58 protein-coding genes, 3 tRNA genes and 1 riboswitch (1 of these 62 cut by a window edge) are annotated in these 56300 nt (G+C 40.7%); of the genes, 26 read left to right on the forward strand and 35 right to left on the reverse strand.

The window, feature by feature from the left end:
- A protein-coding gene (locus H5182_RS05135) for a phosphoribosylaminoimidazolesuccinocarboxamide synthase (protein WP_182759635.1) crosses the window boundary here: on the reverse strand, positions 1-976 show its 5' portion. Its footprint begins 131 nt before the window's first position; 976 of the gene's 1107 nt are visible here — the first part of the coding sequence; its start codon is at positions 974-976; its stop codon lies off the left edge, out of view.
- Between the two features lie 184 nt (positions 977-1160).
- Between H5182_RS05135 and H5182_RS05140 the strand changes: the two genes are divergently transcribed.
- The 3 genes from H5182_RS05140 to H5182_RS05150 are packed head-to-tail and all read left to right on the forward strand — an operon-like array spanning position 1161 to position 3608.
- Positions 1161-1850 carry an ABC transporter ATP-binding protein gene (locus H5182_RS05140; RefSeq protein WP_182759656.1) on the forward strand — a complete coding sequence of 230 codons (690 nt, stop codon included), beginning with the start codon at positions 1161-1163 and terminating at the stop codon, positions 1848-1850.
- On the forward strand, positions 1847-3097 hold the full coding sequence (locus H5182_RS05145) for an FtsX-like permease family protein (RefSeq protein WP_182759636.1): 1251 nt from the start codon (positions 1847-1849) through the stop codon (positions 3095-3097). Before H5182_RS05140 ends, H5182_RS05145 begins: the two co-directional genes overlap by 4 nt.
- 10 nt (positions 3098-3107) lie before the next feature.
- The gene (locus H5182_RS05150; protein WP_149983159.1) at positions 3108-3608 is read left to right on the forward strand and encodes a DUF3299 domain-containing protein; all 501 of its coding nucleotides are present in this window, start codon (positions 3108-3110) and stop codon (positions 3606-3608) included.
- 72 nt (positions 3609-3680) lie between these two features.
- On the opposite strand, the gene mutM is transcribed toward H5182_RS05150, so the two are convergent.
- Positions 3681-4490, reverse strand: a complete 810-nt coding sequence (gene mutM, locus H5182_RS05155) for a bifunctional DNA-formamidopyrimidine glycosylase/DNA-(apurinic or apyrimidinic site) lyase (protein ID WP_145234708.1) — start codon at positions 4488-4490, stop codon at positions 3681-3683.
- Between the two features lies 1 nt (position 4491).
- A complete protein-coding gene (locus H5182_RS05160; protein ID WP_145234706.1) occupies positions 4492-5010 on the reverse strand; it encodes a hypothetical protein in 519 nt (172 codons plus the stop codon).
- 172 nt (positions 5011-5182) lie between these two features.
- Between H5182_RS05160 and H5182_RS05165 the strand changes: the two genes are divergently transcribed.
- Both H5182_RS05165 and H5182_RS05170 read left to right on the forward strand, forming a co-directional pair.
- Positions 5183-6109, forward strand: coding sequence for a manganese-dependent inorganic pyrophosphatase (locus H5182_RS05165; RefSeq protein WP_182759637.1), 927 nt, complete (start codon positions 5183-5185; stop codon positions 6107-6109).
- 188 nt (positions 6110-6297) lie between these two features.
- On the forward strand, positions 6298-7416 hold the full coding sequence (locus tag H5182_RS05170; protein WP_182759638.1) for a diguanylate cyclase: 1119 nt from the start codon (positions 6298-6300) through the stop codon (positions 7414-7416).
- A 251-nt stretch (positions 7417-7667) separates the two neighbouring features.
- Here the strand turns inward: H5182_RS05170 and rpmG are convergent, their stop codons facing one another.
- The 3 genes from rpmG to radC form a co-directional block, all read right to left on the reverse strand.
- Entirely contained in the window at positions 7668-7823 is a 156-nt protein-coding gene (rpmG, locus tag H5182_RS05175; protein WP_004335545.1) for a 50S ribosomal protein L33, read from the reverse strand.
- An 11-nt stretch (positions 7824-7834) separates the two neighbouring features.
- Complete coding sequence (rpmB, locus tag H5182_RS05180) at positions 7835-8071, reverse strand: 50S ribosomal protein L28 (protein ID WP_004335549.1); 237 nt, start codon at positions 8069-8071, stop codon at positions 7835-7837.
- A 277-nt stretch (positions 8072-8348) separates the two neighbouring features.
- Positions 8349-9023 (reverse strand): DNA repair protein RadC, encoded by a 675-nt coding sequence (gene radC, locus H5182_RS05185; RefSeq protein WP_145234702.1) that lies wholly within the window; start codon positions 9021-9023, stop codon positions 8349-8351.
- A gap of 153 nt (positions 9024-9176) precedes the next feature.
- Here radC and coaBC point away from each other — a divergent pair, with 153 nt between their 5' ends.
- From coaBC to H5182_RS05200, 3 genes are all read left to right on the forward strand, one after another.
- Positions 9177-10394: a bifunctional phosphopantothenoylcysteine decarboxylase/phosphopantothenate--cysteine ligase CoaBC gene (gene coaBC / locus H5182_RS05190; RefSeq protein ID WP_182759657.1), complete on the forward strand. Its 1218-nt coding sequence runs from the start codon at positions 9177-9179 to the stop codon at positions 10392-10394.
- A gap of 115 nt (positions 10395-10509) precedes the next feature.
- Positions 10510-11097, forward strand: coding sequence for a nucleoid occlusion factor SlmA (gene slmA / locus H5182_RS05195; protein WP_145234700.1), 588 nt, complete (start codon positions 10510-10512; stop codon positions 11095-11097).
- 171 nt (positions 11098-11268) lie between these two features.
- Positions 11269-14043, forward strand: a complete 2775-nt coding sequence (locus H5182_RS05200) for a prolyl oligopeptidase family serine peptidase (protein WP_182759639.1) — start codon at positions 11269-11271, stop codon at positions 14041-14043.
- Positions 14044-14098: 55 nt separating this feature from the next.
- Here H5182_RS05200 and H5182_RS05205 read toward each other — a convergent pair whose 3' ends face one another.
- Positions 14099-16273: a YgiQ family radical SAM protein gene (locus H5182_RS05205; protein ID WP_145234682.1), complete on the reverse strand. Its 2175-nt coding sequence runs from the start codon at positions 16271-16273 to the stop codon at positions 14099-14101.
- Between the two features lie 94 nt (positions 16274-16367).
- A complete protein-coding gene (locus H5182_RS05210) occupies positions 16368-18563 on the reverse strand; it encodes an EAL domain-containing protein (protein WP_182759640.1) in 2196 nt (731 codons plus the stop codon).
- Between the two features lie 240 nt (positions 18564-18803).
- Here H5182_RS05210 and H5182_RS05215 point away from each other — a divergent pair, with 240 nt between their 5' ends.
- Together H5182_RS05215 and H5182_RS05220 are read left to right on the forward strand one after the other, a co-directional pair.
- Positions 18804-19334, forward strand: coding sequence for an SRPBCC family protein (locus H5182_RS05215; protein ID WP_145234678.1), 531 nt, complete (start codon positions 18804-18806; stop codon positions 19332-19334).
- Entirely contained in the window at positions 19303-20190 is an 888-nt protein-coding gene (locus H5182_RS05220) for a TIGR03899 family protein (RefSeq protein WP_145234676.1), read from the forward strand. The genes H5182_RS05215 and H5182_RS05220 overlap by 32 nt, the downstream gene beginning before the upstream one ends.
- Before the next feature lie 24 nt (positions 20191-20214).
- On the opposite strand, the gene H5182_RS05225 is transcribed toward H5182_RS05220, so the two are convergent.
- The 9 genes from H5182_RS05225 to H5182_RS05265 all read right to left on the reverse strand — a co-directional run bounded on the left by H5182_RS05225 (position 20215) and on the right by H5182_RS05265 (position 26383).
- The gene (locus tag H5182_RS05225; protein WP_145234674.1) at positions 20215-20976 is read right to left on the reverse strand and encodes a TIGR04219 family outer membrane beta-barrel protein; all 762 of its coding nucleotides are present in this window, start codon (positions 20974-20976) and stop codon (positions 20215-20217) included.
- Between the two features lie 3 nt (positions 20977-20979).
- The gene (locus H5182_RS05230) at positions 20980-21966 is read right to left on the reverse strand and encodes a DUF2333 family protein (protein WP_145234671.1); all 987 of its coding nucleotides are present in this window, start codon (positions 21964-21966) and stop codon (positions 20980-20982) included.
- Between the two features lie 8 nt (positions 21967-21974).
- Complete coding sequence (locus tag H5182_RS05235) at positions 21975-22493, reverse strand: copper chaperone PCu(A)C (RefSeq protein ID WP_182759641.1); 519 nt, start codon at positions 22491-22493, stop codon at positions 21975-21977.
- Positions 22494-22594: 101 nt separating this feature from the next.
- The gene (locus H5182_RS05240) at positions 22595-22918 is read right to left on the reverse strand and encodes a hypothetical protein (protein WP_145234667.1); all 324 of its coding nucleotides are present in this window, start codon (positions 22916-22918) and stop codon (positions 22595-22597) included.
- Between the two features lie 9 nt (positions 22919-22927).
- Complete coding sequence (locus H5182_RS05245; RefSeq protein ID WP_145234665.1) at positions 22928-23134, reverse strand: PspC domain-containing protein; 207 nt, start codon at positions 23132-23134, stop codon at positions 22928-22930.
- An 11-nt stretch (positions 23135-23145) separates the two neighbouring features.
- Positions 23146-23817 (reverse strand): PspA/IM30 family protein, encoded by a 672-nt coding sequence (locus H5182_RS05250; RefSeq protein ID WP_182735668.1) that lies wholly within the window; start codon positions 23815-23817, stop codon positions 23146-23148.
- 235 nt (positions 23818-24052) lie between these two features.
- A complete protein-coding gene (gene dusA / locus H5182_RS05255; RefSeq protein ID WP_220493312.1) occupies positions 24053-25012 on the reverse strand; it encodes a tRNA dihydrouridine(20/20a) synthase DusA in 960 nt (319 codons plus the stop codon).
- A gap of 175 nt (positions 25013-25187) precedes the next feature.
- On the reverse strand, positions 25188-25658 hold the full coding sequence (locus H5182_RS05260) for an outer membrane lipoprotein-sorting protein (RefSeq protein WP_145234659.1): 471 nt from the start codon (positions 25656-25658) through the stop codon (positions 25188-25190).
- A 104-nt stretch (positions 25659-25762) separates the two neighbouring features.
- Positions 25763-26383 carry a MarC family protein gene (locus H5182_RS05265; RefSeq protein WP_145234657.1) on the reverse strand — a complete coding sequence of 207 codons (621 nt, stop codon included), beginning with the start codon at positions 26381-26383 and terminating at the stop codon, positions 25763-25765.
- 93 nt (positions 26384-26476) lie between these two features.
- Here H5182_RS05265 and H5182_RS05270 point away from each other — a divergent pair, with 93 nt between their 5' ends.
- The 3 genes from H5182_RS05270 to H5182_RS05280 all read left to right on the forward strand — a co-directional run bounded on the left by H5182_RS05270 (position 26477) and on the right by H5182_RS05280 (position 27881).
- On the forward strand, positions 26477-26911 hold the full coding sequence (locus tag H5182_RS05270) for a transcriptional repressor (protein WP_145234655.1): 435 nt from the start codon (positions 26477-26479) through the stop codon (positions 26909-26911).
- A gap of 80 nt (positions 26912-26991) precedes the next feature.
- Positions 26992-27459 (forward strand): chemotaxis protein CheX, encoded by a 468-nt coding sequence (locus H5182_RS05275; RefSeq protein WP_145234652.1) that lies wholly within the window; start codon positions 26992-26994, stop codon positions 27457-27459.
- Positions 27456-27881 (forward strand): secondary thiamine-phosphate synthase enzyme YjbQ, encoded by a 426-nt coding sequence (locus tag H5182_RS05280; RefSeq protein WP_145234649.1) that lies wholly within the window; start codon positions 27456-27458, stop codon positions 27879-27881. The genes H5182_RS05275 and H5182_RS05280 overlap by 4 nt, the downstream gene beginning before the upstream one ends.
- A gap of 179 nt (positions 27882-28060) precedes the next feature.
- Here the strand turns inward: H5182_RS05280 and H5182_RS05285 are convergent.
- The 4 genes from H5182_RS05285 to orn all read right to left on the reverse strand — a co-directional run bounded on the left by H5182_RS05285 (position 28061) and on the right by orn (position 29209).
- Positions 28061-28136, reverse strand: a tRNA-Gly gene (locus tag H5182_RS05285).
- A gap of 46 nt (positions 28137-28182) precedes the next feature.
- A tRNA-Gly gene (locus tag H5182_RS05290) sits at positions 28183-28258 on the reverse strand.
- Positions 28259-28418: 160 nt separating this feature from the next.
- Positions 28419-28494 (reverse strand) — tRNA-Gly (locus H5182_RS05295).
- Between the two features lie 169 nt (positions 28495-28663).
- Entirely contained in the window at positions 28664-29209 is a 546-nt protein-coding gene (gene orn / locus H5182_RS05300) for an oligoribonuclease (RefSeq protein WP_145234646.1), read from the reverse strand.
- Between the two features lie 121 nt (positions 29210-29330).
- Here orn and rsgA point away from each other — a divergent pair, with 121 nt between their 5' ends.
- Both rsgA and asd read left to right on the forward strand, forming a co-directional pair.
- Positions 29331-30389, forward strand: a complete 1059-nt coding sequence (gene rsgA / locus H5182_RS05305; RefSeq protein ID WP_145234644.1) for a small ribosomal subunit biogenesis GTPase RsgA — start codon at positions 29331-29333, stop codon at positions 30387-30389.
- A gap of 18 nt (positions 30390-30407) precedes the next feature.
- A complete protein-coding gene (gene asd / locus H5182_RS05310; protein ID WP_182759642.1) occupies positions 30408-31274 on the forward strand; it encodes an archaetidylserine decarboxylase in 867 nt (288 codons plus the stop codon).
- A 93-nt stretch (positions 31275-31367) separates the two neighbouring features.
- Here the strand turns inward: asd and H5182_RS05315 are convergent, their stop codons facing one another.
- The 8 genes from H5182_RS05315 to H5182_RS05350 all read right to left on the reverse strand — a co-directional run bounded on the left by H5182_RS05315 (position 31368) and on the right by H5182_RS05350 (position 39016).
- Positions 31368-32141, reverse strand: a complete 774-nt coding sequence (locus tag H5182_RS05315; RefSeq protein ID WP_182732512.1) for a HesA/MoeB/ThiF family protein — start codon at positions 32139-32141, stop codon at positions 31368-31370.
- Entirely contained in the window at positions 32134-33669 is a 1536-nt protein-coding gene (gene thiE / locus H5182_RS05320) for a thiamine phosphate synthase (protein ID WP_182759643.1), read from the reverse strand. Before thiE ends, H5182_RS05315 begins: the two co-directional genes overlap by 8 nt.
- A 33-nt stretch (positions 33670-33702) precedes the next feature.
- Entirely contained in the window at positions 33703-34500 is a 798-nt protein-coding gene (locus H5182_RS05325; protein WP_182735672.1) for a thiazole synthase, read from the reverse strand.
- Position 34501: 1 nt separating this feature from the next.
- Positions 34502-34699: a sulfur carrier protein ThiS gene (gene thiS / locus H5182_RS05330; RefSeq protein WP_145234634.1), complete on the reverse strand. Its 198-nt coding sequence runs from the start codon at positions 34697-34699 to the stop codon at positions 34502-34504.
- 20 nt (positions 34700-34719) lie between these two features.
- Complete coding sequence (locus H5182_RS05335; RefSeq protein WP_182759644.1) at positions 34720-35721, reverse strand: FAD-dependent oxidoreductase; 1002 nt, start codon at positions 35719-35721, stop codon at positions 34720-34722.
- 85 nt (positions 35722-35806) lie between these two features.
- Positions 35807-37759, reverse strand: coding sequence for a phosphomethylpyrimidine synthase ThiC (gene thiC, locus H5182_RS05340; protein ID WP_220493106.1), 1953 nt, complete (start codon positions 37757-37759; stop codon positions 35807-35809).
- A 168-nt stretch (positions 37760-37927) separates the two neighbouring features.
- A riboswitch (TPP riboswitch) is annotated at positions 37928-38039 on the reverse strand.
- A 55-nt stretch (positions 38040-38094) separates the two neighbouring features.
- The gene (locus H5182_RS05345) at positions 38095-38496 is read right to left on the reverse strand and encodes an META domain-containing protein (protein ID WP_310736655.1); all 402 of its coding nucleotides are present in this window, start codon (positions 38494-38496) and stop codon (positions 38095-38097) included.
- A 124-nt stretch (positions 38497-38620) separates the two neighbouring features.
- Entirely contained in the window at positions 38621-39016 is a 396-nt protein-coding gene (locus tag H5182_RS05350; protein ID WP_182759645.1) for a thioesterase family protein, read from the reverse strand.
- 120 nt (positions 39017-39136) lie between these two features.
- Here H5182_RS05350 and H5182_RS05355 point away from each other — a divergent pair, with 120 nt between their 5' ends.
- Complete coding sequence (locus tag H5182_RS05355; RefSeq protein WP_182759646.1) at positions 39137-41230, forward strand: TonB-dependent receptor; 2094 nt, start codon at positions 39137-39139, stop codon at positions 41228-41230.
- A gap of 78 nt (positions 41231-41308) precedes the next feature.
- Here H5182_RS05355 and epmA read toward each other — a convergent pair whose 3' ends face one another.
- Positions 41309-42283, reverse strand: a complete 975-nt coding sequence (gene epmA / locus H5182_RS05360) for an elongation factor P--(R)-beta-lysine ligase (RefSeq protein ID WP_182759647.1) — start codon at positions 42281-42283, stop codon at positions 41309-41311.
- A gap of 55 nt (positions 42284-42338) precedes the next feature.
- Positions 42339-42905, reverse strand: a complete 567-nt coding sequence (efp, locus tag H5182_RS05365) for an elongation factor P (RefSeq protein ID WP_145234620.1) — start codon at positions 42903-42905, stop codon at positions 42339-42341.
- A 40-nt stretch (positions 42906-42945) separates the two neighbouring features.
- On the opposite strand from efp, the gene epmB reads away from it, so the two are divergent.
- A complete protein-coding gene (gene epmB / locus H5182_RS05370; RefSeq protein WP_182735674.1) occupies positions 42946-43959 on the forward strand; it encodes an EF-P beta-lysylation protein EpmB in 1014 nt (337 codons plus the stop codon).
- A 9-nt stretch (positions 43960-43968) separates the two neighbouring features.
- Here the strand turns inward: epmB and H5182_RS05375 are convergent, their stop codons facing one another.
- On the reverse strand, positions 43969-44178 hold the full coding sequence (locus H5182_RS05375) for a hypothetical protein (RefSeq protein ID WP_145234615.1): 210 nt from the start codon (positions 44176-44178) through the stop codon (positions 43969-43971).
- A gap of 71 nt (positions 44179-44249) precedes the next feature.
- On the opposite strand from H5182_RS05375, the gene H5182_RS05380 reads away from it, so the two are divergent.
- The gene (locus tag H5182_RS05380) at positions 44250-44540 is read left to right on the forward strand and encodes a prephenate dehydrogenase (protein ID WP_145234613.1); all 291 of its coding nucleotides are present in this window, start codon (positions 44250-44252) and stop codon (positions 44538-44540) included.
- A 45-nt stretch (positions 44541-44585) separates the two neighbouring features.
- Here the strand turns inward: H5182_RS05380 and H5182_RS05385 are convergent, their stop codons facing one another.
- On the reverse strand, positions 44586-45083 hold the full coding sequence (locus tag H5182_RS05385) for a DUF3016 domain-containing protein (RefSeq protein WP_145234611.1): 498 nt from the start codon (positions 45081-45083) through the stop codon (positions 44586-44588).
- Between the two features lie 248 nt (positions 45084-45331).
- On the opposite strand from H5182_RS05385, the gene galE reads away from it, so the two are divergent.
- Positions 45332-46345 carry a UDP-glucose 4-epimerase GalE gene (galE, locus tag H5182_RS05390; protein ID WP_145234609.1) on the forward strand — a complete coding sequence of 338 codons (1014 nt, stop codon included), beginning with the start codon at positions 45332-45334 and terminating at the stop codon, positions 46343-46345.
- Positions 46346-46450: 105 nt separating this feature from the next.
- On the forward strand, positions 46451-47287 hold the full coding sequence (locus H5182_RS05395; protein ID WP_182759648.1) for a DUF417 family protein: 837 nt from the start codon (positions 46451-46453) through the stop codon (positions 47285-47287).
- Positions 47288-47421: 134 nt separating this feature from the next.
- Here H5182_RS05395 and H5182_RS05400 read toward each other — a convergent pair whose 3' ends face one another.
- Positions 47422-48102: a Fe2+-dependent dioxygenase gene (locus H5182_RS05400; RefSeq protein WP_145234605.1), complete on the reverse strand. Its 681-nt coding sequence runs from the start codon at positions 48100-48102 to the stop codon at positions 47422-47424.
- Positions 48103-48189: 87 nt separating this feature from the next.
- A complete protein-coding gene (locus tag H5182_RS05405) occupies positions 48190-50370 on the reverse strand; it encodes a TonB-dependent siderophore receptor (protein WP_182759650.1) in 2181 nt (726 codons plus the stop codon).
- Positions 50371-50706: 336 nt separating this feature from the next.
- On the opposite strand from H5182_RS05405, the gene H5182_RS05410 reads away from it, so the two are divergent.
- Genes H5182_RS05410 through H5182_RS05435 form a run of 6 tightly spaced genes read left to right on the forward strand, consistent with a single transcriptional unit; the run spans position 50707 to position 55628 of the window.
- Positions 50707-51471 (forward strand): DUF3450 family protein, encoded by a 765-nt coding sequence (locus H5182_RS05410; RefSeq protein WP_182759651.1) that lies wholly within the window; start codon positions 50707-50709, stop codon positions 51469-51471.
- Positions 51468-52778 (forward strand): MotA/TolQ/ExbB proton channel family protein, encoded by a 1311-nt coding sequence (locus tag H5182_RS05415; RefSeq protein WP_145234599.1) that lies wholly within the window; start codon positions 51468-51470, stop codon positions 52776-52778. Before H5182_RS05410 ends, H5182_RS05415 begins: the two co-directional genes overlap by 4 nt.
- The gene (locus H5182_RS05420; RefSeq protein WP_145234597.1) at positions 52771-53142 is read left to right on the forward strand and encodes a MotA/TolQ/ExbB proton channel family protein; all 372 of its coding nucleotides are present in this window, start codon (positions 52771-52773) and stop codon (positions 53140-53142) included. The genes H5182_RS05415 and H5182_RS05420 overlap by 8 nt, the downstream gene beginning before the upstream one ends.
- Before the next feature lie 4 nt (positions 53143-53146).
- Positions 53147-53551 carry a biopolymer transporter ExbD gene (locus H5182_RS05425; protein WP_145234595.1) on the forward strand — a complete coding sequence of 135 codons (405 nt, stop codon included), beginning with the start codon at positions 53147-53149 and terminating at the stop codon, positions 53549-53551.
- Position 53552: 1 nt separating this feature from the next.
- Positions 53553-54215, forward strand: coding sequence for a hypothetical protein (locus H5182_RS05430; protein ID WP_145234593.1), 663 nt, complete (start codon positions 53553-53555; stop codon positions 54213-54215).
- 27 nt (positions 54216-54242) lie between these two features.
- The gene (locus H5182_RS05435) at positions 54243-55628 is read left to right on the forward strand and encodes a lipopolysaccharide assembly protein LapB (protein ID WP_182759652.1); all 1386 of its coding nucleotides are present in this window, start codon (positions 54243-54245) and stop codon (positions 55626-55628) included.
- Positions 55629-56300: the final 672 nt, after the last annotated feature.

The raw sequence follows: 56300 nt of genomic DNA on the forward strand, positions 1-56300 counted from the left end.
ACATAACCGACTCAGGTAAAATGTAATCTTTTGCTAGTTGCTCACGTTCAAGCATGCGATCTTTATTCAATAACACATCACTATCAGGCACATTATTAATTAACAATTGGCGGAACCCTTCTTTAGAGTTCTCAACAATTTTACCATCACGATACGCAGCACCATCCCAAATTCTTGATGAATCAGGCGTCCCAACTTCATCGATATAGATTAGTTTATCTGTACCATCAATATCTTCTACATAGCCAAACTCAAATTTTGTATCGACAAAGATTTGATCTAGTTTTCCTAGCTCAGCACTAATTAAAGCAAAACCCTCAACAAGTAATTTCTCGTATTGAGCAACATCATCTTCGGACTTAAAATTAAACACACTCAAGTTATTAGTTATGTTTTCACGGGTAATATTGACATCATCCACCGCAGGAATATCTGCAACGCCAGTAATAATACCTTTTGTTGATGGCGTAATAAGTACTTCATCTAATTTTTGGTTCGCAGTTAAGCCATCTGGCAGCTCTAAACCACAAAAGTTGCGAATACCTTTATTATAATCACGCCACATGCTGCCTGTAATATATTGACGAGCAATTGCTTCTACTTTTACTGTACTGGCTTTACGGACAATCCACACATACGGATGTGGAATATCAACAATATGATTTCCCGCAAGGCCTGCCTGATCAAATAACTTAAACCAATGAGCAGCAACTGTGTTTAATGCGATCCCTTTACCTGGCACGCCATTTAAACCATTTTCGCCTTGCCATATACAATCAAACGCGGAGATACGATCAGAAATAACCATAATAGCCAGTTCTGTACCCTTTGGCACTTGGTAACCTTTGTCACTGATCAAACGCGCGCTGTCTTCGTCTGTTAACCAATAAACTGAACGTACTTTGCCACTGTGAACTGGGCCCTTTGTGCGTATTGGTAAGTCATCGTTTACGTCTAAAACTTTATAGCTAGTCATGCTATCTCCGAGTATATGGCACGCCCTGTAAGGGCGATCGTATGGGTATGGGGTTATAAGCCGCTAATAATAATCGAGACCGGAGGAAATCACAATTAAAGCACTATGTGATTTAACGCAGTTTAGTTGGTATTTTATTATACACGTTATAAGATAACATCAAAATCCAGTAGTAATTTACGTGATGATTAATATACAGCAGCTAAGTTTTAAATGGCAAAAACAACAAGTCAAACCCACTTTAGCAATTGCAACACTTAGCATTGCTAAAGGCGAACATGTGTTTTTACATGGCCCTAGCGGCTGTGGTAAATCCACTTTATTATCGTTACTTGCAGGTATTAACCGTCCTACATCAGGCCAATTGAGTATTTTAGGTTGTGAACTGGGTCGATTAAGTAAAAGTAAATGCGATAAGTTTCGCGCTGAGCATATTGGGTATATCTTTCAAAATTTTAATTTACTACCTTACTTATCACCGATTGATAATGTCACATTAGGTTGCCAATTTTCAAAATCACGGCAAAAAAAAGCATTAATTAATAGTCCAACCCTTAATCAAGAGGCCTCAAGGCTATTAAATGCACTGGGCTTAGACGAGCAATTACACCAACAAAATGTGGCTAGCTTGAGTATTGGTCAGCAACAGCGAGTCGCGGCGGCGCGCGCTTTTATTGGCAGCCCCGAATTGATAATTGCCGATGAGCCAACGTCTGCTCTTGATGCAAACAATCGCCAGTCCTTTATCAACTTACTTTTTACACAAGCAAATGAAGCGAATAGCACCTTACTTTTTGTCAGCCATGATATCAGCTTACAACCGCTTTTTAATCGCAACATTGATTTACTGTCGCTACAGGAGCAAGGTAAATGATCCTCTTAAAACTTGCTATTAGTAGCTTATATAATCGCCGCGCTAGTGCATTCTTAACTCTGTTTACTATTGCTGTTAGTGTCATGTTATTGCTGAGTATTGAGCGAGTACGGGTTGATGCCAAAAGTAGTTTTAGTAATACCATTTCTGGTACTGATCTAATTGTTGGCGCTCGTACCGGAGATATACAGCTGTTATTGTCTTCGGTTTTTCGCATCGGTCATGCTAATAATGGCGTTAGCTGGCAAAGCTACCAATATATAAAACAGCAACGCGGCGTCAACTGGACCATTCCGCTATCACTAGGAGATAGCCATAAAGGCCAAGCGGTACTGGGCACCTCCGCTGATTATTTTCAACATTATAAATTTGCTAAAAAGCAGCAGCTTAGGTTTAGCCAAGGCCGCGCCTTCGCCCATTTAAATGAGGTCGTACTGGGCGCGCAGGTAGCAGCCAAGCTAGGCTATTCGCTGGGTGATAGTATCGTTATTTCACACGGTATGGGTAATACCAGCTTTCATCATCATGATGATAATCCTTTCACTGTGGTTGGCATTTTAGATGCGACAGGCACGCCAGTTGATAAAACCCTACATATTCCATTAGCGGCTATTGAACTGATCCACAGCGGTAACCACACCAGCCATGAACATGAACATGAACATGAACAGCATGATGATCTAACAGGCGAACCTAAGCAAATCACCGCGTTTTTAGTGGGTTTTGATTCTCCGCTTTATACGTTACAAGTAAGGCGTAATATTAATCAGTACAAACCTGAAGCGTTGCTTGCCATCATGCCTGGTGTAACTTTGCGTGAGCTATGGGAAATGCTGACAATTGTTGAAAAAATCTTGTTGCTGTTTTCTATCGTAGTGGTACTCGTGAGTCTGCTAGGCATGCTAACGACCCTATTGGCCAGCCTTAACCAACGCCGCCGCGAATTGGCCATTTTACGCTCTGTCGGTGCGCGTCCTTGGCATTTATTCACATTGATCAGCATAGAATCACTACTGATAACCTTTTTAGGTTGCCTAGTAGGTTGTGGGTTATTTTATTTATTAATGTCTCTTGCCACAGGTTACTTGCAAAGTAATGCCGGCATCACAATCACCATTGCGATGCTATCGAGCTATGAACTGGTATTGATCGGCGCTATTATGGCGGCCGGCTTTATCGTTGGTTTGATACCAGCCACCCGCGCCTATTTTTACTCATTGTCTGATGGCATGAGCATTAAAATTTAAGAGGAATATCATGCAGTACTTTCAAAAGCTCACTTTGCTTTGCTTAGTTATTTTTAGCTTTGGTTATAATTTTAGTAGTTATGCCAATGAACCAAAAGAAATTTTTTGGGAAGATTTAATTCCTAAGGGACATGTACAAATAGATACTCAAGATCAAGCTAGCCATGAAGGTACAGAGCAAAATTGGGTGCAACCTGATCTAGATGCACCAATTGTTAAGGAACTCAATGGCCAATCAGTCAGCTTACCTGGGTTTGTAGTACCTCTTGAAGGTGACAGCGAAATGATTACTGAGTTTTTATTAGTGCCTTACTTTGGTGCTTGCATCCACGTGCCACCACCACCACCGAATCAAATTGTTCATGTGACAATTAAAGGCGGCGTGCCAATTGAAAGTTTGTACGATGCCATAGTCGTTACCGGCGTCATCAGCACTGAAACCTGGAGTGGCGACATTGCACAAGTGGGCTATAAAATGACAGCCGTCGGCGTTGCACCGTTTGAGCTGTAACTCAGATACATACCTCAGGCGTGTTGTTCCCAGTGCTGCAAATAGCAGCTCTCAAGTGCAACATGCCTTAACTTATTTTTGGCATTGACTACAGTACACTGTACTACGTTGCCCTAAACGAATTTCTGTTAATGCTTTCTTACATACCATACATGGCTCACCTTTGCGGCCATAAACTAATAACTGTTGTGCAAAGTAACCTGGTTTACCATCACTTTGGGCAAAGTCTTTTAATGTCGTGCCACCTTGAGTGATAGCCGCAGCCAAAGTATCTTTAATAATAGGGATTAATTGCTGATAGCGCGCTTGTGATACTTTTCCTGCTTCACGTTTTGGATGAATACCGGCCTTAAAAAGAGACTCGTTAGCGTAAATATTACCCACACCAACCACCACAGCGTTATCCATAATAAATTGTTTGATTGGCACTTTCTTATTTCGTGACTGCTCATATACGCGCTTAGCAGTAAATTCATCAGTGAGTGGCTCAGGGCCCAGTTTGCTCAGTAAGCTATGACATTCTCCGGGCGCTTGCCATAAACAACAACCAAATCGGCGTGGGTCATTTAGTCTCAATGCTTTACCGTTGGCAAATATAAACTCGATATGATCATGCTTTTTTAATGGCTCATTTTGTTCAACAACTCGTAAATTACCCGACATACCTAAATGCAAAATAATGCTGCCCAGTTCACACTCAAGTAGCAAATACTTTGCCCTACGCTCAACAGCTAAAACAGCTAAGTTAGCGATTTTGTACACATCATCCGGCACAGGCCAACGCATATTCGGATTATGAATATTCACCTTTGTAACTGTTTGCTGCAAAATATGTGGGGTGATCCCCATTCGGCTAACTTCAACCTCTGGTAATTCAGGCATACTATTTAGGCTCACTTTGTGAAAAATTGAAACTAGGGAATAAACGCTGCGCAGTTGCTTTATCAAGTGATAACACGCGCTGGTTGCTTTTATCTAATAAATAATAGCCTTGTGGTGCGCTATATAATTGATACAACCAAGGAAGTTGCTCGCCTGCCAACCATACGGTTGCTACAGTCAAAGCTGAGGTATTGTGGAATGCTTGCTGATTATCAGCGACCGACAATTGCATGCTCTGCCATTCATTTACTAATGCCACAAGGTTTGCTGTTGTTGCTTGCCAAAAACTAGCAGGTGCATTATTGATTAATGCAGTGGCGCGCCAAGAAGTGCCTATGCGCTCTATTTTTTGATCGGGAAACTCTAGAGCTAAAATAAAGTTTTGCGCTGGCAATACACTTTGCACACTAGATTGTTCTGAACCACTGTTGAGTTTTGTATGTAATCCATTAAAAAAGAAAATCATCAACAGCATGGAAAAAATAACCACATTATTCCAGCCCCTGCGACCTAACTGCATTTGAGTTCTTCCTAAAAGATTCAATTAGTTAAAGTGTAACCAAAAACATATAAAAATGGCAGTTGAATTTTTTAACTACTGTTAAGACTGAATATTACAAAAAATCACCAACGCGAATGTGTCAAAGTTAAATTACTTTGCTAAAATACGGCAAAATTTAAGGAGTTCCGTCATGTCAATGTATGTAGTGGGTCATAAAATCCCAGATTCAGATTCTATTTGTGGTGCAATCGCACTCGCATATTTGAAAAACCAAATCGAAGAACCAGCAATTCCAACTCGTCTTGGTGAAATATCACCTGAAACGCAGTTTATTCTTGATAAATTCGGCTTTGAAGCACCAGAGCTAAAATTAAGTTATGCCGGTGAAGATGTTTACATCGTTGACCATACCGAAAAAACGCAAGCACCTGATGATATCGATCAAGCTCGCGTTGTTGGCGTTGTTGATCACCATAAACTAGGCGATTTAACCAGCTCTACACCTCTTGAATGCTGGATCCGCCCTGTTGGCTGCTCAAACACGATCATTAAAATGATGTATGACTTCTACAATGTTGAAATTCCAAAAGACATTGCAGGCATCATGATGTGTGCAATTTTAAGTGATACGGTTATTTTCAAATCACCAACCTGCACCACAGCTGATATTAAATGTGTTGAAGCGCTTGCTGAAATTGCCGGCATCGAGGACTTTAAAGAATTAGGCATGGATATGTTCCGTGTTAAGTCAGCGGTTGAGAATACTCCAGCGCGTGATTTAGTAATGCGTGATTTTAAAGACTTCAACATGAACGGTAAACTAGTTGGTATTGGTCAATTAGAAGTTATCGATCTAGCGGTATTTGATGGTATTAAAGCAGACCTTGAAGCTGATATTGCTAAGCTTAAAGAAGAAGGTGGACGCCACTCGGTATTCTTATTACTTACCGACATCATGAAAGAAGGCTCACAAATGCTGATCGTATCTGACGATGCAACACTAGTTGAAAGTGCTTATGGTGTAACGCCCAAAGACGGAAAAGTATGGCTAGACGGCGTACTGAGCCGTAAAAAGCAAGTAGTACCACCACTGCAAGATGCATTTGCAAAGCTTTAAGGTGCTAAATGCTAAATGCTAAATGCTAAATGCTAAATGCTAAATGCTAAATGCTAAAAATATTAACCTTGTGGGTTTTTCCTGCAAGGTTTTTTTATACCTAAAACTTATCAGTTAATATTTGTGCTACACAGGACTCTGCAAATAAGTAATACTTAACATCATAAATAATTAGGTAATATTCATTTATGTTAGGGTTTTGGTACAGTAAGTCTCCGCAATTTGCAAAGGATCACAAAGATTTTTGGCGAGCACGTTTAATCGCCCATTTTTTACTATTTTCAACAGCTTACTTTTTCATTTTAACAGTACTCAATGTTTTCTATTTCGAGCAATTAGACCTTGCCTTAATTGACTGTTTAGGACTTGTTATCTCATTAACTATTTATTTCTGGTTTTACAAATCTGGCAACGTCAATCTAACCGCATGGGCTGTTACATTAATGGCTAGCAGCTTAGCTATATTATTTATAATTTCGGTAGGCGGAAATCCATTCTCAATATTATGGGCTACGCTTATCCCCCCTTTTGCATTTTTTTTAATAGGCAGAAAACGGGGAAGCATCATCAGCGCAATTGCATTCTCTATTTGTGCATACTTAATTTATACACAGCAACAACAAACAATAACCATAGGGTTAGGATCATTATTTAACACTATCGAAGTCAGTATCGCTCATATTCTAATTTTTAGATTTTACGAAAAAACACGTTCGTTAGCGTATCAAAACTTATCTAACCTTAATGACGAAATTAAAAAGTTAGCAGAAACAGACAAGTTGACTGAGTTATATAACAGACAAAAGTTTGATGCAGAGTTATCGGCATTAATAACTAAAAGCGAGCACTCTCAAGCATCTCATTGTTTACTTATGTGTGATATAGACTATTTCAAAAAAATTAATGATACCCACGGGCATTTAGTTGGCGATAAAGTATTAAAAGAGTTTGCCCATCTGTTGCAGCAAAAAATAGGTGAGCAAGCGTTAATCGCCCGTTGGGGTGGTGAAGAGTTTGTAATAATATTACTCAACACTGCTTTGTTGGATGCAGCAAAGCAAGCGAATGAATTAAGGAGTTTAATTAGCTCAAATACAGTTGCCAATATGCCTATCACTATCAGCCTTGGGGTAACCGCTATACAAAAGAGTAATGATAGCGTTTTAAAAGTATTAGAGCGAGCTGATAAGGCACTCTACTTTGCTAAACATCACGGCCGAAATTTAGTTTGCATCAACGATAACAACGCACATGTTACCTGTTATGACACATTTTTAAAATTAGTCGACGATGATATAAACGAATAATACCAATCGACTTAAATATTTAACTATTCTAGCGCGCTAAATAAAGCGCTAACTGCGTTAGTAATTTTTCATGTAGAACAACTACATGTCAAAATTTCTGCCTTGTTATCACTGTATTTTTCTGTCGCTATAAATGGTCAGTAACTTAAAACGATTGGTATAATCTGTGATTCGAGAACGGAAAAACTACGCATTTGAAAAACAAAAAACCCAGCCTAAGCTGGGTTTTTGATATTCATAGAAAACTAAAATTACTTGATTTTAGCTTCTTTGAAAAGAACATGTTTACGGATTTTTGGATCAAACTTTTTGATTTCCATTTTTTCCGGCATGTTACGCTTGTTCTTGTCGGTAGTGTAGAAAAAACCAGTACCAGCTGTAGAAACTAAACGGATCTTATCACGCATGACTCAGGTCCTTAAACTTTTACGCCGCGAGCACGGATTTCAGTAAGAACCGTGTCGATGCCTTTTTTATCGATAATACGCATACCTTTAGTAGTAGTGCGTAATGTTACAAAACGTTTTTCACTTTCAACCCAAAAACGGTGTGTTTGTAGGTTAGGTAGGAAACGACGTCTAGTCGCGTTTCTCGCGTGTGAACGGTGATTACCAACCGCAGGACGCTTACCTGTAACTTGACATACTTTAGACATGTCTATATATCTCCAATAACTTCGCTCGAGCTTAATTTGTCCCCTAGGCTATGTATTTTGTGCCCCAGGGATAAATCGAAGGGCGCTCTTTATACAGCTTATACAGGCAAAGATCAAGTGATTGATCTAATCCAACCAGCTCATGTGTAAATTTGATAGCGGCTAATTATAAAGATCGAATGCCCTTAGGGAAAGTAAAAACTGCATTTAAATTAAACTAATTTGCAAATAAGCACTAAACCGCTCATTTTTAACACGCTAAGTGATTTGAATACGCTTAAATCAAGCCTCGTTCTGCAAACGAAACACAATTATCTCCCCCAACAACGATGTGATCTAAAATATTTATATCGACTAATTGCAAAGCTTGCTGCAATTTAGCGGTAATTAATTTATCAGCTTGGCTTGGTTCAGCAATACCTGATGGATGATTATGAGCCAAAATAAGTGCCGCAGCGTTATTTTTTAAAGCCGCTTTGACGACTTCTCTTGGGTAAACAGATGCCGCATTAATAGTGCCATAAAAAAGTGTTTCTTCTTTAATTAAGCGATTCTGACTATCTAAATACAACACCATAAACACTTCTTGCTGCAAGCCTCGCAGCTCAATCGTTAAATAGTCATATACTGATTGCGGTGAATTAAATACTGCTTCGCGCTGGCATTGCTCCATCATATAACGACGACTCAATTCCAGTACTGCTTGAAGTTGCACAAATTTTGCTGTGCCCAGTCCTTTTTGTGCACAAAAATCATCGATTGATGCATTAAATAAGTTATGCAGTGTTTGATTTTGTGTCATTAAATGTTGTGCTAACTCAACTACATTCATGCCCGGTAAACCCGTTCGCAAAAATATCGCTAATAACTCGGCATCACTTAACGACTTAGCCCCTTTCGCCAATAACTTTTCGCGTGGTCGCTGGCTACTTGGTAAAGAGGTGAGCTGCATTATTTCGTCCCTGAAAAATGATTTATAATTTAACTGTAATGCAAAAATAAAATTTCGCCTGTAAAACTGCGAATAAATTCCATATTAAAACTTCGTCCCCAAGGCAAAGATTTGCTATCGTTAGCGCATATCGACAAACAGTTTTATCAGAGTATGACAAAGTTAATGACCAATTTAGCGACAGAATTAGTAAATAAAAAAATTGTACTTGGTATCAGCGGTGGTATTGCCGCCTACAAATGCGCCGAACTTGTTAGACGTTTAAAAGATCATGGTTGTGATGTCAAAGTGGTGATGACTGAGTCAGCTAAGCACTTTATTACTCCGCTTACCATGCAGGCCGTAAGTGGTGAAATGGTCTCAGACTCTTTGCTCGATCCATCTGCTGAAGCCGCTATGGGCCATATTGAATTTGCTAAATGGGCTGATTTAATATTAGTCGCTCCTGCCACATCTAATATCATCGCAAAAATGGCAGTCGGCATTGCAGATGATTTACTCACCACTTTATTGCTGGCAACACCCGCAAAAGTAGCAGTGGCGCCTGCAATGAATCAACAAATGTATGCCCACCCAGCAACTCAAGCTAACTTAGCAACTTTAAAACAGCGTGGCATTGCAATTTGGGGCCCAGGTAAGGGTGAACAAGCATGTGGTGATGTAGGTGCAGGGCGAATGCTTGAACCACATCAGTTAGTGGCACTATGCACGCAACCTTCGCAACCGCAACTACTAGCTGGTAAAACAATTACAATCACCGCAGGGCCAACTCGTGAGCCACTTGATCCGGTGCGTTTTATATCTAATCACAGCTCTGGGAAAATGGGCTTTGGGCTTGCACATGCGGCAGTTAGTTTAGGAGCAACGGTTAACCTGATTTCAGGTCCGGTAACAATTGCGCCACCACCAGGTGTTAACCTAATTAACATTGAGACCGCTGAGCAACTACTTGAACAATCGCTTATTTTTGCTCCAAAGTCGGATGCTTTTATTGGTTGCGCCGCGGTTGCCGATTATCGCGCCGCAGCGATTGCCGAGCAAAAAATGAAAAAACAAGGCGATGAACTGACACTCACTTTAGTTAAAAATCCTGATGTAATTGCCGCAGTTGCTAGCCTTACAGAGGGTCGCCCATATACAGTTGGCTTTGCCGCAGAAACTCAAGATGTCGCAAGCTATGCGAAAGGCAAACTCAGCAATAAAAACCTCGATATGATCTGCGCTAACGATGTATCACAAACGGGCTTTGGTTTTAATTCAGATCATAATGCTTTAACACTGTTCTGGCATAATGAACAAAAAGAACTGCCCGTCGATACCAAAAGCGCATTAGCACTGAGTGTAATGAGTGAGCTTGCTAAACGATTGTAAAAAGGCTGGAAAGAAACTGAATAAAACATTAACATAGCCCTTATCGCTTGCTCAAAAAGTGAGTGATAAGTAGCCGCCAAAAGCTAAGTAAATAATTATAAAGAAAGGAATGTTCATGCCTGCGACAAAAAGAAGTAATCGCAAAGAGCAAATACTACAAGCACTCGCACAAATGTTAGAAACCAGCCCAGGTCAACGTATCACCACAGCAAAATTAGCTGCTGAGGTAGGCGTTTCTGAAGCTGCGCTTTATCGTCATTTCCCGAGTAAAGCACGGATGTTTGAAGGCTTAATAGAGTTTATTGAAGACACTTTGTTGTCGCGCATAAATCTCATTCTTGAAAACGAAAAAGAAACTCAAAGCCGTATCTATAATATTTTATTGCTACTACTGGCATTTGCTGAGAAAAATCCGGGGATCACTCGTATTTTGACCGGCGACGCCTTGCAAGGTGAGCAAGAACGCTTGCGTGAGCGTGTACAAAGCTTGTTTGAAAAGCTTGAAACACAACTAAAACAAGTACTACGCGAGCGCAAACTTCGCGAAGGTAAAACCTTTCAAAGTGATGAGTTAACCATTGCAAACTTTTTACTTGCTTACATTGAAGGCAAGATGAACCAATTTGTCCGCAGTGACTTTAAAGCAAAACCTAGCGCGCAATTTGAAAAACAGTGGTTAGAATTACAAAAAATATGGCTTTAGCTCCTAGCTCCTAGCTCCTAGCTCCTAAAATTATTAACCTTGTCGGTTTTCCTACAAGGTTTTTTTATAAATGTTACTTTCAACCTTTATTTTCGACCGCTTATCGTTTCTACTCGAATTGTTGAACAAACTCGTTATGATGATGCAGATGAAACAAAACGAGAAGTAACAATGAAAGCACAACTTTCCCTACTCAGCGTAGCACTGGTTGCAAGCCTTGGTAGTGCCACGGCATCCGCAAAAGAGCCGCTACAATTTAAAGATGTATTCGATTTCAAAGCAGCTAAAACAACGCAATTATCTGAAAATGGTGAAGTACTGAGCTTTAGTGCAACCCCATATCGTGGCGATGCAACAGGCCAAGTCTATACCTTAAACAATAATAAATTACTTGCAGAAATTGAGCGCGGCACTAAACCTCAGATCAACAAAGCAGCTAACTGGGTAGCATTCACCCAAGTCCCTACTTTGCTTGAAAAAGAAACCACAAAAAAGAAAGACACCTTAAAAAACAATCTAGTACTCGTTAATACAATAACGGGTGAACAACAAGTCTTTGAGAACGTAAAAGACTACCAGCTCTCTGATGATGGTCACTGGTTAGCTTATCGCTTTGATGAAAAAGCAGATAAAGACGCTGATAATAAAGATATTGATGACACAAAAAACACCGCTAAAACCAGTGAAATCAAACCAGATAAGAAAGACAAAGCGTTTGAGCTCATTGTTGTAAATTTAAAAGACAAAACAACTCATACAGTAAATAGCGTATTTAGTTACGCAATCAATACATTTGGCAGCGAGCTTCTGGTCAGCCAAGGCTATCCTGACGGTAACGATAACCAAGTAGCATTAATTACATTAAACCAAACATTTGATACGAGTGTATTAATTGATGAACCAGGCGTGGTGGCAAATAAAATAGCTTGGCATCCAACTAAGAATATTGCCGCATTTACACTGGGTAATTATGTGAATGACGATATGCGCCGTCGCGATCATCAGCTAAAACTGTGGCAAAACGAACAGCTTACAAATATTGCTGCTCCTGAAAAAGATTGGACTATTGGTAAAACAGCAAAATTGAGCTGGTCTGAAGACGGTGAACGCTTGTACTTTGAGAATCATCCTAAGTTAGCGGCAAAAATTAAAGAAAAGAAATACACAGATCAAGCCTCGTTATTTGATTACGATACGATACGCGACCAAAAAGGCCTCCACGTTTGGCATAATAACGATGCCGAAATTAAACCCCGCGAAGAGCAACAATGGAAAGAAATCAATAAAAACCGCCATTATCAAGCCGTTTACCATCTTAATGGCAAACAAGTTGCGCAACTAAGTAACACTGACATGCCAGATTTGGCAATCAATACCAACAATCGCACTGCGTTACTTGGTTCTTCAAATTTACCTTATCTCAAACGTATTATGTATGGCGGTTTTTTTGCTGACTACTATGCAGTCAATGTGCAAAATGGTGAGCGTAAAGCAATTATCAGTGATTATCCGTTTAGACCCAGCCTATCACCCAGTGGACAATTTGCAGCTTACTTTGAAAATAGCCAAGTACAGCTTAAAGACTTAGGTAACAATAAAGTCAGTACCTTAACAACAGCGATTAAAGCAACGTTCGCCGATGATCAGCACGATTACCCTTCAACTCAACCGGGTTATGGTTTTGCCGGTTGGTTAGCTGATAGCAGCCAAGTGCTGGTATATAGCAAATACGATATCTGGGCATTTGACGTTAAAACCCTCAAAGCCACACGCCTTACACAAGGCAAAGAAAACAACACGCAATATCGAGTCATCAAACTTGATAAAGACCAAGTTGGCTTTAAACAAGATGAAACTTTACTACTTAGCGCTACAAACTTACAGCAAAAGCAAACTGAAATCACAAAACTCAATCTTGCTGATAACTCGATCAGCAAAGTATTAAGCGGTAAAAAACGTTTTGACGTGGTAAAAAAAGCTAAAAATGCCGATAAATACCTATTCACTGAGCAAACTTATCAGCAGTTCCCTGATTTTTATCAAACTGATTTTAGCTTTAAAAATCCACAACGCGTTACTAACTTAAACCCACAAGTTAACGACTTTGCGTGGGGGCAAAAACCGGAGCTAATTAACTATAAAGGCTTTGATGGCGAAGACTTGCAAGGCGTATTGATAAAGCCTGCGGGCTATAAAAAGGGCGATAAAGTGCCAGTGGTGGTGTATTTTTACCGTTATATGAGTCAACGCATGTTTGATTTCCCTAAAATGGAATTAAACCATCGCTCTAATTTCCCAATGTTTACTTCGAACGGTTACGCAATTTTCTTACCTGATATTCGCTTTGAAATTGGTCACCCAGGTAAATCATCAACGCAAACCATGATCAACGCCACCCAAAAGCTGATTGATTTAGGTATCGCTGACCCTGATAAAATTGGCTTGCAAGGGCATTCATGGGCTGGCTATCAAAGTGCCTTTATGATCACCCAAACTGATATGTTCAAAGCGGTAGTATCGGGTGCGCCAGTGTCAAACATGACCAGCGCTTACAGCGGTATTCGCTTAAAATCAGGATTAGCGCGTCAGTTCCAATATGAAACTGGGCAAAGCCGTATAGGTAAAACCTTGTTTGAAGCGCCAGAGCTTTACATCGAAAACTCACCGGTATTCTTCGCTGATAAAGTAAATACACCAATCTTAATTATGTTTGGTGATAAAGATGATGCTGTACCATGGCACGAAGGCGTACAGTATTATTTAGCGCTGCGCCGTGCAGGCAAAGATGCGACGTTTTTGCAGTATGAAGGTGAACCACACCACTTAAAGAAATTCCCTAACCAAGTGGATTTTTCAATTCGGATGATGCAGTACTTTGATCACTACTTAAAAGGCAAGCCTGCCGCTAAGTGGATGACCGAAGGCGAAGCTTTCATTGAAGAATAAGCAGCCATAAACTAAAACGCCCAGCAAATGCTGGGCGTTTTTTATTTACCTAAAACTACCTAGCCCGCTGACGATTACCGCCAACCTTAGGTTTGGTATTGGCTTTTTTAAACTGGCTAAATCCGGTGTGGCGGCTAAGCGCTGGACGCCCGCCTTTACCTGCTTTAAGCGATTTTTCGTCACGGGTTTCTTCTGGCACTAAGCAGTTTGGACCTTTACCAATCAACTTGGCTTTGCCCATACTACGCAGTGCTTCACGGATCATCGGCCAACCTGCTGGATCGTGATAACGCAATATAGCTTTATGTAAACGACGTTGACGCGCGCCTTTTGGTACCGGTACTTGCTCAGTATTATTTTTAATATTACGCAGCGAGTTCATCCCTGTGTGATAAATTGTGGTGGCATTAGCCATTGGTGACGGATAAAAATTTTGCACTTGATCTAGTTTAAAATCGTTCGACTTTAACCACAACGCCATGTTCACCATGTCTTCGTCTTTAGTGCCAGGATGCGCAGAAATAAAATAAGGGATCAGGTACTGCTTTTTCCCTGCTTCTTTTGAGTATTTATCAAAAAGCTCTTTAAACTGATCATATGCGCCCATGCCTGGTTTCATCATCTTAGATAATGGCCCGTCTTCGGTATGCTCAGGCGCAATTTTTAAATAACCACCAACATGATGGGTTACGAGTTCTTTGACGTAACGAGGGTCTTGTACAGCTAAATCGTAGCGAACACCAGAGGCTATTAGGATTTTTTTAATACCCTTAACTTCACGAGCCTTTTTATACAACTCGATAGTCGGTGTATGGTCGGTATCCATATGCTTACAAATATCAGGATATACACATGATAAACGTCGGCAGGTACTCTCAGCTTTTTTGCTCTTACAACGCAGTTTATACATGTTAGCAGTTGGCCCACCAAGGTCCGAAATAACCCCAGTAAACCCTGGTACTTTGTCACGAATTTGTTCGATTTCTTCAATAATCGATTCTTGTGAACGACTTTGAATTATCCGTCCTTCATGCTCAGTAATTGAACAGAAACTACAGCCACCAAAACAACCTCGCATAATATTAACTGAGGTTTTGATCATGTCGTAAGCGGGGATTTTTGCAGTACCATAACTTGGATGTGGAACTCGCTGATAAGGCAATCCAAACACCGCATCCATTTCATGTGTTTCAAGCGGATACGCAGGTGGGTTAACCCAAATAGAGCGATCGCCATGGCGTTGGAATAACGCTCGAGCACAACCTGGGTTCGTTTCTTGATGTAAAATACGTGATGCATGAGCGTACAGTGGTTTATTAACACTCACTTGCTCAAACGCAGGTAGCTTAACGTAGGTTTTTTCCCAAGGTTTAGGACGCGCTGGCTGAATGGTAATTGGTTTTGCCGCTTCAGCTTGTAAATCAATACCCGCTTTTTTAAATTCGCTTTTGCTACAACCCACATCATCCGCACCATATGGGTTTGGAATTGGGTCAATTTTACCAATTTTATCAATCGCGGTAGAATCACTACCACGCCAGCCCGGTAATGGCTCTTTACGAATAACCGCCGTACCACGGATATCTTGAATGGTATCCATCGTTTCGCCGGCGGCAATACGATGAGCAACTTCTATTAATGGTCGCTCAGCATTACCGTAAATAAGAATATCGGCTTTGGCATCAAATAAAATACTACGGCGAACTTTTTCTTGCCAGTAATCATAATGGGCAATTCGACGTAAGCTGGCTTCGATACCACCTATTACAATTGGCACACCTTTGTAGGCTTCGCGGCATCGTTGTGAGTAAATCATCACCGCACGATCAGGACGCTTGCCACCCACATTACCGGGCGTGTAGGCATCATCATGGCGCATACGCTTTTCAGCCGTATAGCGGTTGATCATCGAGTCCATGTTACCGGCAGTCACACCAAAAAATAAGTTAGGCTTACCAAGTGCCATAAAGGCATCTTTCGAATCCCATTCTGGCTGAGCGATAATACCGACCCTAAAACCTTGTGCTTCAAGTACACGACCAATTACCGCCATACCAAAGCTGGGGTGATCTACATAAGCATCACCACTGATAATGATGATATCGCAGCTATCCCAGCCAAGGGCATCCATCTCTTCGCGTGTAGTTGGTAAAAATGGTGCTGTGCCGTAACACTCAGCCCAATATTTAGGGTATGAGAATAACGCTCGCTTGGCTTTAAGTGCGCTCATATAAAGTAACCAATTGCTTTAAAAAAGGTCGCAAAGTATACCCGAATTAATCACCAAGCGATATTAGCTATTTACAATGGCATCAAACATAATATTATTTTTTACTTTCAATATATTGAATAAGCTCAACTTCAGGCATTGGTTTAGCGTACATAAATCCTTGCACTTCATCACAACCCAATTGCTTAAGAAAATCAGCTTGTGCTTGTGTTTCAACACCTTCTGCAATCGTTTTTAATCCGAGCTGCGCGCCAAGAGCTATAACCAGCTTGGCAATTGCGCCGCTGTCTTTTTCGGGTAAGTCTTTGACAAATGCACGATCTATTTTCAACCTATCCAACGGTAACTTTTGCAAATAACTCAGTGATGAAAAACCAGTGCCAAAATCATCTATCGCCACTTCAATACCAAACTCTTTTAGATCTTGCAGTGTTTCAATCACCATCGAGAGATCATCCATCACCACACTTTCGGTAACTTCTAATTCAATATTTTTTGGGTTGACCTGATATTTTCGCAAAGTATCTTTGACTTGTTGTGCGTAGCCTTTAACCTTAAATTGCGGTACCGACACATTGACCGCAATACAAATTTCAACACCTTGAGCCTCAAGACGTTTTTGCTGCTGACAAGCCTGATCCAATACCCATTGACCAATCTCAACAATTAGCCCTGCATCTTCAGCAAGTGGCACAAAAACCGCGGGGGAAATATAGTTACCTTGTCCCGACGGCCAACGTAGTAATGCTTCGCAGCCTTTTAATGACAAATCACTAAACGCCAATTGCGGTTGATACCAGACTTCCAATTTATTATTTTCAAAGTCTTGGCGAAGCTGGCGAATAATCCCTAATCGCCAAGCCATTTGCTCTTCCATATCGGGAGTGTAACAAACAGCATTCCCCTGATTACCTTTTTTAGCGTGATTGAGTGCGATATACGCAAGCTTAAGTGTTTCAATACCTGTGGTTTGAAAGTCCTGTTGCTCGCACAAACCAATTTTAAAATTAACCGGTAACAAATGCTCTGCTGCTGCAAACGGCAAACTTAAATTTTCACTTAATTCGTTTAAATCAAATCCATCGCGCTTAATTAAAAAACCAAATACATCTGCACCAATCCGTGACAGTAATTTAGCGTTTGGGTATTCTTGCTTGAGCCGTTCAACGATTGAAGTAAGCAAGTGATTACCCACCTCTTGACCCAGGCCATTGTTGATGTCTGAGAAATGTGCGACATCAATTAGAATAAATATATACTCGTTACTATTTAACCGATGATACTTTTCAATTTGTTCAATAAAATCAGTTCTATTGGCAAGACCTGTTAACACATCTTTGTAGGCTGCATCTCTGAGTTTATTAAAAAGTCTGACGTTATCTAAGCCTACACTGACGTTTGTTAAGAAAATTTCAGCAAATTGCAATTGTGTTAAGCTTGGTTGGCTAACGTACTCTAAGTAAATAGCAGCCTGACGATTTTTACTTTTCAATAAAAACGTAGTGTCGTGCTCAGTGTGCTGATGTTCGCCAAACTCAAAACAATTTTGCACTTGCAAAATAATCCGCCCATCATCAAGTTGTTCTACACCTTGGCCAATAAAAGCACTAAACTCAGCACAACCACCCAACACTTGAACCTGATAGCTATCATCCAGACTGCCACACACAACCCCCCTTGGCGCACAATCTAAAATTACCGAGAGCTGCTTAATCACCGCCATAGTAAATGCTTTAATGTCGGTAAAACCTAAAATAGCCTTTGAGGCTAACAGAATATTATTTAACGATTTGCTTTGATATTCAAGTTGGCAAACTTGTTCGTATGAGCGAATAGCTGTAACTAACGAGGTAACTAGCTTACTGCGGGTAAGTTCGGTTTTAGTTTTATAATCATTGATATCATATTCTCGGATCACTCGCTCTTCAGGCGCATATCCGGGCTGACCCGTTCGTAAGATAATTCGTACGTTATGGTTTTTCAGCGTATCGCGTACCTCTTTAACTACTTTTAAGCCTGCATCATCGGATTCCATGACTACATCTAACAGTAATACCGACACATTATTAGTATTAGCTAACACTTCAACTGCTTCTGCGCCAGAATAAGCATGATGAAAACGCAGTGTTCTTCCCCAAAACTCAACGCCTGAGAGTGCTAGTTCTGTTACAGTGTGAATTTCAGGATCATCATCAACAATCAGAACATCCCAGTAATCTTTGGGCGCAACTTCTTCATGAGGCTCGTCTTCATGGTTGAAAAACAAAAAATCATTGTGTTCTGACGTCATTCCAAATCCTTTAAATTCAAATATTGCGCGCCATCATTTAATATTAAGACAATTCATTATTGACTAATAAGTTATCACTATTTAACTTATGATACAGTATTAATGTCGATGATTAATGAATATTGGTTTACAGATTATAGTCGATATTCAGCACCTTGCTGTGCGATAGTAGAATTTATAATTTAAGGAACAGCCATTAATATTTTACCCAGAATTACTAAATTTATTTTTCTGATTACTTTGATTTTACTGGTAATTGGACTGCTATTACCACAACAATACCAAGTCCAAAAGAGCATTAAAATTCATGCTCCGCAAACAGATATCACCCCGTTGCTTAGTGATTTTACCAAGTGGACTAGCTGGTCACCTTGGCAAAAAGTAGATCCAAGTATTGTTTTCACTATTGGAGAGCCTAGTTCTGGCGTGGGTGCTCATCAGTTTTGGCAAAGTAGCTGGGGAGTAGGTGAAATGACGATTACCAATATAAGCAGCACTAAAATCAATTTTAATATTCTCTTTAATGAAGAACATATTATTAAAGGTGTGATCTCTTTTTCACCTCTAGCTAATGGAAATCAAGTAACATGCTCACTAGATGGCGAAGTTACTACTTCGATTCTAGGTGGCTATTTGGCGCTATTTAGCCAATATATTTTGGCAAATACGGTGAAACTTGGACTTAATAATTTAAAAACTACTGCGCAGCTGCAAACAGCAACACACAGCGAGAAGATCGATGACGATTCAAACAGCCCAAGCAAAAATTAACCTTGCTCATATAATTGAAATTAAACTAGGTTACTCGATGAGTAAAACCAGTTCGACTCGCCTTACCAGTGCCAGTGATGATAGTTATGGTCCACAAGGGCAAAGTAAACTGCCCTATCAAGTCAATAGTGATAACTCAACGCTCAATAGAGCCCAACATCGCCAACAATTACTACTTATCAAACAACAACAAAATATTGAAGCGATTATGGCTATGGCTATGGATTTTTGCCCCGACGTAACTAGTAAAGGGCAACCTGACAGTGATTGGGTCGAACGCTTTATTGCACTATGTGAAGATACTTCAAACGAATCAATGCAAAAACTGTGGGCAAAAATTTTAGCGGGAGAAACTGTATCACCGGGAACATTTTCAATTAAAAGCTTACAAACACTTAAGCAGATGACCCAGCGCGAAGCGGATGCACTACAAAAATGTACCGCAATTTGTGGCTATAATGAAAAAGATAATAGCCATTTAATTTTATTAGGCTTTTATAAAAAACCTTCGCTATTTGATTTGCTACGCAAAGGCAATAAAGTATCGTTTAACTTAGGTAAAGCTGGGATCAGTTTTCCTGATGTATTAACTTTGATGGATATTGGCCTAATCTACCGTAAAGAAATTGAATCTGCAGCGCTTAAGGCTGGCCAAGAAATGAATCTGACATTTTTAACCCAACGGGTCGTACTCAAACCAAAAAATAACGATTTAGTGCTCAGTTACTATAAATTTACGCAAACGGGTGATGAACTTAGAAAATTGATTAACACGCCAGTTAATAAGGCTTATAAGCAATTGTTAAGCAGTGCACTTGAGGAAGAGTTTGAAGTAGCGTGGCACGCAATTAAATAACGGTACCACGCCAAAGCAAACAAATTAGAAGTGAATTTGTATGCCTGCAAATGGACCTGATGCATCAATATTAGTATATAGATTATCAATATCATCAAGCTCTAGCGTCATTTGACGGTAACCCGCTTTGATATCTAAATCTACCGCTAAGTTGTCAAGTAAAGCCCATGCAATACCCGCTTGGTAGTCTTGTACTTTACTATCATCGATAGCAAGTAAGCTACCTTCAAAGAAAACACTTAAACCCGTTAACGGTAAGCCTACTTCAGCACGACCATAAACTAATGGCACAAAACCTGAAAAATCCACAGTTTCTGTTGTTGCTTTACCATTTGCTGTACCAGTAACAACAATATCGCCATCAAACTGCTTAGCATTTACACCTAAATCGATAGATAATAAGTCATTATCAAATATCTCATAGTATAAAATATAATCAACGTGTGATAAGTCGCTGATCGTAGTTGCTGTGGTATTGGTTGTAAATGAAGTACCACCAAACTCAAACGTCTCATTAAGCAAGGTTGAGCCATTTAACTCAAGCTCGGTATACTTTAACTTTATATTTGGCACTAATGGAATTGGATGCTCAAGCGCTGCGTAGTAGCTGATGAAGGTTTCATCTTCAAAATTAAAGTCTTGCATATTACCGCTATCTGAAAAGCTACCTGAATTATCAGATTGCCAGCCATCAACACCAACATATAAACCTAAAAGGGTGTCAGCGTGAGCCGCTGGAGCCAAAAATGCCATCGAAAGGGCAGCGGCTAAACAGTACTTTTTCATGTGTTATCCTTGCGCTAAAAGTTCGCTAAGTTCAATAAGAGCCGCATTGGCTCGTGAAATATAATTTGCCATTACTAATGAATGATTAGCAACAAAACCAAAACCATTACCATTTAAAATCACCGGACTCCAAACAGTCTCTTGGGTTGCTTCAAGCTCACGTATAATTTGTTGTAAGCTCACACGTGCATTCTTTTTCTCTAATACATCAGCAAAGTCATATTCTACCGCTTGCAAAAAATGTAATAAAGCCCAAGTTGCACCGCGTGACTCATAAAACACGTCATCTATTTCCCACCAAGAGGTTTTTATCTGATTTTGTAATGGTGCATAAGTCGCTTGATGTGCTTCTTTGTCACCGGCTAAATCAGTATTTAACCGATCTTGACCAACACTGGCACTTAACCGCTGACTTAAACTACCAAGGCGTTTTTCGGCTTCTTTTAACCAGCCTCGTAGGTTATCTGCCCGCGCATAAAACTGACTGTCACGGCTGTTTTGGTCAGCGATTTGAGTACGATACACAATTAATAAATCAATGCCTTTTTGGTATTCACTCTCGGCACTTGGCCACGCCCATGCTTCTGAACTAATATTAAATTGGGGCTGGGCTTTTTTTAGAGCTTCATGTTCGGTCGATTGCGACTGAGAACGGCTAAAGTCTTTACGCATTGATAGCGCCAAATCGCGCGTCATTTCTAATGCGCCATATTCCCAAGCAGGCATATTATCCATAAGAATACTCGGAGGTATTACATCATTTGATAAATAGCCACCAGGTTTATTCAATAATGTGCTGGCAACATTAATCAAAGCCGTAGTTGTTGTGTAACCTGTTACTAGTTTTTCGCCACGCTGCTGCGCATCCTGTTTAGCTTGCGTGATCACATTTACGCGGCTTGGCTCAACACTCCAATACACAGATACGGCATAAAATAAAATAAAAACTAATATTAGCCCTGCTATAATTTTCCCTTTATGTTGTGACATTTAATCTCCTAGTGATGTGTATGGTGCTGTTCAGATTGTGATACTTGCTCAACTTGGCTTTCTAATGAAACCACGGTAGCTTGAGTAAATACACGATCTCCATTGCTAAAATATAGCGTGAGTTTGAGCTCTTGCCCTATTTTTAACGGCTCTTTTGGTTCAAAAACCATTAAATGATAACTGCCTGGTTTAAAATCTAGCTGTTGATGTGCTTTGATCTCTAACGCATCTACTTTTTGCATTTTCATCATACCATTAACATGCTGATGTTCATGTACTTCAACTCGTCCTAAGCTCTCAAGGCTAGCCTTAGTTAATGTCACTGCTGCATCACCATGATTAACAAGCGTTAAATAACCAACACTAGATTGACTGCCAGGTAAAAAAATCCTTACTTGGGCATTGCTAACTACAATATCACTTGTTGTATCATGTTGATGCTCTGCATGGGCAAATAGCACTGGAGAGTATAGGCCTACAGCTAAAAAAGCCGCTGTGAAGATAGTTAGTAATGGCTTAAGAGTCATTTCGATCCTTGTTATAATAATCACTTTAAGTGCTAAATTTAGCATATTTGCGAAAAAATAGTCAGCTAAATTAGCATTTAAGGTAACCTCTGTGTGGCAAGCTATGCGACCTTTTTATTATCCGCGACTAACCAACACAGAAAAACAATCAGCAGTAGCGGCCATGCGATCATCACAGAACCGAACAACAAAGCTAGCATCACGCCGACTCCTATTATTAGACCTGCGCCAATCAAACCAACACTAACCAGCGCAATAATGGCAATAACGACCACAACAGCGACTAATGCACCAAATAATTCAATGCCAACCCAACTCAAGTCAGCAATCCACAAAGGGAGCTGCCATGAGTCAAACTGCATTATCTCAAATGGACTAGAAGCGATAAACAATGCTGCTAGCAGACACAGTGCAATAATTTTCATGGCGCTCTCCTAATAAACCTTGTTGTCTAAACAACAATGTGCAATTAAATAACCCGCACCTATAAATAGTGGGAACTGAATAAACAGTACAATAGTTGCTAATCGAGTTGCCCAAATCGGAAAGTCAAACCGACGCGCTAAGCCACTACATACTCCCGATATTTTTTTATTTAATGGATCTTTACTCCATTGAGTATTGTTATTAAATGTATTCATTTTTATAACTCCTAAGCCGACTGTTTTACTTTAGCTTTAAGTGCTGCAAGCTCTTTATCCAAGGCTTCGTCTTTAACAAGCGCATCAATTTGCATTGCCGTGTCTGATTGATTAGCTGCAGCCATTTCGTATGCTTCCACTTGTGATTCAATTGACTCAACTCGGCGCTCAATCACATCAAAACGCGACAGTGCATGTGCCACTTTATCGCTATGTAACTGTTGATTAACTCGTACTCGTGCATTTAAAACACTATGCACCTGAGTTAAGCTCTGCCGCTTTGCTTTGGCAGCACTAAGTTTGTCTTGTAAACGCTGTGCATCGTCAGCTAACTTGGCCATTGAATCGGTTAATTTAACGAGCTCAGGTTCAACAGCTGCCATATCAGCGGCTACACGCTGCTTTTCTTTTAATGCGGCTGTGGCTAAATCATCTCGACCTTTACTGACGGCTATTTCGGCTTTTTCTTGCCATTGTGCTATGGATGTTAACTTATCGCTTTGCTGGCGTTTCAATGCTTTTTCTTCGCACAAAATCGCTGCAGCGGTAGTACGGCACTCATTCAGAGCTTGTTGCATCTCGATAATAAGTAAATTAAGTAGTTTTGCTGGATCCTCTGCCTTATCAAGCACAGCGACCAAGTTTGATTGAATTAGATCATTAACACGATTCATTAGGCCCATGATTTTCTCCTGTTGATTATGGGTGATTACACCAAGGAGACTCCAAGACTTATGCCATGTCGTTAGAAAAACAACTAAAACAATAAATAACAATAGGATAGAAAGATAAAATCAATTTAAAAGTGACGTTTAGCTGAATTAAAATACGTTAAATTAACTAAAAAAGTGATATTTTGACTAAATTTTAGGATCAAAAAAAGCCACTAAAAAGTGGCTTTCAAGATTAAAATTTCAGCTATTCAGGCACAAAACTTAATGCTTTATCCATCACTGATAAATCGGCTTGCTTACCATGGCCGTTTTCAGATAAATGACGTCTAAATCCTCGCGCCCCTGGTTGGCCTTGGAAAATACCCAACATATGGCGAGCTATATGCCAAAAGTTAGCGCCTTGGCGCATTTCATCTTCAATATAACCATACATTGAACGCACCACGTCATGACGGGATAATGTACACGCAGTATCACCGTAAATTTTCTCGTCCACTTCACTTAATATAAATGGATTACTATACGCTTCACGACCGATCATAACGCCATCAAGATGCGCTAAATGAGCAAGACTATCAGCGATGGTATTAACCCCACCATTTAAGCTTAAATCAAGCTGTGGGTAATCTTTTTTCAGTTGATAAACACGCGGATAATCAAGTGGTGGAACTTCACGGTTTTCTTTCGGACTTAATCCCTTTAGCCATGCTTTACGGGCGTGAATAATAAAGTCATCACAGCCAACCTTATGACTCGCTTCGATCAGCGCACATAAAAACTCATATGAATCCTGCTCATCAATACCAATGCGTGTTTTCACCGTAACAGGAATAGTAACCTCCGCCTTCATTGCTGCAATACAATCAGCAACAAGCTGCGGCTCGCCCATTAAACACGCACCAAAGCGGCCATTTTGCACTCGATCCGAAGGGCAACCAACATTTAGGTTTACTTCATCATAACCACGTTCAGCAGCCAGTTTTGCACACTTTGCCAAAGCTTCAGGATCAGAGCCACCTAATTGCAAAGCAACGGGGTTTTCATGTGTATTAAAGTGTAGATAATCACCACGCCCAAATAAAATTGCACCGGTTGTTACCATTTCGGTGTAAAGCACCGCATGCTTGGTCATTTTACGATGAAAAGTACGGCAATGGCGGTCTGTCCAATCGAGCATCGGGGCCACAGAAAAACGTCTATTCAAAGTAAAATCCTCAGATGATATATAAGTATAAGGGTTATTCCCTCATTGGAAGGCACTATATTTTACACAAATCAAAGCCGAGCTTCAATCGTAAGCAAGTTGTTGTTTGTCGGTAGCAGAGATTGAGTTGTTTAACGCAGCAACAAAAATGTATGCTGCGCTTTAGATAATATACTTAAAACGATTTTGTTAGATTATCAAATTGCTGGCCTTGCACTGTAATGGTGGTTTTTTCTAAGCTTATATAATCATTTTTTTGCTTGGGGTTAACCAAACGTGCTGCGACTTCAAATTTAGCAACTTTAGCTTCGCTATTTAGCTCAAGTATTTTTAAAGATGAATGAGTATCATGCTTAGCTGACTGCACATAATATTCACCAGCCCAACTGGCATCAAACACTAAATTAGGCGCATTTTTAGCGGAAGATTCAATAAACACTCCCTCTTTAATTTCGTCTCGTAATAAAGTAACGGTGTAATGATCTCCTCCCGTATGACCGAAATATACGGTAACAGCATGATTGTCATTATGGCTAAAATCATAGTCAGTAACTTGAATAACCTTCATTTCGCTTTGAGGCGGTTCAACGCAGGCCGTTAATCCCAAAACAAGAAAACCGCATAAAATAATCTTTTTTAATAACATTTTTCATTCCTTAAATTTTATTACGTTATATTTAATCTAGATAATTCTAAGCAACAATTCAAAATTTTATATGACAATAGCTATTTAACAGCAATACACAGCCTTTATGTAAATACTTGTAAGCCAAAATAGTGGGCTATCCCGTCGAGTATATTTGTCACGGCAACTGATGAAAGGATCAAACCCATGATCCGGCTGATGATACTCGCACCGCTGTCACCAATTAATTTGTGAACATGGGTTGCCAACAGTAACAGCACAAGTACCACAACAAGAACAGCTAACATCATTGATGAAGTAATTAACTGCTCAACCCACGTGTATTCAGTGTTACGAGTCATCAAAACAGCGCCAAGCATCGCACCTGGACTGGCGATTGATGGAATAGCTAAAGGGAAAATGGCCGTTTCAGTGCTATCACGAACACTTTTAATTTCCATTTCTGGTTTACTTTCACCAAAGATCATAGACAAAGCGAACAGCAATAACACGATACCACCTGCGATTTGAAACGCTGACAAGGGGATATTGATAGCATTTAAAAGCAGCTCCCCAGCGACAACAAAAAACAATAGTACCCCAGCAGACACCAGAACAGCTTTCAACGCGACTTTACGTTTGAATTTGTCACTATCACCGCGTGTTAAGGCTATAAAAACAGGCACAGTACCGATTGGATCAATAACCGCAAAAAAGAAAATAAATACCGCTAATAATTCATTCATTGTTGGCCTTCCTAGAATAAAACTGTCTAATAAAAACGCTGCAACTACAATACAGTATGTTAGTATATCACGGTAGCGTAAGGATAAGAGAAGATGAAAATAGAATCACTCGTTAGTAAAGCCAAACAAGTGTGTGACAATCGCGGTGCGCGATTCACTCCAATTCGTGAAAAAGTATTTCGCCTATTAGCAAGTGCGCAAGGCGGAGTGGGCGCTTATGATTTATTAGAGCAACTAAAACTCACTGAATCAGGAGCAAAACCAGCCACAATTTACCGTGCCTTAGACTTTTTAGCTGAATTAGGTTTTATTCACAAAATTGAAAGTACTAACGCATTTATGTTGTGTCATCATTTTGATCATATCCACCCTGTACAACTGTTGATATGCGATAGTTGTGGTTTTGTCAAAGAGCTACACTCTAGCGTGATTTCGCATGAACTTAATAGTCTTGCTGCTGAGAGTGGTTTCGTCGTATCGGGGCAAACTATTGAAGCCCATGGTAGATGTGGAAATTGTAAAGAATAATTAAGTGCAGAGCTAAAATAACTCACTACACTTTAACGTATAACCGCAGTTAAACTGCTAAATTCGAGGGATAAACAATAATGAATGTAGAGTTCATCAATCCTTTTTTATCATCTTTATTAAATGTGCTCAGCACAATGGCGCAAACCGAACTAAAACCGGGTAAGCCGAAAATAAAAAAAGATGAAGTTGCCTGTGGCGACGTTTCGGGATTAATTGGCATGGTAGGACCGCAAACTAAAGGTTCATTTTCGATCACTTTTGATGAGAGCCTTGCCCTGACTATTATGGAAAGAATGCTAGGTGAACGCCCTGATTCTATCAATGAAGAAGTAACCGATATGGTTGGTGAAATTACCAATATGGTCACTGGTGGGGCAAAAAATTTACTTGGTGAAAAAGGCTATGACTTTAATATGGCTACACCAATCGTTGTGTCTGGTAAAGGTCATACCATAACTCATAAAAGTGAAGGGGCAAAAATATTGATCCCATTTACCTCTGATGCCGGTAATGCCAATATTGAAGTTAGTTTCGATAAAATATGAGCTGGTTGCAAAAACAACTACTTTTAAAGCCTCGCTCTCGAGGCTTTCATATTATTGATAGCGAAATACTCAGCCAACTCCCTGAGATTTCCGATTACCAAATTGGCTTATTACACCTTTTTATACAGCATACCTCAGCCAGCTTAACGATTAATGAAAATGCTGATCCGACAGTACGTATGGATATGGAAAGTCACTTCAATAAATTTGTTCCCGAGCGCCAACCTTATTATCGTCATGATTACGAAGGTGATGATGATATGCCTGCGCATATAAAAACGAGTACCTTAGGCTGCGAGCTAACGATTCCAATTAGCCAAGGACGTTTACAGCTTGGTACATGGCAAGGGATCTATTTAGGCGAACATCGTGATCATGGCGGCGCAAGACGTATTATTGCAACGCTGCAAGGGCAAGTTTAAATAAAACTATTTAAATTGAAATACTAAATAAATTGGATATGTGCTTTAAGCAATAACTGCTTGTCAATCAAACTTGGGTGGGTATTCATTTTTAAAAGATTGGAGCGGTACACGAGGCTCGAACTGCTTATGACTTAGTTCGACCTTGGCATATTTTATTTTAGATTGCTTAAAGAGATTGGAGCGGTACACGAGGCTCGAACTCGTGACCTCGACCTTGGCAAGGTCGCGCTCTACCAACTGAGCTAGTACCGCATAATATTTTCACTTTAAACTTACTCCAATTTCTTTGGTTAGAAATTGGAGCGGCACACGAGGCTCGAACTCGTGACCTCGACCTTGGCAAGGTCGCGCTCTACCAACTGAGCTAGTGCCGCATTTCAAAATAGTCAGTAATTTGTCCGTTGGTGCGCGACAAGTCGCGGTAAAACGTTCTGGCAACTGAGCTAGTGCCGCATTATAATTTTTAGGTTATAGGTTCTAAAAAAGTTTATAGCTTTTAATTTGAAACTTGCTGCAATTTCTTTGGTGAGAAATTGGAGCGGCACACGAGGCTCGAACTCGTGACCTCGACCTTGGCAAGGTCGCGCTCTACCAACTGAGCTAGTGCCGCATTCAAAATAGTCAGTAATTTTTCCGTTGGTCCGCGACAGGTCGCGGTGAACGTTCCGGCAACTGAACTAGTGCCGCATTCAAAATGCTCAAGCACACTAACCCCGCGGGGGTTATCGTCTTAAGCGGGGCAGGATTCTACAATAATCCGATGTGTTTGCAAGTGTTTTTTACAAATTAAAGAATTTTTCTTGGTAGACTTTTAATTCCATGATGGAATCTTTGATATCATCAAGAGCAAGGTGTGAACCTTTTTTGTGCACTTGTGCTAAAACTTCTGGTTTCCAGCGTCTTGCTAGTTCTTTGATAGTGCTTACGTCTAAATTACGATAGTGGAAGTAATCTTCCAGTTCACGCATATATTTATTCATAAAGCGTCTATCTTGGCCTATTGAATTACCACACATAGGCGAAGCGCCTGCAGGAACCCACTGCTTTAAAAATGCCAAAGTTTGTTCAACAGCATCTTGCTCTGTGAATGTGCTCGCTTTACAGCGTGCAGTTAACCCTGACTGACCATGTTGCTTAGTACACCATTCATCCATACCATCAAGCAATTCATCACTTTGATGAATAGCAATAGTTGGCCCTTCAGCCAAGATGTTTAACGCACTGTCGGTGACAACCGTGGCGATTTCGAGTATTTTGTCTGTACTTGGTTCAAGACCTGTCATTTCGAGGTCGAGCCAAATCAGATTTGATTTATGAAAAGACATAATTACCTTGCGGTGCTTTCCTTTAGATCTAACGCATTTAGATATATCATATTAGTATCATCAGTCGACCTAAAGCTTTTTTTTCAAAAAGCACGACATTTAACTAAGTTATGGGCCAAAAGTGGCAAAACAGAAGAAATTAAGTAAAGGTCAATCCCGTAGGATTAAGGCCAATCACCAAAAACGCTTGTCTAATGCAGATTCTGCGCCAACCACTAACAAGGTTGAGCAATGGCAAACTGACAATTTAGGTGCGCCTGAAAATGCCGTGGTGATCAGTCGGTTTGGTCAACATGCCGATATTGAAACTGATAACGGAGATGTTTTGCGCTGCAATATTCGCCGTACCGTTAAAGGTATTGTTTGCGGAGACGAAGTGCAATTTCGCCGCGCAAAAGTCAGCGAAGGTGATTTAGCTGGCGTTATAGAAGCGATGCATGAACGGCGCTCGCAACTTACTCGCCCTGATTTTTACGACGGTGTAAAAGTCATAGCCGCCAACATTGACCAGATTTTGATGGTCTCTGCGGTACTACCAGAGTTTACCCCCAGTATTATCGACCGCTATTTAATTGCCTGCGAAGATATGGGCATTGAGCCTATTTTAGTGCTCAATAAAATAGATTTAATTGATGAGCCTGGGCTTGCTAACATCAACAAAATTTTGGATATTTATAGGTCACTTGATTATCAAGTATTACTAGTAAGTAATAAAACCGGTTACGGTATTGATGCACTCAAAGAAACCTTAATTGATAAAAATAGTATTTTTGTTGGTCAAAGTGGTGTGGGGAAATCAACTTTAGTTAACACTGTTTTACCTGATGCCGAAATACTGACCAAAGAGGTCTCTGAAAATAGTGGCCTTGGCCAACACACAACAACTGTGTCACGACTTCATCACTTACCTTCAGGCGGTAACTTAATTGATTCCCCTGGTATTCGTGAATTTGGCTTGTGGCACTTAGATGTAGAGCGTGTTACTTGGTGCTTTAAAGAGTTTCGCAAGTTTATTGGCGGTTGCCGCTTTAGAGACTGTAAACATTTAAATGATCCAGGCTGTATAATTCGCCAAGCAATCGATGATGGTGATATTTCACAGCTACGTTTTGATAGCTACCATAGAATTTTAGAAACAATGGCCGATGGCCGAGCGGGTGCTCGTGCTCCACGCGTATAATTTTTTAGGAAAAAACTTGTGAGTTTAGACAAATTCAAAATCGCAATGCAGTACGCAATGCCAAAACATTTTGTATCCCGTATGGTAGGCAAGTTAGCTGCAGCTAAAGCAGGTGCACTAACAACTACTTTAATTAAATTGTTTATTAAACAATATAAAATTGATATGAATGAAGCGCAATATAGCGACCCAGCTCACTATAAAACGTTTAATGAGTTTTTTACTCGTCCTTTAAAAGAAGGCGTTCGGCCATTAACCACTGAAGATGACATCATTACTCACCCTGTAGATGGTGCCATCAGTCAATTAGGCCCAATTGTTGAAGGCCAGCTTATTCAAGCTAAAAATCACAACTATAGCTTACAAGCTTTACTTGGCGGCTCAGAGCAAGATACAGCGCCATTTTTAGGCGGCGACTTTGCAACGATTTACTTAGCGCCAAAAGATTATCATCGTATTCATATGCCGATTGATGGCACCTTGAGTAAAATGATTTACGTCCCCGGTGATTTATTTTCAGTAAACCCACTTACCGCGCAAAATGTACCTAATCTATTCGCTCGTAACGAACGCGTAGTAGCCATTTTTGAGACTGAAATTGGCCCGCTTGCTATGGTATTAGTGGGTGCAACAATTGTTGCCAGTATCGAAACTATTTGGGCCGGTACAGTTACACCACCAGCAGGTAAAGATGTATTTAGCTGGAACTACAAAACCTCAGGTGAAAATGCAATTACCTTGAAAAAGGGTGAAGAGATGGGTCGCTTTAAATTAGGCTCCACGGTTATTTTAGCCTGGGGTGCTAGTAAAGCAGATATCTTTGATGATCAAAAACCAGGCACAGTGACTCGCATGGGCACACCGTTTGCTAAAGTTGATGATTGATGATTGATGATTAATACCTAATTAATAATTAAGTTATAAATCATTTTAATTAAAAACGCGGACCGACTAATGCAGTCATGCCGCGTTTTTTATTTAAGCTCTTTCCCCTGCACACTCAGTACATTCGGGCGCTTTAGTTAATTTAAACTGCTGCTGCGCTAAACTTAGCCCATCAAAACGAATAAACTGACTGCCTTGATGATGGCCCAGCAAGATATTAACTGCCAACAGTGCTTGCATCGAGCCAATAACACCTAACAACGGACTAAGCACGCCCGCGTTACTGCAATTAAGCGCTTGCTGTTGCGGTTGTGCTCCAAATATACACCCGTAACAAGGGCTCTGTGGCTGGCGAAAATCAAAACACATCAGCTGCCCTTCACTCGCTATTGCCGCCCCCGACACCAGTGGAATACCCAGTGCCAAGCATTGCTGGTTTACTACATAGCGAGTGCTGAAGTTATCGCTGCAATCAAGTACTAAGGTTGCGCCAGTAAAAACTTGTTCAGCATTTTCAGTGGTTAGTTTTGCACTTACTGTGTTGATCTTGATTTGATTATTTAAGCTGCTTAATACTTTGCCCGCAGCGCTGACCTTATCTTGCCCTAAATGATTTACTTTATAGAGCACTTGGCGCTGTAAATTTGAAAGCTCAACCTTATCATCATCTAACAAGCTTAATTCGCCAATGCCAGCCGCAGCTAAATACAGTAATGCGGGGCTGCCTAACCCCCCCGCTCCAATTACCACAACGTGAGCGGCTTTGAGCTTTAACTGCCCTTCAAAGCCGACTTCTTTAAGCATTAAATGACGACTGTAACGTAACTGCTCTTTGTCAGATAAAGATCCTTTTATTGCCTCACTCATTGCTATTAATAGCCATTTGTAAATCGGCAATCGCCTGTTGATAGTCACTTGCTTCACTAATAGCCCTAACAACAGCTACACTGCCAACACCGGTTGCAGCAACCTCGCCCGCTCGTGATAAATCAATGCCACCAATAGCTACCGTTGGGTAATCACTCATTAACGGCACAAAATGCTTTAACTTTTCAAGCCCTTGAATTTGCCCTGTCATATCTTTGGTCGTGGTTGGGTAAATAGCGCCAAACGCCATATAACTCGGGCGGTAATTATGAGCGCGCAGCATTTCATAAAAACCATGGGTCGAAATCCCCAAACGCATGCCCGACTCTTTAATGGCCACCAGATTAGCCTCAAGTAAATCTTCTTGACCTAAATGCACACCATAAGCGCCATGTTTGATTGCCAGCTGCCAATGATCGTTGATATACACATTGCCATCGTACTTTTTACCAAGTGTGACCGCCGCAGCAATAGCGTGTTCAAGCTCTTCTTCGCTGGCGTTTTTCATTCTAAGTTGTACAGTTTTAACGCCTTGCGCTAAGCACTTTTCTAACCAATCGAGACTATCAACCACCGCATATAAACCAAGCTGTTTGTTTTCACACTCAGTAAAACCTGCCGCCATAATAAATTCGTTTGGTTGTTCAAAATCCAGCTCATCACCCAGCCAACTGCCCGCTTCAATGACTTGTGGGTAATCATCAAGATTATCGGGAAAGCTCGTTTGTGCCACAGGGCCAATTCCTTCACCATAACGAACCGCAGCTTTTAAGCCTTGATTTATATAGGCTTTGGCTAAAATAAAGGCATCTTTAAGCGGGTAACCTTTCGCTAAACACGCTGCAATCACTGACGCCATACTACAACCGGTACCATGGCTGTGCGGCGTTTGAATTTTTTCGTTACCAAGCCAATATTCATTACTGCCATAAGAGCTGGCATCACTGCAGTAATCAATGCAATATCCGCTTGGATAATCCCAATGGCCACCTTTGATCAGCACCGCTTTTGCGCCCCAGCTTTGCAGCTTAGCCGCAGCCTCGATCACCGCACTGGGACCAATTAAATATATCCCAGTGAGCAACTGCGTTTCATGGGTATTCGGAGTGATCACATCCACCAGCGGCAATAAGCATTCTTTAATTGCGCTAACGGTATCTTCTTCTGTCAGTAAGTCACCACTGCTAGCAATGGCCACCGGATCATATACAACCAAAGGCGCAACCGGCCAAGTGGCTTTATAATGTTTTAGATGCTCACTGATCAATTGAATTTGCTGCACATTGGCAAGCATACCAATTTTAATAACACGGGCTTTCATGTCGCTTTCAAGGGCGAGTAATTGCGACTCAATAACATCGGTTGAAATCGGGTTAAGTGCTTCAACGCCTAGGCTGTTTTGCGCAGTCAATGCGGTGATCGCTGTACAACCATGGACGCCAAAACTTTGCATCGCTTTAATATCCGCCTGAATACCTGCACCACCACCAGAGTCAGAGCCAGCAATTGTCCAAACAACATGATTCATAGTTACGTATTTCCTAATTTTTTGCTTCATTTATTACTGTTGATGCCAAAATGGCATACCCATAGTGGGCGTAGATGGCGCAGCGACGTCTTTTTCTGGCATCGCCTTTGCTCGGTAAGCAAAACGACCCGCATCAACGGCTGCTTTAAATGCATGACTCATGGTAACAGGGCAGCCCGCCCCTGCAATAGCCGAATTCAATAACACCGCATCATAACCTAATTCAAGCGCTTGGCAGGCGTGTGATGGTAAGCCAAGGCCAGCATCAACAATCAATGTGATATCGGGTAGGCGCTCCCGAATAGTTTTTAAGTTATATTTATTTAACAAGCCCTTACCTGTGCCAATAGGCGCTCCCCACGGCATCAGTACTTCACACCCTGCATCAGCTAAACGCTGACATAACACTAAGTCGTCAGTACAATAAGGTAATACTTTAAAGCCTTCGGCTAATAAAATCTGTGTCGCTTCCAGTAATGCAAATGGATCTGGTTGCAGGTTATAATCATCACCAATCAACTCAAGTTTTATCCAATCGGTAGCAAACACTTCGCGGCACATTTGTGCCAGTGTAATTGCTTCATTGACACTGTGACAGCCTGCAGTATTGGGTAGAATTTTTAAGCCCGTATCTTTGATCAATTGCCAAAAGTCATCTCCTGCGGCGGCACTTTGTTGACGTCGTAATGACACAGTAACAATCTGCGCGCCAGAGGCAACAATCGAATCGGCCATAACCGCAGGTGATGGATAAAGTGCTGAGCCAATTAATAACCGACTAGTGATCTGCTCACCATAAATACTGAAACTATCTGATATTACGCTACTCATATTAGCCACCTTGGATCGGTGACAGTAATTCAATGCTATCGCCTTCGTTAAGTAAGGTAGTATCACATTGACTACGCGGTATAAATTGACCATTAAGCGCCACTGCAAAAGGCTCTTTTGCTGCAAACTGCGTCAAACCTTGGGCTATATTGGCGTTATCTGCTAACTCAAAATGTTGACCATTAATTGTTATTTTCATACTTACTTTCATAATAAGCCTTATTTTATCCGTGCAATGGCATCGGCCACTAAACTCGGTGCGAGTAAATAACCATGACGATATAAGCCATTAATGCTGATCACATTTTGCTGCTGGGAAATCTGCGGGCGATTATCACTAAATGCAGGACGCAGGCCGGTTTGAATATTCAACACTCGCGCCTCAGCAAAACCACTGTGTACTGTGTACGCTGCTGACAACAACTCAAGAGTCGAACGCACAGTGGCAGCCCCCTTATCTTGTGATTCAATTTCTGTCGCGCCAATTACGTATTGATGATTTGGCTTCGGAGCAATATAAATAGGATAACGCGGGTGCATTAACCGCACTGGCCGCGTTAAATTAACCTCAGGGGCGTACAAACGCACTACTTCACCACGCACTCCGCGTAGCTTACACGCTACGCTTTTAGCGCCAAGGCCACGGCAATCAATAATATAATCAAACGATTGCTGTAGATTTAGCGATGTTACATCAACCTGTTGTGCAAACTTAAAGCTCACATTACGCTGCTTTAGAGTGTTAAAACTAGCTTGATAAAAAGCCTGATTATCAATTTGCCCTTCGCAAGGTAAATACACACCTTGGTTAAAACGCCCTGTAAGCTCTGGCTCTAATTCAGCAATATGTGCCCCTGTTAACTGATGTCCTTGATGTTCAGCTAAAGGCTTTAAACGCAGTATAAAACTTTGTAAGTCACCTTTATCTTGCTGGTGTGCAACCACAAGTGTGCCTTGCTGTTGGAAAAACACCGCTTCATCAAGTTGCGCTAAAATTCTCGGCCAACGCTTTATTGAATCCAGCCCCATCAAGGCCAAGTCTTGCTCGCAGAATACAGATTCAGCCAGTGGTGCAAGCATCGCCGCTGCCACTCTTCCTGCACTATCAAGCGCTTGTTCGTCACCCGCTTCATAAACAGTTACCCGATGCTGTAAACTCAACTCAAGCGCCGTTAAACGCCCCGTTAAACCAAACCCCACCACCGCAATATTGTAAGACATGAGAATCCTTAATTCAGTTTTCTAGCTACAAGAGTAAAGTTAGCGAGCTTTTCACTCGCCAACTCTCTAACTCGCTAACTAGTTTTTAAACCGCTTTATGATAAATCTCTGAGCCGCTTTGTTTAAATTCGGCTGATTTAGCTTGCATCTCGGCTTCAACATCGACCATTTTGATCTCAATAGCATCACCTACGTTGTTAGGATCTATGCCTCTGGCTTCTAGATCTTTAGCGTATTCTCGTACTTCTTGGGTGATTTTCATTGAGCAGAATTTTGGCCCACACATAGAGCAAAAATGCGCTACTTTGCCAGATTCTTGTGGCAGTGTTTCGTCATGGTATTCACGAGCACGAACAGGGTCTAAACCAATATTAAATTGGTCATGCCAGCGGAACTCAAAACGCGCTTTTGATAACGCATTATCACGCTCTTGCGCTCCGGGATGACCTTTGGCTAAATCGGCGGCATGAGCGGCAATTTTATAGGTGATCAGCCCTTCTTTAACGTCTTCTTTATTTGGTAAACCTAAATGCTCTTTTGGTGTGACATAACACAGCATTGCACAGCCATACCATGCAATTTGCGCAGCCCCAATACCAGAGGTGATATGGTCATAGCCTGGGGCGATGTCAGTTGTCAGCGGGCCAAGGGTGTAAAAAGGTGCTTCGTCGCAATGCTTAAGCTGCTCTTCCATATTGGCTTTGATCATATGCATTGGCACATGCCCTGGACCTTCAATAAACACTTGTACATCGTGTTTCCACGCGATTTTGGTCAGCTCACCTAACGTACGCAGTTCACTAAATTGCGCGTCATCGTTGGCATCTGCAATTGAACCAGGACGCAGGCCATCTCCTAATGAGAAACATACATCGTACTGTTTCAAAATCTCACAAATATCTTCAAAATGAGTATAAAGGAAGTTTTCTTTATGATGCGCTAAACACCATTTCGCCATAATTGAACCGCCGCGCGACACAATCCCAGTGACACGTTTTGCCGTCATTGGAACGTAGCGTAATAACACCCCAGCGTGAATAGTAAAGTAATCCACCCCCTGCTCGGCTTGTTCAATTAGAGTATCGCGGAAAATTTCCCACGTTAGATCTTCGGCAACCCCATTTACTTTTTCAAGCGCTTGATAAATAGGCACTGTACCAATTGGCACTGGTGAGTTACGTACTACCCATTCACGAGTTTCATGAATATAACGACCCGTTGATAAATCCATAACTGTGTCAGCGCCCCAGCGGGTTGACCAGACCATTTTTTCAACTTCTTCTTCAATAGATGAGCTAACTGATGAGTTGCCAATATTAGCGTTCACTTTCACTAAAAAATTGCGCCCTACAATCATCGGCTCGGTTTCTGGGTGATTAATGTTGTTAGGTAAAATCGCACGACCACGGGCAATTTCATCACGCACAAATTCAGGAGTAATAAACTCAGGGATACTCGCACCAAACGACTCGCCTTGGTGCTGCTGTGCTAATAACTCTTTTTGAAGTTGCGCACGGCCCATGTTTTCACGAATTGCGACATATTCCATTTCCGGTGTGATAATACCTTGGCGAGCATAATGCATTTGCGTGACATTTTTACCGGCTTTAGCGCGGCGAATTTTTGGGAGATGCTCAAAACGAATATGATCAAGGCCTTCATCGGCCATGCGTTGCTGAGAAAACTGCGAGCTGACTGAGCCTAAAATTTCAGTATCTCCACGGCTTTCAATCCACTGTTCGCGGTACTTATCCAGCCCTTTACGAACATCTAGAGTAAAATCAGGATCTGTGTATGGGCCTGACGTATCATAAACACGCAGTGGTGCATTTGATTCGTACACTGGGTTTTCATCGGTGCCACCGATAAAGGTATCACTCAAAGTAATTTCACGCATACCAACACGCACATTATCTTGCGTACCTTGTACATAAACTTTGTGTGAGCTTGGAAATGGTTGCCCTGTAAGGTTATAAATATAATCTGATGCAGCCGCACGAGTTTCGCGGCGAGACGGTTTATTTGATGTGTTTGACATGACTTACCTCATTGCTAAAAGGGTTGTCTTGTCAGATACTGCTGTGCGATAAAAAGCAACGCAATAGAGAGTAGCAAATGCTACATGGATCGTAGATTGGTGTTACAAAAAAGCACTACCAACCTTGGCAGCCACAGTGCTTATGCCCAAAACTGGCGCACAAGCACCCGTTTTAGGCAGCTTGTTCCCTACGCAGGTGTTAGCCTGATCAGGTTCACGGATCCCGCTTTCGCGATCTCAGCCTTTAAGTTAAAAACTCAAGGCACTCCGACAAGTAAAATTCTATATATTGTTCGCTAACGAGTGTACGTTAGATATTGCGAGCCTGCAAGAGATCAACTTGCAGGAATAAACGCAAATGTTTGCTCGCCATTTAAAACCAATTGCTGATCTTGAATTTGCAGTGGCACACCTTGCTTTAACGCATTTAAAAACTGCAGTTCAAACTCGTCCAACTCATCTCCGCATGATTTACGGGTCATGCCTAATTTATTCACAGTTAAATGGTTATCATTAAGCTGACCCTCACCAAAAAATTTATTACAACCGGCAAAACCATTGACTTGCAGGGCTTCAATAAAACTTAATGATGCTGAATATGATGCAGGGATCGCTAAACCATCAACCCGTGATAGTTGCCACTTAGTGTATTTTAATTGCTCACTGGTGACTGTCCCTGTCGATGAGCAGCCAATACATAAACCGATTATAAGCATCGGGATTGCTGCTAATTTCATGTAATTACTAACCTAAAACTCAATTGCAACATGATAACAATAAATAACAGTTTATACCGTTAATAATGCATGTTTTTAATGTAAAAAAATGTTCTAAGATAGTAAAAAAGGTGGCACCGGAAAATTACTCAGGCTTAAATAGTAGATCAACTTGCTTGGGCAAAAATGGCCGACCTAGCTCATTCACCGCGGTGCCAATCACCAGTGCCTTTAACATCACTTTTTCATCATGCTTTCTTACCACTGTTTGTCGAAAGCCAAACTTTAAGCGACTAATACGCTCAGGCTCTACAGCGACATAAAACTCATCTCCGGGCATTAGTGATTGCTTATAATCCATCTCGCTACGCATTACGACTAAATTAATTTTATCGCGAGTAAGCTGAGCAAAATCAACCCCATTCGCATGCAAAAACTCATGGCGCGCATGCTCTAGGTAATTAAAATACACACTATTATTTACAATGCCTTGTAAATCGCATTCGTAGTCGCGTACTTTAAAGTCAACTTTAAAGGTCATATTTGTATTCCTTATTATGTATACTGTGCGCGTTTATAGCACATAAATATAACTGGTATCACGACTTTAATGAGAATAGTTGCTATCATGCAAGTCCTTAAAATGGAGTTAAGTAATAGAATGAAATTACGCCTGTCTTTAATTACTGCCGCGCTTTTACCTTTGATAAGCGCCCCAGCTTTTGCTGAAGATACTGAACTTGAAAAAATACTCGTCACCGTAGACTTTCAAAAAGAAAGCATTCAAACCCTTAGTGCCAGTGCCAGTTTATTTAGCGAACGCGAAATTAATGACCGAGGTGCTAGTTTTCTAGACGAAATGCTTGCCAGTGCTGCCAACGTAAATTTTACCGCTGGTGCTTCTCGTGGCCGTTACATCCAAATTCGAGGGGTTGGTTTACGCTCACAATTTGTTGACCCTATTAACCCTTCTGTTGGCTTAGTGATTGATGGCATTAATTATTCCGGCTTAGGTGGTAGTTCATTACTGTTTGATGTAAACCAAGTTGAGATTTATCGCGGTCCGCAAGGTACTCGCTTTGGTGCTGATGGTATGGCTGGTATGATCCAAATGGAATCAGCCGATCCAACTTTTGATCCAAGCGTCAAAGTGCAGCTAGGCGCAGGTAACTACAACAGTTATGAAGCGGGTGTTGCCGCAGGTATTGGTATTACAGACAGCACCGCAGTGCGCGCTAGTATTTATCAACGTGAGTCTGATGGTTATGTTGATAACCTATATTTAAACGAGTCAACACAACAGCAAGATGAACTGGTTAGTCGTTTTAAACTACACAGCCAACTTACAGATCATCTTCGCACTGAATTAAGCGTTCATTATATTGATATCAATAACGGCTATGATGCATTTACGCTTGATAATAGCCGTAATAGTGTAGCCGATCACCCAGGCCAAGATAACCAAGAAAGTATCGCGGTAGGTCTTGCCAACATCTACACTGGCTTTGATTGGTTTGATGTCAGTTTAAACTTATCAGGTATTGATAGTGATTTAGTTTATAGCTTTGATGAAGACTGGGTATGTAACGATATTAATAAGCCGCAGTTATGCGGTGCAGGACTACACCCCGATGGTTATAGCTCAACCGATAGCTACTTTCGAGATCGTCAAGACCAGGCTGCTGAACTGCAATTTAATGGCAAAGGTGGTAACTGGGTTACGGGACTTTATTATCAAGCCCGTAATGTTGATTTAGAACGCCAATACACTTGGCTTGCAGCTCCATTCGCTTCAACTTATGAAACTAGTAATACCGCAATTTACGGCCAACTAGCAACGCCGATTGGTAATAAAACCACCTTAATAACAGGCTTACGCGTTGAGCAATACCAAGGTGATTACACCGATAATAATGGTTTTATTGAAAGTACTGATGATGTGATGGTCGGTGGTAAACTTGCCCTTGAGTATCAAGTCATTGACCGTACCATGATTTATACCAGCCTAACTCGTGGTTATAAAGCAGGAGGGATTAACTCTGAAGCACTCGCCAAAGCGAAAGATGACGGTTTAAACCTTGATGCTGATTTCTTTAAAAACCACACTAGTTTCGCACCAGAGTACCTATGGAGTGGTGAATTTGGCGTTAAAGGTAGCTCTTTAGATGAAAAATTTATTCTGCGCTTAGCGGCCTTTTATATGTATCGCGAAGATATGCAGTTAAAAGCCTGGAAAGTGGAAGACCAAAAGTTTACTGGTTATATTGATAACGCCAGCTCTGGAGAGAATTACGGCCTTGAAATTGAAGGCAGTTACCAATTAACTGATGACTTATTTTTCACCGGTAGCGCTGGTTATTTACATACTAAAATCAATGACTTTGTCGCTCAATCTGGTCTAGATCAAGATGGTCGCGAGCAATCACAAGCGCCTAAATACCAGTATGCATTCACGGCTCGCTATAACTTTACTGATGAGTTATTTGCTACAATCGGCATTGAAGGTAAAGATAATTATTACTTCTCAGATAGCCACAACTCGCAGGCACCGAACATTAATTTAGTTAATTTAACTACTGGTTACGAGGCTGAGCAATGGTCAATTCGCGCTTGGGCACGTAACGTATTTGATGAAGAAGTACCTACACGTGGTTTTGAATTTGGTAACGATCCACGCGAAGGGTATGCAACTCACACATACACTCAGCTTGGCGAACCAATGGTTGCCGGCGTCACATTTATCTACGAGTTATAAAAACGAGTTTCAAGGGATAAGTTAAAAGGTAAAAGCTAGATTACTTTTACCTTTTCTTAACCTTGAATCTTGAGCCTTTTAAGCCCTACCTACATCAAACGCGATGACTTCTTTTATGGTGTTTTTTTGCGTTGCTAACATCACTAACCTATCAACCCCTAATGCTACTCCTGCGCATTGTGGTAAACCATGCTCAAGAGCGGCGATTAAACGGGTGTCCATAGGCACTTGTGTTAAGTTATTCGCTTTGCGGTATGCATTATCTTCAGTAAAACGTTTAGCTTGCTCCTGTGCATTGGTGAGCTCATTAAAACCATTCGCCAGCTCCATGTTCTGATAATAAAGCTCAAACCGCCCAGCGACTCTAATATCATGCTCACAAATACTCGCCAGTGCGGCTTGCGATGCAGGAAAATGATAAATAAAACAAGGTTTTTGTTGGCCAATTGTTGGCTCAACTTTCATACAAAATAATAATTGTAGTAACGTATCACGGTGGGTTTCATGCTTAGCGATATCAGCAAACCCCTGTTCACAGGCAAGTGTTTGTAACTGTTCAATAGTGGCACTGAGCGGATCAAGTCCTAATGCTTGGGTAAAAGCATCTTGATAGGTTAAACGCTCTGCAGGTGGAACATTTAAGATAAGCTGCATTAATTCATCAATTTCATCCATCAGCGCAAACTCATCAAACCCAGGGCGATACCATTCCAACATAGTAAACTCAGGATTATGATGGCTGCCCGCCTCTTCGTTACGAAATGCCTTACAAATTTGGTAAATAGCACCACTGCCGGCTGCCAATAATCGCTTCATGGCAAATTCTGGTGATGTTTGTAAGTAAAGCGGTAAGCCTTTAGCGAAACCGGGGCCAATAAACTGCGTTTTAAAACTCGCTAAATGAACATCAGTAACACTCGCTGCACTTAAACTAGGCGTATCAACTTCCATAACGTGGCGTTGGTAAAAGAATTCCCGAATAGTGCGTAAAATTGCGGCTCGTTGTGCCAAAGTATTTACTTGTGCGCTTGGTTGCCAAAGATCTGCTGACATATTTTCTCCAAAAAAAATCCCAGCTTAAGCTGGGATTTATTAAGCTATATTAAAGTTACTTAACACGGCTTACATATTCGCCGTTACGGGTGTCGACTTTAATTACTTCACCGATTTGTACGAATAATGGTACACGCACAACAGCACCAGTACTTAGCGTTGCTGGCTTACCACCAGTACCTGCTGTGTCGCCTTTAAGACCAGGATCTGTTTCAGTGATCTCAAGCTCTACAAAGTTAGGTGGTGCAACAGCTATTGGATTGCCGTTCCACAAAGTAATAGTACATACATCATTTTCAACTAACCATTTACCAGCATCGCCAAGCGCTTTTTCATCAGCTGCGATTTGTTCAAATGTTTCGTTATTCATGAAATGCCAAAACTCACCATCAGTGTAAAGATACGCAAGATCGGTATCCATTACATCAGCACCCTCTACTGACTCACCTGATTTAAAAGTTTTTTCAAGTACTTTGCCAGAGATAAGTTTACGAATACGAACACGGTTAAACGCTTGGCCTTTACCAGGTTTTACCATTTCATTTTCTAAAATACTGCAAGGCTCGCCGTCCATCATAATTTTTAGGCCGCCCTTGAACTCGTTGGTGCTATAATTCGCCATCGTTTCCTCTATCTAATAATTTCGAGTAATCTACCTACCAATGATACAAAGAAATGAAGCAAATTTGCATATAAACTGGCAAAAAGAATTAGCTAATGTTGTTACTTGCCCACGCACCTTGCTAGAAATGCTAGGTTTATCAAGCATGGCCGACGAAAAAGACCTCAAAGCACGAGCTCTTTTCCCGGTACGTGTGCCTGTGCCTTTTATCAAAAAAATGCGTTATGGCGATATTAATGACCCATTACTGCTGCAAGTCATGCCGCGCCACCAAGAGTTTATCGCTAAAACAGGTTTTGATAAAGATCCATTAAAAGAGCAAAACAACGCTCAACCAGGATTATTACACAAATATAAATCCCGAGTTTTAGTGATGTTTAAAACTGGTTGCGCCGTTAATTGCCGTTATTGCTTTCGTCGCCATTTTCCATACCAAGAAAATCAGCTAAATAAACGCAGCTTAATTGCAGCGCTCGATTACATAAAATCGGATGCTAATATTAACGAGGTGATTTTAAGTGGTGGTGATCCGTTAATGGCCAAAGACGACGCAATTAGTTGGTTTATGGATGAGCTTGAACAATTACCACAAATTAAACGAATGCGAATTCATAGCCGCCTACCGGTGGTGATCCCATCTCGCATTACTGACCAATTGTGCGAACGTTTTGCAAAGTCTCCACTTAAAATTGTGTTTATTAATCACATTAACCATGGCAACGAGATTGATGATGATTTTAAAGTGGCAATGCAAAAACTCAAAAAGGTAGGTGTCACATTGCTCAATCAAGCGGTGCTATTAAAAGATGTAAATGATACCAGCGAAGCGCAAGTCGCATTAAGCGAAGCGTTATTTGATGCCGACGTACTTCCTTATTATTTATATTTACTTGATAAAGTTGAAGGAGCGAGTCATTTTGATATCGACGAATCACAGGCACGCAAAATCATGGCCGAAATGCTTATCGCATTGCCAGGATTTTTAGTACCAAAGCTGATGCGCGAAATCGGCGGTCAAAAAAGTAAAACGCCGATTGACCTCAAGCTTTTATAAACACAAGACTTAAACGTATACGTTAACGTTATTGCCAAGCGAAGCTGTAACTGATTTTGCTGGCGTTTGTGCAGCGCTCGAACTAGCGGCACCTTCAATAAGTGCCAGTGCTGCTGCACCATCCGCTTTTTGCTGTTTTTTTGCCAATGCTGCGCTGTATACTTCGCCACTTTGACCCGCGCCACTCATGGCCGGTAGATTTCCACCTGATATATTCATAGCTCATACCTGACTTTTTAGCTTATTACCCGTATTATATCGGCATTGCGGTCTAAAGCTTTAGGAAAAAAATGGATTCAATTATTGAACAACTCAATGCCAACTTAAAAATTGTTTATCGCCAGTCTCTTGACGCAGATAAAAAATTAGATGAGTTGCAACAACAAGGCTTAGGTAAATTTACAGCGTTATTTCCTGCCGATGCTGGTTTTACCTTTGAAGCAAAACGCTTCAAACCTTATGTATTAGATGTAGCTGCAGATGTAGAAAGCTTAAGTTCAGAAGGTTTTAGTGAAGAAAAGCTAAAAACCACTGTTATTAAATTACAACAGTTACTGCAATTACTCGCAACGTTCAAGTAACTATAAAAGCGCTATCATTAAACTGTAGCGCTTTTTACTCTTAATTTAGCTTGGGGTAACAACTGGCAGTAATTCTTTATCAAACCAATCAGTGATCAAACGTTTATCATAGTAAAACTGTTCATCACGGCCCATTTTAATTTTATCCATAAAGCCCATATCTTTTAATTCGACTTTATCGCTTTGACTAATCACGTTACCGTCTTTATCAGTAACCGAATATTGAAACTCAATGCGTGGAAAATAAATTGGTTTTACAATACGTAAATCATTCATACCGCCAAAGCGTACATCACCGGCTAAATCCAGCTCAGTCACTTCAACATTAAACTTATACCCTTCAGGCAACTTTTCTGCCAGTTTATTAAAGTGCTTTTCAAAACTGCTCGCTACATGTTTATGGTATGAGCCTTTAGGTTCATTTGAAGGACGTACATCACGGTAGTCATTGAAGTCTTGCCATTTTACGACAGCTTCTCCTGCTTGAGCAAATACAGGCAGTACAACTAACATAGCCATCGCTACTTTTTTAAATGTATTCATTGTCTATCTCCAAAATGCCCTTGGGCTAATATAGTTGAAATAATAGCACTAACAACTTAACTATAGCTTAATACTATTTAGTCTCATTGTTATCATTTATGTAAAATATGTAACCAGACACCAGTTAACTATGATTAATTGATACCGTAACATCATGGAACAACAAAAAGATCAGATAAAGCATGTATTGAAGTGCTATTTATGATGAAATTACAACTATACACCTTCACCTTATATATGGAGATTTCATGACAATTTTAGTAACAGGTGGCGCGGGATACATAGGCTCACACACTGTTGTTGAATTATTACAACAAGATAATGATGTTGTTATCATTGATAATTTAAGCAACTCGAGTGTGGAATCACTTGAGCGTGTAAAAAAAATCACTGGTAAAACTGTAAACTTTTATCAAGGTGACATCCTTGATAAAACATTTTTGGCCAGCGTTTTTGCAAAACATAAGATTGAGAGTGTTATTCATTTTGCCGGTTTAAAGGCTGTAGGTGAATCAATGGTGAAACCCATTGAGTATTACCAAAATAACGTGCAAGGTACGCTGACTCTCGTTGATGCTATGCGCGATGCAGGTGTGTTTAAACTCGTATTTAGCTCATCGGCAACAGTATATGGTGATCCAGCAAGCCTACCAATTCAAGAAGATTTCCCGGTAGGTGGCACTACTAATCCATACGGCACATCAAAACTGATGGTTGAAATGATGTTACAAGACATCGCTAAATCAGATGAGCGCTTTGCATTTGCAATTTTGCGTTACTTTAATCCCGTAGGTGCGCACGAGTCAGGCCTAATTGGTGAAGATCCCAATGGTATTCCAAACAACTTATTACCTTACATAGCGCAAGTGGCAGTGGGTAAATTAAAGCAGCTGGGTATCTTCGGCGATGACTATGATACGGTTGATGGTACTGGTGTGCGTGATTACATCCATGTTGTTGACTTAGCGCTTGGTCATTTAAAGGCACTTAATAAAATAAACCAAGATACCGGTGCCCATGTTTACAATCTTGGCACCGGTAATGGTTATTCGGTGCTACAAATGCTCAACGCATTTAGCAAAGCCTGTGGTAAAGATATTCCGTATCAGGTATCACCTCGTCGCCCAGGTGATATTGCAGCTTGTTATGCAGCGCCTGAAAAAGCTCTTAGTGAACTTGATTGGCAAGCAGAGCGTGGTATCGATGTGATGATGAAAGATACGTGGCGTTGGCAAAGTAACAACCCAAATGGGTATAAATAGCAAAACTTAAACCAGCTTCAATAAGCTGGTTTTTTTATATTTTTTGAAATAAAAAGTCTCGTTTACCACTCTTTTACAGTATCTATATTTAATCACCTATCAAAAATGCAACCAACCTATACTCGTTACAGTATTCATTCACTGCTAATTATTAGCTTATCGCTATTGGGTCTTAGCCTCTTATTAGGAGCAGGGGTAAATAATGTGCATGCTATTTTCAATTTTTATCAATTAGCCAATGTAATCCCTGAAACTGGGCAATCAATACTCGCTGGAGTGGCTTTTTTAGTAACCGCTTTATTTATTATTTTAAGTTTAAAACAATCAAGTTTTCAGACCCCTGCTTTTGTTAGCCTGATCACTCTTGCCGTTATACCGCTTGTTACCTTATTAAGTGAAAGCCGCTGGATGACTGACTTAGGTGGCTTCCCAATTATAGGCTCTGGGCAAGGTATAATTAAGTACACCGCACTTGTTTCTCTCGCTATTTACCTTTATAAACCGCAGCGCTTGTCAGCTCAAGGCATGGTAATTTTGAACTTCTTTCCTGTTGCATTAGTGCTTATTTGGATTGGTGGTATGAAATTTTACGAGTTTGAAGCAAATGGAATTATATCACTGGTATCAACCTCTATTTTTATGTCTTGGTTATATACCTTATTTTCAGTGCAAACAGCGTCTAATCTAATTGGTGCGTACGACATCTTTTTTGCTTTAGCACTCGCTTTGGCTATCATTAAAAAGCATCCATTAGCCATTTATGTTGCGGCTCTTGGCTGCAGTGCCGTATTTTTAATGACGCAGACATTTTTATTCTCAGCTGAAGGAGCTTTTGACAGCTCAACACTACTTGCAAGATTAGGCCTTTTTGTTATTAAAGACTTATGGTTTATCGCAAATTTACTGGTAATTGTTAGCTTTGCAAAAAAAAGTCTTAATTAACTACTATTTCAATAACATATTTAATAATGTGCATTGTAAGATCTAAAAAGCGCTATCACTTAACCAATCGTGGTAGCGCCTTATAAATATATACTTTTATATTTTGAGTTTAAATACACATCACTACAACCTGTTTACGTCTGTGCCCATTGCCTTAATAAATTATGATACACACCAGTTAACCTAACAATCTCAGGGCTATCGCTGACTTTTTCGCGCAAGCTTTGAATCGACATATCCAACTCAAATAGCAAACCACGCTTTTCATCGCTATTAACCATGCTCTGCAACCAAAAAAATGAAGCTAAACGTCGCCCCCGAGTTACGGGAGTGACTTTATGTAAACTGGTTGATGGATACAACACCATACTACCTGCAGGGAGTTTTACTATGTGAGAGCCATAAGTATCTTCAATAACGAGTTCGCCACCATCATAGTCTTCTGGTTCGCTCAAAAATAACGTCATTGATAAATCCGTACGAATTTTCACTGGTGTGCCAGGTACTTGTCGAATCGCATTATCAACATGAATACCAAACGATTGGCCACCTTGGTAACAGTTAAATAAAGGTGGAAAAATTTTTGCAGGCAACGCCCCTGACATAAATAGATCACTGCGAGCCAGAGCGCCCATAACTATATCACCGAGCTCTTTGGCTGCAGCGCTTTGCTCAGGTAATTGTAAGTTATTTTTGGTCTTAGTTGATTGATAACCTGCGGTAACACTGCCATCAGTCCATTGCGCGGCCAATAAAACATTACGGCAATAAGCGACTTCATCAGCACTGAGCAAGTCTGGTATTTTTAATAGCATGGAAGTTCCCAAATCTTAAAAAAACAGGCTAATAAGCATTAACCTGTTTAATAAGCTTTAACCTATTCAACAAACATTAGTTTGTAATTAGAAAGAATAACTAGCCGTTAGTGTAAAATAACGACCTTGACCAGGAATAAAGTGTCCGCCACCTAGTTTATCTTCATAATCTTCATCCGTTAAATTCTCACCATTAAACTGAATGCTTAACTGCTCAGTTGCTTGATAAGAAAGCATCATATCGAACAAAACATAACTATCGGCTTTACGACTGGTCGCTGAATTACCATTATAACGCTCACCAATATATTGTGCGCCAAAACCTGCAGCTATCGCGTCGCTAAAGTCATATCGAGCCCAAACACTGTAGCTATTTTTAGGTGCTCGAGCCAAGTTATGCCCAACATCACCATCAACCGTAGATTCAGTAACTTCGCTATCTTGATAGGTATAAGAACCGATAATACTTAATTCGTCAGTGATAATACCTGTTGCAGACAACTCTAAACCTTGCACTCGTTGCTCACCATCAAGCACTTCAACACCACGCTGATCACTATTAGGATCATCCACGCGCGCATTAGTTTTAACCGTTCTAAAAATAGCGGCACTGGTCATCAACTTATCATCAAGTAAATTCCATTTAGTGCCTAACTCATAGCTTTGGCTCTTCTCCGGATCTAACTCACTTGAATTACCACGAGTAGATACTGCAATGCCTTCAGCCGATGGGTTATACGAGTTACCTGCACCAAAGTAAATGCTGCTATTTTGACTTGGCTTATATACGGCAGATGCGTTCCAACTAGTCATGGTATCGCTAGTTGAGATCATTAATGCTGGATCCTTGTAATCATACTGATAATCGCTATCGTACTGCTCTGAACGTAAACCCGCAGTTAATTGCCAATATTCATTAAATATAATTGTATCGAATGCATAAATTGCACGGGTTTTAGCAACCGCTTCAGTACTAGTGCCATCACGACCATACTCACCAGTGTAAGGTAAATAAGCATCTGGGTTGTATAAATCATTCAGCGCTGGTTCGTTCTTTAAATTATCAGCTACCAATGCAGTTACATTCCAACGGCTAAATGTCTCGTTAGTTAATTCAACACCAGTAACCACATTATGTTTTACACCAGCAAAATAGTACTCACCAACTAAATCAAGTTGCAGTGTTGCCAATTCATTGCGCGTATCACGATTTTTAACGTCGCTCATTCTGATATCAGTTGTTGTTTTTACATCAATAAAACGCGGCGCTGTTACTGTATCTTTTCGCTCTACACGGCCAATGCGACCTTGGGCACGTAGCATGGTTGTTTGCGACAAGTCATACTCGTACTTTGCAGTTGTTGAATACGCTTCGATATCTTCAAAATCACGATATACGTTACCGTAAAAATTAGTGAAATTCACCGGTGGCGCTGCATTTTCGCTACCAGCAAGTTCAGCAACAGGGCTAGAACCAACCCACGGAATACCGTAATCAGACATATTATCTTGATTCTGATAATCAGCATTAAGATTAAAACGGCTATTGGTTCCTAAACCAGTCGCAAACGAAACCGCGACTGCTTGTTTTTCTTTTTCAACATGATCACGCCCAGCAACATCCCCTTTATCAACCAGTAAATTGACACGTAGCGCTGATGTTTCAGCCACTTTAAAGTTACTATCTATTTGCGCGCGGTAATCACTCTCTGTGCCTAACCGCAGCGAAGCATCATTAAATTCATCCAACGTCGCCGTTTTTGTAGTTAAGTTAATACTACCGCCCGTTGAACCTCGGCCTGTTGTTGCTGAGCTTGGGCCTTTTGCAACTTCGATTTGCTCAACGTTATAAGTATCACGGTCGTACCCGGCAATATCACGAATACCATCGATAAAAATATCATTGGCAGCACTAAAACCACGAATAGATAAACTGTCACCAGCTGGCGCACCGCCTTCACCCGCCGCCAATGAAATACCCGAAACATTACGTAACGCATCTTGCAAACTATCTACATTTCTATCTTTCATCACAGCTTTGTTAATAACCGTTATTGATTTTGCAGTATCAACCAACGGCTGGGTGTTCTTTATTGATGATGATTTTTCAACTTTATAGCTTTGTTCCGATTGCGTTTTTGCTTTGGTTACTGATAGCTCTTGTATATTTTCAGCTCCTTGAGCAGACGCCCAAGTTGATAAAGTTGCGGTAACAAAAGCAGCCAGCGGTTTTATATAAGTTCGGCGTTTATTAGTCATTTTACCCATTTCAGCTCCATTAGCAGGGAACTTGCTAACACGTTGTTTTTGTAGCAAGTCATTTAAGCACGTTGATTTAAGTTCGGCGGAATCCTAGCATCGAGTAATATTAATGTAAATGCGAAATGTTATCACTTGTATTATTTTGTCAATCATTGTACTATTTTTCACACTTTTAAACTTACGTAACGCGACTGTAAATGCACAGTAAACTTGGATGCATGAGTGGCGTAAAAAATTAAGTTTAAGCGCTTAAAAATCAAGGTTTTTTAATTTTATAAAGTTAAAGCCAGAGCTTGGCTTTGTACTGTAAATGGTTATTACTTTTAGGGCATTACTTAGCATATGCAACGTTTTATAAAATCTGTTGGGGCAGTTATTTTACTAAGCTCATTCTCAAGCTTAGCTGATCCGGTTAGCGAACTTGAAAACCTCGTTAATCAGTGGTTACAAATAGAACAACAAACTAGTGAGTTAGAAACACATTGGCTAGAAAAAAAAACCTCGATGCAACAAACATTACTCTTACTCGATGCAGAGCAAACACAACTCAAACAGCTAAACCAGAATCGTCAAAAGAACACCTCTGAGCTGGCAGAAAAGCGCACTGCGCTAATTCAAAAACAAAGCCAGCTTGAGACCGATGAAAACGCGCTCAATAGTCAATTAATCCAGCTCAGCCAGCAATTGCGCTCACTGCAAGTACAATTACCTCCCCCATTACTGGCGAGCTGGCAAAGTATTGGCGATCTAGATAACGAAAGCCTAGATGCGAATGAAAAGCTACAAATTGCTTTAAAAATGCTTGGCCAATTGGCTGATTTTCAAAACCGAATTTCAATTCATGAAATGGCAATCAGTAATAGTGAAGGCAAAGAAATATGGGTAAAACAGCTTTATTTGGGTGCCGCACAAGCATGGTTTGTTAGTAATGATTTAAGTTATGCGGGCATTGGCTTCCCTTCTGAGTTAGGTTGGCAATGGCAATTTGATACTGAAATTGATGGCGAGCAAATTGCCCACGGTATCGCTGTACAAGAAAAAAAACAAGCAGCTCACTGGCTTACCTTGCCTGTATTTAGCTATGCAGCTAAGGAGCTGACGCCATGAAACGATTCTGTACTTTTTTGTTTGTTACACTACTGAGTTTTAGCCAAGTAGTAACAGCCGCGACTGCGGATGCTGCCAAACAACAATTACTAACGGATATTAAAACGGCGCAGAGCGTTTTAAATAAAGCACAACAGCGGATTGCCAAACAGCAAACAACTATGGCACAACAGATATTTGAAAAACAGCAAGCACTTAAAAAAGAGCGTGAGCAAGCGACACTCAATCGCCGTTTAGCTGATGAAGACACATTGAGTTTAACCCAGCTACAAACACGCTTAGATAGCTGGCAACAACAACAGCAATATCGGCTAAATTTACTCAACCGATTTACTCGTCAATACGCTCAGCAAGCGCAAAGTAAAAACGATCAACAAGCACTTTTGAATGATGTAGTCGCGGTGATAGAGCAGCAAACCGCGGCATTATATCCAGAGTTTAAAAAACAAAATATAGTATTGAAAAATGGCGAGCTCACCGCAGCTACAACATTACAAGTAGGTCCCGTGACTTGGTTTAGTGTTGCACAGCCAAAACTAACCGGCCTGCTTTCATCAGCAGCTAACGCTGCAGTACCAAAAGTAGCTATAGTTCAATCACGTGATGAGAATAACCCATTTGATATCGCTTACTCACAAGTAAATACAAACTCAGCTAAGATCGCAGCTTCTTTAACATTTGATCCAAGTTTAACCCGCTTAGTTGCCAGTCAAGCGCAACAAGAAGGTGCAGTTGAACATCTTGAAAAAGGTGGCTTATGGGCAATCCCTATCATTTTATTTGCATGTTTTGCATTATTAATTGCGCTATTCAAGGCATATCAATTATTTAGCCTTAGTAAGATCAAAGCGGTCTCGACGCTGACTTTACAAACTGCGTTTAATCAACCTGAGCAACACAGCTTCAGCGGAATGCAAGCAACACTGTTTCAACTCTCTGTTGATAGCAACATAGGACAAATAAGAGATGACCAGTTATTTAATCAGCTGATGCATAATAAACACAAGCTTGATAACTACATTGGCGCAATCGCGATCACTGCATCGGTAGCACCGCTACTGGGCTTATTGGGCACAGTCAGTGGCATGATTGAAACATTCAAAATGATGACGTTATTTGGCTCTGGCGATCCAGAAGTAGTATCTGGTGGTATTGCCCAAGCTTTGATCACTACCGAGCTTGGCCTCGTTGTTGCCATACCAGCATTAGTACTCAATGCGCTACTATCGCGTAAAGCTAAAGCCTATTACACCCAACTTGAAGCGTTCGCACTGCAACTTAGTCAACTTGAGGTGAAAAATGTTTGAGCAACTGTTCGATAATTTTATCTGCTGGCTTATCATCCTATTAGCGCTATTTGTTTATCAGCTCATTTGGCACGATATCCTGCATTTAAAACAATATAAACTGCAACGCCAAGGTTACTGGCACGACGTCAGCTCTATTTTGACCGCTGCGCTGCCATTACTTGGTTTATTAGGCACCATTATTGGTTTACTCGATACATTTAAAGTGATGTCGCAAGGCGAAAACGAATTAATGAGCGAAGCGATAAGTAATGCTCTACTCACTACACAACTGGGGTTAGTCTGCGCAATTCCTGCATGGCTGATGCAAGCTTACTTGCTGTACGTAACACGTAACAGTGCTATCCAACAGCAAGCGAGCTAAGCCAATGCAAGCACGTTTAAAACAACGCCTAGAACAACAATCTGCGCATCATATTGATATGTCACCACTATTAGATGTGGTATTTATACTATTGATTTTCTTTATTGTAACCACCGTTTTCGTTCGCGAAAGTGGGGTCGAGGTTGATAAACCGCAAGCCGTCTCAGCAAGCAAATTAAAGCAACAAGTTATTTTTCTTGCCATAACTGATAGTCAGCAGGTTTACTTTGACGGTAGCCAAATTGGCGTGGCCGGTGTGCGCAGCAGCGTAGAGCAAATGCTAAAACAACAGCAAAGACCGGTAGTGATCCAAGCTGATAAAACCGTACCAACTGAGCTATTAGTAAAAGTAATAGACGAAGCAAAACTTGCTGGTGCAGCAACCGTTAACTTAGCGACCCAGCAATAATATGCAAAATAATATACTCGCATCACAACCTGCAATAGCTAATAAACGTCATCCGTTTTTTGCTTTTATGTTGAGCCTAACGGTACTTGCATGCGCATTAGTTTTACTTTGGCTTGGCCAAATTGCTGAGCACGTTATCAACGACAAAGTTATCGTTCGCGAAGTTGCTTTAGTGCCTCAGCCTCCACCTCCGCCACCAACCGTGACGCAATCAGCTGTGACAGAGCCGATGCAAAGCCTCGTTGTCGAAGGTGCGGGTGCAACTATTCAAGCCATTAATATAAAAATTGAAAGTAAAATTTCGCTTAGTAAACCAACCCTTGCAAATATGCCAATTGCGACTCCTGAATTTCAATCTATCGAAGTTAATTGGGATGCCTTTAGCTTAAATCAACTAGATGGTTTACCCACGCTACTCACTCCCGTAAAAGCAGTATTACCTAAAAAGTTAACTCGCCAAGGTGTGAGTACCTTCATCGTGAAGCTCGATGTTTTTATCGATGAAAATGGCCGATTAAGCTTAATTGATGTTATACAAAACCCGTACCCTGAGCTAAAGCCTGAAATAGATAAGATCATTAAGCAAAGTCGGTTTAGTTCACCAAAAAAAGACGGTGAAATAGTGAGAGCCAGATTTATTTGGCCCATTGAATTTAAACCTTAGTAAAGCCAGTATTTAAGTGAAAATACAATGAAAAGATTAACAACAAAAAAATGGTTAACGTGTTTAGCTATCGTGCCATTAACCTTTTATATGACTGCCAGCCAAGCAACCTCATTGCAGGTAAAACTACAGCCAAGCGATCCACACTGGCAGTTGCTGATCAATAATAATTTACTGAGCCCAACAGATATAAAAATCGAAGCTAATGAACGCAGCTTCGCCCAGCAACTAAAACCACTATTACAACAAGGTAACTACCAAGCTGTAGCTGATCTATTTACACAACGTGAATTAGGTAACGATAGCCCTGCGTTACAACTTTTACGTGGCCAAGTTTTGTTAACCTTAAAACAGTTTGCAGGAGCTGAGCAGGCGTTAAAGGCTAGTTTATCAAGCATGCCAGATTTAGTTAAAGCTCATCAAGGTTTAAGTCTGCTCTATATGCAGCAAGGTAATTATCAACAAGCACAGCCACATCTAACCCGCTGTATTGAACTTGGCCAAGCTGATGCGCAAGTCTATGCGCAACTTGCCTATATTCATGTACAAGCTGAGCAACCTTGGAGCGCAATTGCAGCTTATCGTCAGGCATTAATGCTTGAGCCACAGCAAGCAGAATATCAACAAGGGTTACTATTTTCACTAATTGCTGCAGGCGATCTAGGTCAAGCCCAAGCTCTGCTAAAAGAGCTATTAAATGCATCCCCTAACAATCCAGAGCTTTGGCTACAACGTGCACAAATTGCCTTACAACAAGACAACAATAAACAAGCTTTGGCAAGTATTGAAGTAGCTTTAAAGCTGGCACCTAGCAATGCAAGTAATCAATTACTTGCAGCACAACTTCACCTTACACAAGGTAGCTACTCACGCTCTGTTGAATTGTTAAGTAATGCATTAGCAAGCACTCAGCCAGCTCAAATAGCAGAAGCTAGCGAGATTAGTATGCAAACCCTAAATTGGCTTATCGCACAAAAAAAATGGCAGCTAGCCAAGCAGCTCGTTTCGCAACTAAACCCTTTCATAAATAAGTTATCAAAACAATCCCGCGCAGAGTTTTCAGTTTATACCGCTCAGCTAGCAATTGAGCAAGGTAACTTTAAACAAGCTCAAAAGAGTTTACATAAAGCATTAACAATCGACCCAAATCTTGGCGATGCACTGTTAAGCCTGGCAAATATCTATCAGCAACAAAACCAACTGACACAAGCAAGGTTAATGTATGTACGAGCACAAGCTTTACCTGAGTACCAACTCTCTGCATGGTTAGGCCTCGCGCAAATTGAAATTGAAAATAAAAACTACAAAGAAGCATTAAGCCAGCTTAAAAAAGCACTTAACGCCAATCCACAAAGGCAAGACTTACTCACCAACATTCGCGCTCTTGAAGGACTGATCCAACGAGAAGGTTAATAGTTAACAGATTTATACCAATCGTGTTAGGTTACTGACCATTTATAGCGACAGATAAATACAGTGATAACAAGGCGTAATTTTCGACATGTAGTTGTTTTACTTGAATAAATTATAACGCAGTTAGCACTTTATTTAGCTCGCTAGAATGGTTAAATATTTAAGTCGATTGGCATAAACTACCCATCAACGATCACACCGTATGACGTCCCGCCTGCGTCGCTTTTGATATTAATTCCCATGTGTTGCGTCATGAAATCTTTATTGACGATAGGGCACTCAGCGCTTCTGTTTTACTATTACTTAGGCACACTACACCAAATAAGTATCCATACTCAAATTGCTTTAAAGGTAGATGCTCTGGGATGTGAAGGAGCGTTTGTTTGATGAATAGGAATACACATGCCGTGGAGCATAGGATTGCAAGAGCGGTCACTACTGAGTTCGGCATGGGGTCTTGGCTTGGTGTTTTAACTTTGTTCCAGACGTAAAAAAGCCCGACTATTGCTAGTCGGGCTTTCTCAATTTGGAGCTTGGTGATGTCATAGTGCCCACAGCGGTAGAGAGCCACATAGCAAATGTATAGAGTCGGCATTAGGCGCTTATTCTTTTCCTTTTACCTGATGCCTTTTACCTTTCACCTGCATTTTCACTTTCCTGCAGACAACAAAA

Origin of the sequence: Pseudoalteromonas sp. SG44-17 (assembly GCF_014164235.1) — a bacterium.
In the GTDB taxonomy this organism is placed as follows: Bacteria; Pseudomonadota; Gammaproteobacteria; order Enterobacterales; family Alteromonadaceae; genus Pseudoalteromonas; species Pseudoalteromonas rhizosphaerae.

What these genes read in the sequence shown, in the direction of transcription:
- rpmG (WP_004335545.1), bottom strand. Translation starts at nt 7,823, where the DNA reads ATGCGTGATAAGATCCGTTTAGTTTCTACAGCTGGTACTGGTTTTTTC.
- H5182_RS05400 (WP_145234605.1), bottom strand. Translation starts at nt 48,102, where the DNA reads ATGCTATTAAAAATACCAGACTTGCTCAGTGCTGATGAAGTCGCTTAT.
- H5182_RS05415 (WP_145234599.1), top strand. Translation starts at nt 51,468, where the DNA reads ATGAAACGATTCTGTACTTTTTTGTTTGTTACACTACTGAGTTTTAGC.
- H5182_RS05170 (WP_182759638.1), top strand. Translation starts at nt 6,298, where the DNA reads ATGTTAGGGTTTTGGTACAGTAAGTCTCCGCAATTTGCAAAGGATCAC.
- H5182_RS05165 (WP_182759637.1), top strand. Translation starts at nt 5,183, where the DNA reads ATGTCAATGTATGTAGTGGGTCATAAAATCCCAGATTCAGATTCTATT.
- H5182_RS05245 (WP_145234665.1), bottom strand. Translation starts at nt 23,134, where the DNA reads ATGAATACATTTAATAACAATACTCAATGGAGTAAAGATCCATTAAAT.
- H5182_RS05345 (WP_310736655.1), bottom strand. Translation starts at nt 38,496, where the DNA reads ATGAAATTAGCAGCAATCCCGATGCTTATAATCGGTTTATGTATTGGC.
- H5182_RS05395 (WP_182759648.1), top strand. Translation starts at nt 46,451, where the DNA reads ATGCAACCAACCTATACTCGTTACAGTATTCATTCACTGCTAATTATT.
- H5182_RS05375 (WP_145234615.1), bottom strand. Translation starts at nt 44,178, where the DNA reads ATGAATATATCAGGTGGAAATCTACCGGCCATGAGTGGCGCGGGTCAA.
- H5182_RS05145 (WP_182759636.1), top strand. Translation starts at nt 1,847, where the DNA reads ATGATCCTCTTAAAACTTGCTATTAGTAGCTTATATAATCGCCGCGCT.
- H5182_RS05260 (WP_145234659.1), bottom strand. Translation starts at nt 25,658, where the DNA reads ATGTTATTAAAAAAGATTATTTTATGCGGTTTTCTTGTTTTGGGATTA.
- thiS (WP_145234634.1), bottom strand. Translation starts at nt 34,699, where the DNA reads ATGAAAATAACAATTAATGGTCAACATTTTGAGTTAGCAGATAACGCC.
- H5182_RS05210 (WP_182759640.1), bottom strand. Translation starts at nt 18,563, where the DNA reads ATGACGTCAGAACACAATGATTTTTTGTTTTTCAACCATGAAGACGAG.
- H5182_RS05200 (WP_182759639.1), top strand. Translation starts at nt 11,269, where the DNA reads ATGAAAGCACAACTTTCCCTACTCAGCGTAGCACTGGTTGCAAGCCTT.
- H5182_RS05250 (WP_182735668.1), bottom strand. Translation starts at nt 23,817, where the DNA reads ATGGGCCTAATGAATCGTGTTAATGATCTAATTCAATCAAACTTGGTC.
- H5182_RS05315 (WP_182732512.1), bottom strand. Translation starts at nt 32,141, where the DNA reads ATGAGTGAGGCAATAAAAGGATCTTTATCTGACAAAGAGCAGTTACGT.
- H5182_RS05325 (WP_182735672.1), bottom strand. Translation starts at nt 34,500, where the DNA reads ATGAGTAGCGTAATATCAGATAGTTTCAGTATTTATGGTGAGCAGATC.
- H5182_RS05160 (WP_145234706.1), bottom strand. Translation starts at nt 5,010, where the DNA reads ATGCAGTTAGGTCGCAGGGGCTGGAATAATGTGGTTATTTTTTCCATG.
- rpmB (WP_004335549.1), bottom strand. Translation starts at nt 8,071, where the DNA reads ATGTCTAAAGTATGTCAAGTTACAGGTAAGCGTCCTGCGGTTGGTAAT.
- orn (WP_145234646.1), bottom strand. Translation starts at nt 29,209, where the DNA reads ATGTCTTTTCATAAATCAAATCTGATTTGGCTCGACCTCGAAATGACA.
- H5182_RS05140 (WP_182759656.1), top strand. Translation starts at nt 1,161, where the DNA reads ATGATTAATATACAGCAGCTAAGTTTTAAATGGCAAAAACAACAAGTC.
- H5182_RS05280 (WP_145234649.1), top strand. Translation starts at nt 27,456, where the DNA reads ATGAGCTGGTTGCAAAAACAACTACTTTTAAAGCCTCGCTCTCGAGGC.
- H5182_RS05420 (WP_145234597.1), top strand. Translation starts at nt 52,771, where the DNA reads ATGTTTGAGCAACTGTTCGATAATTTTATCTGCTGGCTTATCATCCTA.
- slmA (WP_145234700.1), top strand. Translation starts at nt 10,510, where the DNA reads ATGCCTGCGACAAAAAGAAGTAATCGCAAAGAGCAAATACTACAAGCA.
- H5182_RS05220 (WP_145234676.1), top strand. Translation starts at nt 19,303, where the DNA reads ATGACGATTCAAACAGCCCAAGCAAAAATTAACCTTGCTCATATAATT.
- H5182_RS05350 (WP_182759645.1), bottom strand. Translation starts at nt 39,016, where the DNA reads ATGACCTTTAAAGTTGACTTTAAAGTACGCGACTACGAATGCGATTTA.
- H5182_RS05275 (WP_145234652.1), top strand. Translation starts at nt 26,992, where the DNA reads ATGAATGTAGAGTTCATCAATCCTTTTTTATCATCTTTATTAAATGTG.
- H5182_RS05205 (WP_145234682.1), bottom strand. Translation starts at nt 16,273, where the DNA reads ATGAGCGCACTTAAAGCCAAGCGAGCGTTATTCTCATACCCTAAATAT.
- H5182_RS05380 (WP_145234613.1), top strand. Translation starts at nt 44,250, where the DNA reads ATGGATTCAATTATTGAACAACTCAATGCCAACTTAAAAATTGTTTAT.
- H5182_RS05435 (WP_182759652.1), top strand. Translation starts at nt 54,243, where the DNA reads ATGAAAAGATTAACAACAAAAAAATGGTTAACGTGTTTAGCTATCGTG.
- H5182_RS05150 (WP_149983159.1), top strand. Translation starts at nt 3,108, where the DNA reads ATGCAGTACTTTCAAAAGCTCACTTTGCTTTGCTTAGTTATTTTTAGC.
- mutM (WP_145234708.1), bottom strand. Translation starts at nt 4,490, where the DNA reads ATGCCTGAATTACCAGAGGTTGAAGTTAGCCGAATGGGGATCACCCCA.
- H5182_RS05225 (WP_145234674.1), bottom strand. Translation starts at nt 20,976, where the DNA reads ATGAAAAAGTACTGTTTAGCCGCTGCCCTTTCGATGGCATTTTTGGCT.
- H5182_RS05265 (WP_145234657.1), bottom strand. Translation starts at nt 26,383, where the DNA reads ATGAATGAATTATTAGCGGTATTTATTTTCTTTTTTGCGGTTATTGAT.
- coaBC (WP_182759657.1), top strand. Translation starts at nt 9,177, where the DNA reads ATGACAAAGTTAATGACCAATTTAGCGACAGAATTAGTAAATAAAAAA.
- H5182_RS05335 (WP_182759644.1), bottom strand. Translation starts at nt 35,721, where the DNA reads ATGTCTTACAATATTGCGGTGGTGGGGTTTGGTTTAACGGGGCGTTTA.
- H5182_RS05230 (WP_145234671.1), bottom strand. Translation starts at nt 21,966, where the DNA reads ATGTCACAACATAAAGGGAAAATTATAGCAGGGCTAATATTAGTTTTT.
- thiC (WP_220493106.1), bottom strand. Translation starts at nt 37,759, where the DNA reads ATGTCAAACACATCAAATAAACCGTCTCGCCGCGAAACTCGTGCGGCT.
- H5182_RS05355 (WP_182759646.1), top strand. Translation starts at nt 39,137, where the DNA reads ATGAAATTACGCCTGTCTTTAATTACTGCCGCGCTTTTACCTTTGATA.
- epmB (WP_182735674.1), top strand. Translation starts at nt 42,946, where the DNA reads ATGATACAAAGAAATGAAGCAAATTTGCATATAAACTGGCAAAAAGAA.
- H5182_RS05385 (WP_145234611.1), bottom strand. Translation starts at nt 45,083, where the DNA reads ATGAATACATTTAAAAAAGTAGCGATGGCTATGTTAGTTGTACTGCCT.
- epmA (WP_182759647.1), bottom strand. Translation starts at nt 42,283, where the DNA reads ATGTCAGCAGATCTTTGGCAACCAAGCGCACAAGTAAATACTTTGGCA.
- H5182_RS05410 (WP_182759651.1), top strand. Translation starts at nt 50,707, where the DNA reads ATGCAACGTTTTATAAAATCTGTTGGGGCAGTTATTTTACTAAGCTCA.
- galE (WP_145234609.1), top strand. Translation starts at nt 45,332, where the DNA reads ATGACAATTTTAGTAACAGGTGGCGCGGGATACATAGGCTCACACACT.
- H5182_RS05405 (WP_182759650.1), bottom strand. Translation starts at nt 50,370, where the DNA reads ATGGGTAAAATGACTAATAAACGCCGAACTTATATAAAACCGCTGGCT.
- efp (WP_145234620.1), bottom strand. Translation starts at nt 42,905, where the DNA reads ATGGCGAATTATAGCACCAACGAGTTCAAGGGCGGCCTAAAAATTATG.
- thiE (WP_182759643.1), bottom strand. Translation starts at nt 33,669, where the DNA reads ATGAATCATGTTGTTTGGACAATTGCTGGCTCTGACTCTGGTGGTGGT.
- H5182_RS05235 (WP_182759641.1), bottom strand. Translation starts at nt 22,493, where the DNA reads ATGACTCTTAAGCCATTACTAACTATCTTCACAGCGGCTTTTTTAGCT.
- H5182_RS05430 (WP_145234593.1), top strand. Translation starts at nt 53,553, where the DNA reads ATGCAAAATAATATACTCGCATCACAACCTGCAATAGCTAATAAACGT.
- H5182_RS05425 (WP_145234595.1), top strand. Translation starts at nt 53,147, where the DNA reads ATGCAAGCACGTTTAAAACAACGCCTAGAACAACAATCTGCGCATCAT.
- H5182_RS05270 (WP_145234655.1), top strand. Translation starts at nt 26,477, where the DNA reads ATGAAAATAGAATCACTCGTTAGTAAAGCCAAACAAGTGTGTGACAAT.
- radC (WP_145234702.1), bottom strand. Translation starts at nt 9,023, where the DNA reads ATGCAGCTCACCTCTTTACCAAGTAGCCAGCGACCACGCGAAAAGTTA.
- H5182_RS05240 (WP_145234667.1), bottom strand. Translation starts at nt 22,918, where the DNA reads ATGAAAATTATTGCACTGTGTCTGCTAGCAGCATTGTTTATCGCTTCT.